This is a genomic window from Gluconobacter sp. (assembly GCF_047722525.1).
In the GTDB taxonomy this organism is placed as follows: domain Bacteria; phylum Pseudomonadota; class Alphaproteobacteria; order Acetobacterales; family Acetobacteraceae; genus Gluconobacter.
In genome coordinates this window covers 114,337-170,913 of sequence record NZ_JBDNYY010000007.1, presented here as the reverse complement: position 1 = coordinate 170,913, position 56,577 = coordinate 114,337, and the positions used below count along the sequence as shown (strand labels likewise).

Below are 56,577 nucleotides of genomic sequence, written 5' to 3'. Positions count from 1 at the left end.
CGCGGCTGGTCGAACCGGTGGCGATCGCGGCTGGCAAGCGTCCGGGGCATCCGGCTGGCCGGCTGAGCTGGGAGCAGTTGCGTATCCAGTGGCAGCCGAGTGCCGCCGGGGTTCCGGCCGGGCTGGTGCTGATGGCGCGTGGGCTGAAGATCACGCGGTTTGACAATCTGATCGCCGAGCGCGCGGACGAAGCGGATGCCGTTCTGTCCCTGAGTGCGCTGTTCGAGGGCGTGATCGCACCCCGGACGCTGCGTCTTTATAATGCCACCCTGGCCCTGCGCCGTCTGCCTGATGGCGATGTGGATCTGGATCTGCCCGAGCAGAAACGGGGTGGCCGTGGTGTGCCGACCCGGCTGGACCGCCTGCGTGCCGTTGATATCCACAATGTCTCCATCACGCTTGCCGGTCTGCCACAGCAGCGGACGGCGGTGATCGGGCCGGTGGACATGCAGGCGCGCCGCATCCGCGTGGCCCCGCGTTCGCGGGATTTCGTCTGGACGGGAACGGGACACGCCGCCATCGCGCTCGACGGGTTCCGGACGACCCTGACGGCGCAGGCGCGGCAGGTGGGGACAGTGGGTGAGCTGCATCTGGGGAGCACGCCGTTCGAGCCCGCGCAACTGGGCGCGTTCAACCCGCTGGCTGCGGCATGGCATGTTCCGGTATCGGTGGAGGCCAGCGCGACCTTTGTGCCGCATGGCATGGATGAGCAGCCGTCGGATCTTGTGCTGAAGCTGTCACTCGGCGACGGGCAGGTCTTTCAGAAAACCGCCGATCCGATCTATCTGCATGCAGGGCAGGTGAGCGCGCATCTGCGGATGGACCGCCCCGGTCTGGCGGGTGCTGCCACGGTCGAGGTTCCGTCCGCGGAGCTGGATGTGGCGGATGTGGCCGGAGACCTGACCCATGTTCATGCGTCGGCCAGTCTGAAGCTGGATGATCTGCAGAAGCCGAAAGTGATGGACGGGGATGCGGAGGCCGGACTGGACGCTGTCCGCTTTGCAACACTGGGCACCATCTGGCCGGCGGCCATCATCAAGGGCGGCCGGCGCTGGATTTCGAAAAACATCACGGACGGGACGGGACGGGATCTGGACGTCAGGGCCCATCTGCACAGCGACAGCGGGCCGGACGGGATCATGCCGGTTTCGGTTCAGGGGCAGTTGAGCGGTCATGGACTGACGGTTCACTGGCTGCGCCCCGTTCCGCCTGCAACGGGGCTGGAGGCTTCCCTGCATTTCGATGGCCCGGACACGCTGGTCATTGATCTGAGCAAGGGTGTGCAGTCCACTGGGGTCAAGGAAAACGTGCTGCTTCCGGATGGGGAGATCCGGATCGGGGACCTTTATGCCAAGGATCAGACCGGGGATATTTCCACGCATCTGACGGGGCCATTGCAGGGGTTCATGTCGGCGCTGGCGCATCCGCGGCTGCATCTTCTGGCGCGGCATCCGCTGCCGTTCACGCAGCCTTCGGGGATGGTGGATGCGCATGTGCGGATGACGCTGCCGCTTGTTGCGCATATTCCGGACGGGGCGCTGCATGTCTGGACGCAGGCCACGTTCTCCGGCGTGCATCTGGGGAATGTGCTGATGGGGCAGCCGGTGGATGGGGCATCGGGGAAGATGTCCGCCACCGAGGACGCGCTGGACCTGACGGGGGACGGGCGGCTTGCGGGGATTCCCACGCATGTCGTGCTGCATGAGAACTTCCAGGGCGGGGCGCCGTCGCGGGTGTTGCAGACGATCGATGCGCGCTCGGTTCTGGACCCGCAGTCCGCCGCGAAGGCGCGGATTGCGCCGGGTGGTCTGTTTGACGGGCATGCGGTGCTGAATGCGCATTTCGTGCAGCAGGCGAACGAGACGTCTGATCTGAAGCTGTCGCTGGATATGGCGCAGGCGGCTCTGACCGTGCCGATCTGGGCCAAGCCGCTGGGTGAGCCTGCGACGGCGATGGTGCATATCGGGTTCCAGAACGGGCGGATGTCGGTTCTGGACGGGTTGCAGGCGCATGGGACCGGGCTGTCAGTCGCGGGGCGGGGTGTCACGCATGCGGGTAAGCTGACGGGGATCGTGCTTGAAGGTTTCCGCATTGGCCGGACGGAGGGCGATGCGCGGATTGCCCTGCCGCAGAGTGTGGAGCAGCCGATCGGGGTGACGGTCGATGCCGATCCGCTGGATCTGGCGCCGATGTTCGCGCCTCATCCGCCGACACAGGCTGCTGCATCGCAGGACGGTTCCGGCGGTAAAAGCGCGTCCATGGGCGATAACTGGTCCATCAGCCTGAATGCGCCGCATGTCTATTATGGGCCGAAGGCGCAGGTAGGGGGTGTCGTCTCGCAGATCGAACTGCGGAACGGGCGTCTGACCTCGGGGCGGTTTGCGCTCGATGCGCCGACGCGGGTGCGGGCCGTTCTGGCCGATACGGGGCGCGAGCATCCGTTCGTGCTGGATATCGACAATCTGGGCACGCTGCTGGAGGGGCTGGGGCTGTATGACCGTATCCGGGGCGGGCAGACGCATCTGGACGGGGTCTTCACGCCGGATGAGACCACTGTGCGGAAGGTGCCGGAAGGGCGGAATACGAAATCGGCCGGGTTATGGGGCGGACTGCCGCCGTTCCGCGGGCATGTGGAAATGGGGCCGTCCCAGTTCCTGCGGCCGCCGCTGAGCCTGACGGCGGTGTCGGACCTGTCCCCGCTGCACTGGCTGACCAATCATCTGGACCGGTTCGAGATCAGCCATCTAGCGACACGCCTTAGTCTGGCGGGGAACCTACTGGTGCTGCATGACGGGGTGATCGGCAATCAGGCGCTCGGGGCCACGATGGAAGGGCCGATCGACCTGACGACATCCACGCTGAACCTGAACGGGACGATCGTGCCGGTTTTCGGGCTCAATGCGCTGCCCGGACGGCTGCCGGTTCTGGGGCATCTGCTGTCTCCCGAGAAGGGGGGCGGGTTGCTGGCGGCGACCTTTGAGTTGCATGGGACGGTGGAGAAGCCGGATCTGTCGGTCAATCCGCTGTCGATGCTGCTGCCTGGCGTGTTGCGGCGCGTCCTTCATTAAGTCCGCGCCCGGGGTTATGCTCCGGGAACGTGAGGCCGGGGATTTTCCTGACCGGCCGGGCTCCCCATGTTGGAGGGGCAGACCTTCTGATGATGCACCGGGGAGCGGGAGACGCCAGTGACCGACATGACAGATCTTTTCGGCGGCGCTCCGGAGGCGAACCGTACGCAGGCTTCAGGTCGTGTGCCGCCCCGTGCGCCGGAAAATATGCGGCAGGGCCGTCCGATCGAGGCGCCGCAGGTACAGCGCCGTCCGCCTTCCCGGACGCAGCCTCTGGCGGATCGTCTGCGGCCGAAGCGGCTGGAGGATGTGCGGGGGCAGGACCATCTGCTCGGGCCTGAGGGCACACTCACGCGGATGCTGGCGCGGGGCACGTTGTCGAGCCTGATTCTGTGGGGCGGTCCGGGGTGTGGCAAGACGACGATTGCACGACTTCTCGCCGGACGTGCCGGACTGTTTTATTCCCAGATTTCGGCCGTTTTTTCCGGCGTGGCGGATCTGCGCCGGGCGTTTGAGGAAGCCGACCAGAAACAGGCCGCGACGGGCAAGGGCACGCTGCTGTTCGTGGACGAGATCCATCGCTTCAACCGCGCGCAGCAGGACGGATTTCTGCCCTATGTGGAGCGCGGAACGGTGGTTCTGGTGGGTGCGACCACGGAAAACCCGTCTTTCGCACTGAATGCTGCGCTGCTCTCGCGGTGTCAGGTTCTGGTGCTGAACCGGCTGGATGATGCGAGCCTTGAGAGCCTGCTGGTGCATGCGGAAGAGGAAGTCGGTCGTCCTCTCCCGCTCGATCCGGAAGCGCGGGCCAGTCTGCGGGCCATGGCGGACGGGGACGGGCGGTATCTGCTGAATATGGTCGAGCAGCTTGTGGCGCTTGATCCGTCGAAAGTTCTGACCCCGCGCGATCTGGCGGCGATCCTGTCGCGCCGGGCCATCCTGTATGACCGGGATCGGGAAGAGCACTACAATCTTATTTCCGCGCTGCACAAATCGCTGCGGGGCAGTGATCCGGATGCGGCTTTGTACTGGTTCGCGCGGATGCTGGAGGGTGGGGAAGACCCGCGCTACATCGCCCGGCGCCTGACCCGGTTTGCGGCCGAGGATGTGGGGCAGGCCGATCCGTCCGCGCTGCCGATGGCCGTGGCGGGATGGCAGACCTACGAGCGGCTGGGCTCTCCGGAAGGGGAACTGGCGCTGGCGCAGGTTGTGGTGCATCTGGCGACTGCGCCGAAATCCAATGCGGTCTATACGGCCTATAAGGCGGCCCGGGCTCTGGCGCGCGATACCGGCAGTCTGATGCCTCCGTCGCATATTCTGAATGCGCCGACGAGCCTGATGAAGGATATCGGCTACGGCAAGGGCTACGAATACGACCACGACAGCGAGGACGCGTTTTCGGGTCAGAACTACTTTCCGGAAGGGATGCCCAGAGCGTCCCTTTATCATCCCACGGACCGCGGACATGAGGGGCGTATCAGAAAACTTCTGGACATGCGGGCCGCCAAGAGGGCATCCCGCGAACCATGACAGTTACCAACCGCATCGTGACCGAGGATGAGGCCGATATTCGCCTCGACCGCTGGTTCAGACGTCACTACCCCAATCTGACGCAGGGCGCGCTTCAGAAACTGTGCCGCAAGGGACAGATCCGCGTGGAGGGAGGGCGTGTTCAGACCAACACACGCCTGATCCCCGGACAGAGCGTTCGCATCCCGCCGCTGCCGGATGTGGACAAGCCCGCTCCGCTGCCACCACCGGACCCGATGCTGGCGCGCGAGATCCGCAAAATGGTGATTTACGAGGACGAGCATCTGCTGGTTCTCGACAAGCCGTCCGGTCTTGCGACGCAGGGCGGTCCGGGCATTACCAAGCACGTGGATATGATGCTCGATGGTCTGCGGCCCGAGGGTGGGGACCGGCCGCGTCTGGTGCACCGCATCGACCGTGACACGTCCGGCATTCTGCTGATCGCGCGGACACCGGGTGTGGCGGCGAAGCTGGCGGCGGCGTTCCGTGGTCGCGATGTGGACAAGACGTACTGGGCCGTGGTCGTTGGGCGGCCTTCGCCGGAATCCGGCATCATCGACCAGCCGTTGGCGAAGATCGGTGCGGGTGGTGCGGCTCTGGTGATTGCCGCCGAGCGCGGTGAGGAAGACGCGGCTTCGGCCAAGACGGACTACGCGACCCTCGATGCGGCTGGAAAAAAGCTGAGCTGGCTGAAGCTGTCTCCGCTGACGGGCCGGACGCATCAGCTTCGCGTGCACACCGAATCCATTGGCACGCCGATCCTTGGCGATCCGCGCTATGGCGGGAAGGCTGCGCATCCGGAAGGGTTCATCGACCGGCTGCATCTGCATGCGCGCCAGCTTGATATTCCCCATCCCGCCGGTGGCCGCCTGATCGTGACCGCACCTCTGCCGCCGCATATGCGTGAGACATTCCGCACGCTGGGCTTCGTGCCGGGTGAGACGCCTGCGCCCAAGCGCGTTCGCGGCGGAAGCAGCAGCGCAAAAGGCCGGGGGCCTGCGAAATGAAGAAGCTCACCGGCGCTCTGATCGCCGTCATCGTTGCCCTTGTTGGCGTGAGCGTGGCCACGCATTTCCTGATTGATCAGGACGCGTTGCGCGAGCGTGTGGCTGTGGCGCTGAAGCACCAGACGGGGCTTTCGATGCAGGTCCGTCATTCGTCGGTGCAGCTTTTGCCCTGGCCCGCTTTCGAGGCATCGGACGTGGTGCTGACGCGTGATGGGCAGACGCCGGTTCTGAAAGCCCATACAATCCATGCCGGGATTGCCGTTTTCGCCCTGCTGCACCGTGAGGTCCGGTTTCAGGATTTCGTTATCGAGAAGGCGACGCTCAATCTGGTGCGCGGTCTGGACGGGCAGGCCAACTGGTCTCTGACGCCGGACCGCGAGGGCGAGGATGCATCCCTGCCGGTTCGGGGGCAGAGCGGCCAGCGGATTCACGCGCACTGGGACCTGTCTCTGGACGGACTGCATCTCACGCAGACCGCTGTGCTCTGGAATGACCGTCTGACCCGCACCAGCGGATCGTTCGATCTGGATGTGCTGGATCTGGCGGGTCTGCGCAGTTCCAGCCCGTGGATCAGCCTTCAGGGGCATCATGCCGGGACGCCGTTCACGGTGAAGGGGCATGTTGGCAATCTGTCGCAGATCCGGGGCACTCAGCCCTGGGCGTTCAGCATCGGGACGACGCTGGGTGACGGCGAAAAGCGCGACTGGCTCAATCTGGACGGGCGGATTGGTAACCCGTCGCAGATGCAAAACGTGGTGCTGACGGCGCAGGGCGAGTGGCCCAATCTTCAGGACGCGCATCGTTTGTTCCCGCATGCCAATCTCCCGGATGTCCCGGCCCTCGGTGGGGATGTTGCGGTTCAGGGGAGTCCCGGGCCGCTGACGGGTCTGGATGGGAGCGCGCTTCTGCGGCGGGTTCTGGACAGCATGACGCCGACGCGGGTGCATCTGCATGCGGGTCATGTCGGGCTGCGTCAGGGCGGGTTGCAGAACCTGCATGTCGATTCCGCGGGGCCGGATGCGCCGCTGACCGCGACGGCGGATACGCAGTGGCGGGACACGGCATGGCATGTCGAAGCCGGGGCCGGGACGATGCAGCAGGCTCTGGCAGGATGGCGGGATGGGTTGAAGACCGCGGTGCCGCTGACGGCGGAGCTGCGGAGTCAGGCGGCACTTCTGTCCGGGGCGCCTGCGCTTAATGCGCAGGATAATGCACGGCTTGCGGTTTCGGGAACGATCGGGGCGGAAAGCGGGCATCTCACGGCGGAGGGCAGCGGCAAGACCCTGCATCTGTCTGGTGCGGTGCTGCATGATGTCAGTTTGCATGGAACACTGTCGGGTCATGACCGCGAGAGCATGACGTTCGACGGGCTGACATTCGGCAGTCAGGAGCTTTCGCTGGATGGGGCTCTGACGCTGGTTCTGGGGCATGATGTGCCGCCGGTGGTGAGCGGCAACCTGCATTTTGCCCGGGTGGATGTGGATGCGCTCAAGGGGCTGTGGCTCCAGCCCGCGCCGGCGGCTGCTCCTGCTCCTGCGAGCCCGTCGCCTGTTTCGGGTGTGGTTGTGCCGAAGCCTGTGTCTCCGCAGAACGACGGCCCGGTTCCAATCGTGCCCGATCATTCTTCGGTTGCTTCGACGCCTGCCTATCCGACGCCATCCTGGGTCAAACGGTTGCGGGCGCAGGATGTGAACCTGCATCTGACCGCGGATCATGTCGTGTTTGCAGGGCGTGAGTATACCGATCTTGCAACGCGGCTGACGCTGTCGGGTGGGCATCTGCGTCTGGACCCGATTTCTGGTCAGGCCCAGGATCTGCCCCTTTCGGGGATGGCGGAACTGGATGCCAGTACGCTTCCGGTGACGGGGAGCGTGACGTTCCAGCCGCTTGTCCTGCCGGCCGGGCTGGTGGAAAAACAGCTTGGAATGCCGCTCCTGCTTCAGGGGCCCGTGCAGGTCGTGGGGCAGCTTTCGGCCAAGGGCAACAGTTCTGACGAACTGCGGCAGTCGCTGGACGGGCATCTGGGTATCTCAATGGTGGATGGCCAAGTGCAGAGCGAACTTCTGGGGCAGATGGCAGGGTCTGCGGCCAGTGTGGTTCTCGGGAAAGGGGGGCGTTCGCTCCGCTGTCTGGGGCTGCATATGAATATTGCGAACGACGTCGCCCATATCGACACGCTGGGGCTTCAGTCCGGCCGTTTCTCCACATCGGGAAGTGGCACGGTGGGGCTTGGGACACAGGCTCTGGATCTGCGCCTTCTGCCGGTTGTGGATTTTGAAGGGGCGGGGGCATCCACGCCGGTCGTGCTGACGGGGACGCTGGGTGCGCCGCATGTCGAGCAGGATCGTGACGCGGGCGGCAATTTCCATGTGACGATCGGCGGGGACAGCACGGCTGCCGATCCCTGCACCGCGCCACTGGCTGCGGCACGGGAAGGGCAGGCGGGTCCGGCTCCTGCGCCCGTGAAGGAGCATCATTCGAAGGCCGGGGACATCCTGCGGGCTCTGGGGGTTCTGCATTGAGCGGGCACAAGCGTTTCTGGAAAGCGGTTTCTGTCGCGCAGGAGAACGGGCTGTTCGAGCCGCGTCTGGATGGCCGTCCGATCCGCCTGCCGCAGGGAAAGGTTCTTGCCGTCCGTTCGTCTGCGCTGGCCGAGGCCATTGCTGGTGAGTGGGGGCAGATTGCGGAAGGGGCGTCCTTCACGCCGGATTCGCTGCCACTGACGCGGATGGCGGGGACGATGATCGAGCGGATTGCGCCCGATCCGCAGGCTGCGCGGGGCATGCTCCTCGGACTCGGGGTGGATGATGGGCTCTGCTACTGCGAAGACGGGATCGGGCCGGTTGCGATGCAGGTTTTTGCCTGGCTTTCGGGTTACAGGATTCACCCGAGTGTAACCGACGGTCTCATGCCGGTTGTGCAGCCCGAAGGGTATATGGAGGCTCTGGCGGGGCTTCTGGCACCGCAGGGCGATCTGGAACTCGCGGTTCTTGGCGTTCTGGCGCAGGCGACGGGCAGTCTGCTTCTGTCGCTTGCGGTCGTGGGAGGCGCTGTCAGCCTTGTGGATGCGGTGCTCTGGGCCAATATGGACGAAAAATCCCAGCTTGCGACCTGGGGACAGGATGATGAACTCGTCCGCACCATGGAAAACCGCGAGAAGGATATTCTCGATGCGGGCATGTTCCTGACACTGGGGCGGCAGGTTTCGATCTGAGAGGAAAATGCCCTGAATGGGGCATGATCTTGCCATATTCGGGGATCATTGAAGCTCCTGCCATGTGACAGAACGAGATGATTGGTGACTCGCCCCAGCCGGGGATCGGGCGCTATCTCCGGATCTGTCGAACACTGTCAGAGTCGAGGAAGAGATGTCCGTATCCGTTCGTAAGCCCCTGCTGCGTCACATGGGTACCCGTGTCGTGAAGACCTGCTCCATCGGGGCGTGGCTCTTTCTCGCTGCGACACCTCTGATCGTGGTGGTCTGCGCCATTCACGGCTGAGCCGCTGCACAATCGAATATGAAAAAAGCCCGGCGTCCTTTGGGAGGGCCGGGCTTTTTTTGTGGCTGTCAGGCCCGGAGTGTTCAGTTCGGGGGGCTGAGTGCGGGCTCGGGAAGGATCTGGGTTGCCCGGTCCGGAGAGGTCAGCCAGTTCTGCCAGAGTTCGTAGGTCCGCTCTTCAGTGAGTTTCAGGCGACAGGACAGTTCCATGGACGTCCTGATCGTGTCGTCTGACCAGCGGCTTGCGACGGCCTTGCACTCTGCTTCACGGAAAGCCCACCAGGCTGCTTCGCCTTTGCGGAAATCTGCTTGTGTCCGGGCCGCGAAGCCTGGACCCTGCATCCGTCGCAGGGCCGTTTCCGTATGTCGCTTCAGTTGCGCCTCAGCTTGGGCCAGGCGGGAGCTGAAGCAGGATTGAATCTGCTGCGTCGTTTTGCCGGAGCAGACCGGAGCCGCCAGTGCCGGCTGGGCCAGCAGCAGGGCCGTGACGCAACAGACAGGCAGGTGGCGGATCCTCATGGCGGTGCTCCGTGTACGGGCGGTGAAATGAAGGTCAGGCTTCTCCGGTATCGGGAACCATAATGCTCACTGTGGCGGTGGCGGCAATGCCTTCCTCGCGGCCCGTGAAGCCCAGACGCTCGGAGGTCGTGGCTTTGACCGAGATGCGGCTGACACTGACCTTCAGCAGATCGGCGAGGCGGTTGCGCATGGCTTCGGCATGCGGGCCGATCTTGGGGCGCTCGCAGATCAGCGTAACGTCGGCATTCACGAGGAAGCCGCCACGCTCGCGGATGCGCTCACCGGCATGGACGAGGAAGCGGGCCGAATCCATGTCCTTCCATTCGTTGTCGGACGGTGGGAAGTGGCGGCCGATATCGCCCTCGGCCAGCGCGCCGTAGATGGCGTCGCACAGCGTGTGGATGCCGACATCGGCGTCGGAATGTCCGGCGAGGCCCTTCGTATGGGGCACCTCGATGCCGCACAGGATCAGCTTGCGGCCTTCCTCGAAGGCATGGACGTCATAGCCCAGTCCGACGCGGGGCAGCAGGTTCCGGTCAATCACACCTTCAAGACGCATCAGGTCCTCCGCAACAGTCAGTTTGATATTGTCTTCCGACCCTTCGACGATCGCGACCGGATGGCCGGCCTGTTCGAGCAGGGCGGCATCGTCGGTGCGGGCATCACGCAGAGTGCGGTGAAGTTCGAGCAGGGTGCCGAAGCGGAAACCCTGCGGGGTCTGGGCGCGCCACAGCCCGTCACGGGGGACGGTATCGACGATGATGCCGTCCGTGGCCTTCTTGATCGTGTCGATGACGGCGACGGCCGGGATCACGCCCTCATGGGTCTTCAGGGCGTTGATGACGTTCTGCACCACTTCCGCCGGGACGCAGGGGCGGGCGCCGTCATGGACCAGCACCAGATCGGGCGGTTCGGGCAGTTTCGCGAGGGCTTCGAGGCCGTTGCGCACGCTGTCATGGCGTTCCGCGCCGCCGCTGACGGGGGGTAGGATATCCAGCCCCTTGAGGCTGTCGGCCAGCAGGGGGTCGTCGCCCACGGGCAGGAGCACGTCCACATGCGGCAGGAGGGCTTCGGCGGCTCGGCGGATGACGGGTTTGCCCCGCAGCATCCGGAACTGCTTGGAAGAATTTTCCCCGCTCTGCGAGGAGGCGTCAAAGCGCCGGCCACGACCGGCGGCGAGAAGGAGGGCAGCGATACGCATGGGGGAGGAATGGGCCGGGACGGCGGGAACGTCAAGCTTGTGTGACTGTTCTCCTGCCTGTCCGTGCGGTCCGCCCACGGCCGGTCAGTGCACCAGTGTGCTGTCGTGGGGGCTGTCGAGGCTGAAAACGGGGATGCTGACGTCAAAGCGGTGGCCCGAGCGTGGCTCGACCATGTGGTAGGTTCCGCGCATGAAGCCGGTCGGCGTCGTGAGCATGGCGCCGGAGGTATAGTCGAACTGTTCCTGCGGGCCGATCACGGGCTGTTCGCCAACTACGCCATCGCCGTGAACATGTTCCTTGCGTCCAAGCCCGTCCACGATTTCCCAACTGCGGGAGAGGAGCTGGAACGTGTCCTTGCGCTCGTTCTCGATGCTGATGTGATAGGCCCAGGCGTATTGATGGTCTTCGGGATGGGACTGGTCGTCCAGCCAGAAGGTCCGGACCGTGACCGTCACGTCGTCCGTGGTTTCGCTGAAGCGGGGGGCGCTTTCCATGGCTTCGGCGAGTGCCGTTTCGGGATCGGCATGAAGATGGGGGTGGGATGACTTGTCAGGCATGAGGCCATTGTAAAGCCATCCCGGGGATTTGTCAGGAAAACTTATGCGAGGGCCGCAACGGCCGCCGCACCGCGCTTGAGATCATCGATCAGGTCTGCCGGATCTTCCAGACCGACGGAGAGGCGGATGGCGCCGTCCGTGATGCCGAGACGGGCGCGCTCCTCTTCGCTGACGCGCATATGCGTCGTCGTGGCGGGGTGGGTGGCCAGGCTGCGGGCGTCGCCGAGATTGTTGGAAATCGCGATCACCTTGAAGGCGTTCATGAAGGCGAACGCGCCCTCACGACCCCTGTCGACCACGAAGGCGACCATGGAACCACCATTGCTCATCTGCTTGCCCGCCAGTTCATGCTGCGGATGATCGGCGCGGCCCGGATAGCGGACCTGAACGATTCCCGGCAGTTCGGCCAGTGCATCCGCCACGGCGGCGGCGTTGCGGGCCATGGCGTCCGTGCGGAGCTGGAGCGTTTCCAGCCCCTTGAGCAGGACCCAGGCGTTGAACGGCGACAGGGCGTTGCCGGTGTTGCGGGTGAAGGGCTGGAGGGTCTCGCTGATCCACTTGCTGGAGCCGAGCACCGCACCGCCGAGGACGCGGCCCTGTCCGTCGATATGTTTGGTACAGGAATAGACGATCACGTCTGCGCCGAGCTTGAGCGGGGACTGGCCGAGCGGCGTTGCGAACACATTGTCCACGATCAGCAGGCCGCCGGCCTTGTGCGTCAGATTGGCAATGCGGGCGATGTCGAGAACATCGAGCATCGGGTTGGACGGACTTTCGATCAGCACGGCGGCTGTCGGCTTGGACAGGGCGCGCTCCCAGGCGTCGTAATCCGTGCCGTCCACAAGTTCGGTCTCGATGCCGTAGCGGGGCAGGAGGTTGGTTACGATCCAGTAGCAGGAGCCGAAAATGGCGCGGGAGGCGACGACGCGGTCACCGGCCTTTACAGACGACAGGATGGCCGAGGAGACGGCACCCATGCCGGTGGCGGTGGCGACGCAGGCTTCGGCGCCTTCGAGAAGGGCGAGGCGCTCCTGAAGCGTGTCGACGGTCGGGTTGCCGAAGCGGGAATACTGGAAGTGTTCGACGTCGCCCGTGAAGGTGGCGGCGGCCTGTTCGGCGCTGTCATAGACGAAGCCGGATGTTAGGAAGAGTGCTTCGGACGTTTCACCGAACTCGGTACGGTTCGGGGCTTCGTGCAGGAGACGGGTGGCTGTGCGCCAGTTTTCTGAAGACATGATGTGTCCCTCCATAAAACGCCCTGTTTGTGCAGGGCGCATGTGGCGGGCCGTGGAAGTCCTGGGAATCGTTCGATAACGACGCAGGGCCTCTTTAGCGCAATTCTTTAACCTCGCCGCAAGCCGGCCGCTCAAATCACGAGGGTCAGGCACGCCATGACGTTTCTGACGGAGAGGACTATGAGCCGTATTTCGGTTTTGCGTCAACACCTTGGAGACGGATTGCGAAGGGATCGCGAAGCGGGTATGCTCAGGCCAGAGCGCGGGCGTAGTTCAATGGTAGAACGGCAGCTTCCCAAGCTGCATACGGGGGTTCGATTCCCCTCGCCCGCTCCAGACTTCCTGAAAAATCGTTATTATTTGGGCATCGGCGGTGCGCTGAGCGTGTCCTGATATTCCCTGCCGTTCCAGATCCAGCGGTCGTTCGGGCCGACGAGCAGGTCATGCATGCCCTTGTGGCGCGTGGGGAGGACGGAGATGTCGCCGTTCACGGAGTCCAGAACCGTGTTCCAGGTGTCGTTATGCTTCAGATAGACGGACGTCGTGCAGCCTGCGGAACCGCAGAGGCGGGCGGACTGGAGCTGCACAAACAGGGCTTCGTCATTCTTGCCTGAGGATAGCGGAGCGGAGCCGACGAGCACGACCGGCTGGTCATGATGTTTCGCCGCGTCCTGAAGATCGTCCGCGTTCAGTTTGCGGGCGTCTTCATCCAGCTTCGTTCCCGGATGGGCCGTGAGGATGACAGGCGCAGCACTGGCCGACTGCGATAGGTGCCGCGTGTGATGGCGGGTTTTGCCTGTCGCGGCACTGGCGCAGGCCAGCGTGCCGGGGAGCAGGAAGGACAGGGCCAGAACCGCCGCAGGGCGGGAAAGAATCTGCTGGATCGACATGAGACCTGTCATAACACGAAATTGAAGAAGAACATCTCTGAAGGTTCGGGTGTCATTCGTGGCGGAGGGTGACCACCAGTACGTCCCGATAGGCGGGTTGTGACGGATCAACAGGCTGGACGGCCGTGACGCCGTGATAGACGCGATGGTCGTCCACGATTGCGGCATCAAGCGGATTGGTGAGTGTGAAGGAGCCGAGCGGTTCCTTGCGCATGTCGTGGATCGTGGTGACACCCTGTTCCACATTGTGGCGGGCGACCATGAGGACGAGCACCCAGTCCACACCGTCGCGGTGCAGCCCTTCCGGAGTGGGGTGTCCCTCGTTTCCGGGACGGGCCTCGATGCGGAACTGATGCACCTCCACATGCCAGACCGGCGGTTTTTCCTTCGGCGGCGTCAGGGCGTCCGCAATCCGGGCGACGGTCCGGATTGCGGCCATCATGGCGGGGTGGGCGGCGATGGAATCCGTTACGGCGGGGAACCAGCGTTCGATGCCGCCATTCAGCAGGTTGTAATCCCGGCTCTGGTAGTGAGGCTGGTGCTTCTTGCGGGTGATGGTGTTGGCCGTGACGGCGAATGTCGCATAGCGGCGGCGGCGGTAACGGCCACCATCCGCCATATAGCGGTCAAGACCCAGATGGTTCCAGCTTTCGGCAAAACCCTGCCAGTCGGTCAGTCCTTCATGTTCCAGAAGGGGTTGCGTGGTTCTGGCCTGAAGGAAGGAAAAACCCTTTTCCAGCAGCGTGTCTTCGATGCCGGTCAGAACCTTGTCAAAGGGCGGGGGGAGATCGGTAGGGCTCATGGGTTCTCGGATCGGGGGACGCAGGATCTGGTGATGCTGCGTCCCGGATTCCCCTTTTGACGGGAGGCTGAAAAGGGAGTTCAGGCGCCCAGATCAGGTTTGACCGGCGAAAGATGTTCGCGGACCGTGCTGCAGGCCGTGGGCGTCAGGCCCAGGATTCCGGCGAGGTGCTGACGATACAGTCCTTCATGGATCAGGCGTGCAGCCAGACCCGACAGCAGACCGCCACCGAAGCTGCGCTTGGCGTCCAGCATGCCCCAGCCGTTGTAGTCACCAAGGGCCACGACGGCGCCGCGGTCGTTGTAGACGAACGGGGCGGGGGTCTTGCCGGCAATGATTTCCGGCAGGGCGCGGCCGATATACTGGCCCTGCTGGCGGGCGGCCTGTGCGGTCGGCGCGATCGGTGCGGCGTCGATCCGGGAGCAGTCGCCGATAGCGAAGACTGTCGGGTCCTGGGTGGTCTGGAGCGTGGTGGTCACGCCGAGCTGGCCCGAGCGCCCACGTTCCAGACCTTCGAGAAGGTTCGTGGCATCCGAAGCGCGCACGCCAGCGGCCCAGACGCGGAGGCTGGCTGTGATGTGCTCACCGGATTTGAGATTGAAGCCAGTGTCATCCGCACCCACGACCATCGCGCCGGTGAGAACGGAGATGCCGAGCTTTTCAAGCTGCCGTGTGGCTGCCGTCGAGACGGCTTCGGGGAAGGCCGGGAGGATGCGCGGGCCGGTTTCGATCAGGACGGCCTCCAGCAGGGACTTGCGGACGGCTGGTCCCAGGCCGCGGGCGTCATCGATGGATTTGCACAGTTCGGCGATCAACTGAACGCCGGTCGCGCCTCCGCCGACGATGCCGACGGAGAGTTTCTCACCAGCGGCGCGGGCTTTCTGCACGGCTTCGCGGAATGTGGCGAACAGCGCATCGGCATCGTTCAGGCTGTCGATGAACATGCAGTGATCGACGATACCCGGAATGCCGAAATCGTTCGCGCGTGAGCCCAGAGCGACCACAAGATAATCGTAGGGCAGGGTTGCCCCCGTATCGAGCGAGACGGTCTTGGCCTCACGATTGACGGCGACCGGGCTCCCCTGGAGGAAGGTAAAGCCGAATTTGGCGGCTGTATCGGTAAAGGGGATGCAGTTGCCCTGATGCTGCATGGTTCCTGCAGCAAATTCGTGAAGAGAGGGCTTCCAGTAATGGACAGGGCTGCGGTCAACCAGGGTCAGGGAAATGTTCTGCTGGCGCCCGAGCGCTGCTGCAGCTTCAAGCCCCCCAACGCCACCGCCAAGAACAAGCACGCGAGCTGCAGCGGACATGGACTTTTTCCTCATATCAAGTGCGAAACGGCACCGTGGTTTTGCTAACGGCAGAGGCGGGGACGCACAAGCCCCGCTCTCGGTGACGTGTTGGGACGGTCAGCTGCGATAGGAGCCGTTGATGTCGATGTAGCCATGCGTCAGGTCACAGGTCCAGACGCGGGCCGCGCCGTCACCCAGCCCGAGATCGACGGCGATCTCGATCTCCTGCCCCTTCATGTGGGCGACCACGGGGGCTTCGTCGTAATTCTCGACGACGCCGCCGTCTTTCGCGATCCATGTGCCGCCGATGGCGACGGAAAGACGGTCGCGGTCCGCGGGTTCGCCGCTTTTTCCGACCGCCATGACCACGCGTCCCCAGTTGGCGTCCTCGCCCGCAATCGCGGTTTTGACGAGGGGGGAATTGGCGATGCACAGCGCGATGCGGTGGGCGGAGAGGTTGGAATCTGCCCCGGTAACAGCGATGCGGACAAGCTTTGTCGCACCCTCACCATCACGCACGACCATCAGCGCGAGCTCCAGAAGGAGGTCGTTCAGCGCGAGTGTAAACTCGGCGAGAGCGGGGTCGTTGACGTCGTCGATCTCGGGATTGTCAGCCAGTCCGGTCGCGAAAACCATCAGCATGTCCGAAGTGGACGTGTCCGAATCGACGGTGATGGCATTGAAGCTCTGCGCGCAGCCGGAGGCCAGCAGGGACTGAAGGACGTTCTGCGGCAGCTTTGCGTCGGTTGCGACATAGGCCAGCATCGTGGCCATGTCCGGGGCGACCATGCCTGATCCCTTGGCGATGCCCTGGATGCGGACGGGTGTTCCGCCGATCGTCACATCGCGGCGCGCGGCCTTGGGGAACGTGTCCGTCGTCATGATGGCGCGGGCTGCGTCTGCCCAGCCGTTTTCATTCAGTCCGGCCTTGGCAGCGGGCAGGGCCGCGATGATGCGGTCCTGAGGCAGCTTTTCGCCGATCACGCCCGTGGAGGCGAGAAAGACGTCCTGCGACGGGCAGTTGAGAAGCTTGGCGGTTGCGTCGGCGCAGTCCTCGCAGGCCTGCCTTCCGGCGCGGCCGGTAAAGACGTTCGCGTTGCCTGCATTGACAAGCAGGGCACGGGCATAAGGTGTGCTCAGTGCTTCACGGCACCACAGGACCGGGGCGCCGGGACAGGCGTTCTTGGTATAGACGCCTGCCGCAACCGTGCCGGGGACGAATTCCGCAAGCATCAGGTCCGTGCGGCCCTGATAGCGGATGCCCGCGGCGACGGCGGAAAGCCGCACGCCCGCAATCGTTGCAAGGTCCGGAAGCGGACGAGCGAGCGGAGAGACGGGGAGCGGCTTTGCCATGGACTTACTTCTTTGCAGGTGCGGCAGCCGGGGCTGCGTTCGGGATCGGCTTGCCCTGTGCGTCGTAGTGAACGACCTTCACCTGGGATTCGGCGGCCTGAACGATGTCACGCACCTTGTCGCGGATCAGTTCCTGACGGACCTGGTCGTGGACCTGATCGAAGGTCGGGATCGGGGCCGTGCGGGTCGCGAGAACCTGGATCACGTGCCAGCCGTACTGGGTGTGAACGGGGGTCTGGGAGATTGTGTTCGGCTTCATGGCGAAAGCGGCTGCGGAGAAGGCCGGCAGCATGTCCGCCTTCTTGAACCAGCCCAGATCGCCACCGTTTGCACCAGCGGAACCCTTGTCCTTGGAGAGCTGTGCGGCGAGCTTGCCGAAATCAGCACCCTTGCCGAGCTGGGCAATGATGTCCTTGGCCTGTGCTTCGCTGTCCACGAGGATGTGGCGGGCGTGGATCTCTTCTTCCGGCTTCTTGTTCGCGTAATGCGACTGATAGAAGTCGTGCAGCGTGGAATCGGTGACGAGCGGTCCGACCTTCTCTTCGAGATAGGCGTTCTGCAGGGCGTTCGCGGCAGCGGCGTCCATGGCAGCCTTCACGTCCGGCTTGCGGCTCAGGCCTTCCTTGTCGGCGGCGATCTGGACAGCCTTCTGGTCAACGAGCTGGTTGACGATCAGCGGAACCAGGACGGACGGCTGGATCTGGCGGGCCTGCGGCGGCAGGTTGCCAGCGGCGCGCTGGACGTCACCGAGGGTGATCTTCGAACCGTTGACGGTGGCGATCAGCATGTCGGGGTTGGGAGCGGCGGCCGGCGTGGCAGCCCCCGGAGCGGCTGCGGCAGGAGCGGCGGCAGGGGCGGCAAAAGCCGTCGATGCTGCAACCGACGTGCCGGCCAGAAGGGCGGCGAGAGCGAAAGTGGAGCGGGAAAGCCGCATGTGGGAACTACCTCGGATGTGACCTGAAAATAAGGATGGCCTGCACCATGACAAAGGCTGGTCCGCCCTGCAAGGGTGCGGTCTGTTACCATTCCTTCACGCGGGTGCCGTCCGGGATGGGGAGGGGGGCACAGATGTGACACTGTGATGACAATGAGGACATTTCCTCGGCGTTCCCGGCGGCCTCTCCATTGACCCTTTGCGGCCCGGGTCCTATCTCCAGCAGACGTGAAAATCCTGACGGCCCGGTGTGGCGGGTCTTTCCGGTGGTGGAAAGAGCTGGCGCTTCGGGTCTTCGGCATCTCAAGGTTCAGCATGTTCGCACGCCTCGCCCGCGCCCTTTTCGGTTCCGCCAACGATCGCACGCTCAAGGCGTATCAGCGCCGTGTGCCCGAGATCAACGCACTGGAGCCTGCGGTCCAGGCCCTCTCCGACGAACAGCTCCGGCACAAAACGGTGGAGTTCAAGGAGCGGCTTGAAAAGGGCGAGACGCTCGACGGCCTGCTGCCGGAAGCCTTTGCGGTCTGTCGTGAAGCCTCGCGCCGTGTGCTCGGCAAGCGCCATTTCGATGTGCAGCTCATTGGCGGCATGGTCCTCCATGCGGGCCGGATTGCCGAGATGCGCACCGGTGAGGGCAAGACCCTTGTGGCGACGCTGGCGGTCTATCTGAACGCACTGAGTGGCAAGGGCGTGCATGTCATCACGGTGAATGACTATCTTGCGCGGCGTGACGCGGAAGAGATGTCCATCCTCTACAGCTTCCTTGGGCTGACGACGGGTGTGATCGTGCCGAACCTGTCGGACGGGGAGCGTCGCGAGGCTTATGCCGCGGACATCACCTACGGCACGAACAACGAGTTCGGCTTCGACTATCTGCGCGACAACATGAAATATTCGCTCGCCGACATGGTGCAGCGTCCGTTCAACCACGCGATCGTGGATGAGGTGGACAGCATCCTGATCGACGAGGCGCGGACCCCGCTCATCATTTCCGGCCCCGCGGATGACAGTTCTGATCTGTACCGCTCTGTCGATGATGTGGTCGTAAAGCTCGTTCAGGAGCCGGACGTTTACGACAAGGATGAGAAGCTGCGGTCGGTCACGCTGACCGAGCAGGGCTCGCACCGTGTCGAGGAACTTCTGGCCGAAGCCGGCGTGCTTCAGGAAGGCGGGCTATACGACATCCATAATGTCGCGGTGGTTCATCACGTCCAGCAGTCGTTGCGGGCACATACGCTGTTTACGCGGGACGTGGATTATATCGTGCGGGATGGCAAGGTCGTCATCATCGACGAGTTCACGGGCCGCATGATGGACGGGCGCCGGTATTCGGATGGTCTGCATCAGGCGCTGGAAGCCAAGGAGCATGTGGAGATCCAGCAGGAGAACCAGACGCTCGCCTCCATCACCTTCCAGAACTATTTCCGCCTCTACCCGAAGCTGTCCGGCATGACCGGCACGGCCATGACCGAGGCGGACGAGTTCGCGGAAATCTATCACCTCGACGTGGTGGAAATCCCGACGAACCTGCCGGTGAAGCGGATTGATACGGATGACGAGGTCTATCTGACGGCAGCGGAGAAGTTCAGTGCCGTAGCGGATCTGATCCGGGAGATCCATGAGACCGGCCAGCCCATTCTGGTCGGCACGACCTCCATTGAGAAGAGCGAGTATCTTTCGCAGATCCTGACGCAGCGCGGTATTCCGCACAACGTGCTGAATGCCCGTCAGCATGAAAGAGAAGCGACGATCGTGGCACAGGCGGGTGCGCCGGGTGCGATTACGATCGCCACGAACATGGCGGGCCGCGGAACCGACATCAAGCTTGGCGGTAATATCGAAATGCTGGTCAAGGCCAGCACCGAAGGCGTCGAGGACGAGGCGCAGCGTGAGTCCGTCGAGCAGAATATCCGCGCGATCGTCGAGGAGCATCACGAGGAAGTTCACAAGGCTGGCGGTCTGTATGTGATCGGCACCGAGCGGCATGAAAGCCGCCGCGTGGACAACCAGCTTCGGGGCCGTTCGGGGCGTCAGGGTGATCCGGGCAATTCGCGCTTCTTCCTGTCGCTCGAAGACGATCTGATCCGCATTTTCGCCAGCGACCGTATGGGCGCGATGATGCAGAAAATGGGGCTCAAGGAAGGCGAGGCGATCGTTCATCCCTGGCTGAACAAGGCTCTGGAAAAGGCGCAGAAGCGGGTCGAAGCGCGCAACTTCGACATGCGCAAGAACACGCTCAAATATGACGACGTCATGAATGACCAGCGCAAGGAAGTTTATGCCCAGCGCCGGGAATACATGGCGACGGACGATCTGTCGGGCGTGATCGCCGAGCTGCGCGAGCACACGATCGAGGATCTGGTGCATGCGCATATCCCCGAAAAATCCTTTGCCGAGGCCTGGAATACGGAAGGGCTGACGCAGGAAGTCTCCCGCATCCTGAACCTGGATCTGCCGATTGCGGACTGGGCCAGGGAAGACGGAATGGACGCCGAGAGCGTGATCGAGCGGATCGAGGCGGAAGCGGCCAAGGCGCAGGCGGCACGGACGGCCAATATGGGCCCCGAGCTGATGCGGCTGATCGAGAAGCAGGTCGTGCTGACGACGTTCGATGCGGTATGGAAAGAGCATCTGCACGGGCTGGACCAACTGCGTCAGGGTATTGGTCTGCGGGCTTATGGTCAGCGCGATCCGCTGAACGAGTACAAGCAGGAAGCCTTCCAGATGTTCACGGCCATGCTGGACGACATGCGCATCCGCGTGACGGAGACGATGTGCCGCATCCAGGCCGTGTCCGAGCCGCCGCCGTTCCCGGTTATCAACACCGAGACGTCCGGTCCGTCCGAAGAACCTGCGGGGCTGTTCGCGCAGGGAACGACGGGGGGCGATATTCCGGCGCCGCAGCCGATGGCGGGTTTCCCGTCCGCTGCTCCGATGCCGCCGCGTCCGCAGCCCGTCCCGACGGGTGCGGAGCCTGATGCGGCGACGCTTCAGCGCTGGTATGCGGAAACGCCGCGCAACGCCCTTTGCCCGTGTGGGTCGGGTCTGAAGTTCAAACACTGTCATGGCAGGCTCGCCTGAGCCTCTGACACGCAGATAGAGGAAGGAGCGACCGATGGCCGGTCATTCACAGTTCAAGAACATCATGCACCGCAAGGGTGCGCAGGATGCCAAGCGCGCCAAGCAGTTCGCCAAGGTCCTGCGTGAGATCACGGTTGCGGTGCGCTCGGGTCTGCCCGAAGCCTCGTCCAACCCGCGTCTGCGGGCGGCGCTGTCCATGGCGCGTGAAGTCAACATGCCCAAGGACAATATTGAGCGCGCCATCAAGAAGGCATCCGGCACTGCGGGTGGCGATGATTACGTCGAGGTTCGCTACGAGGGCTATGGCCCCGCGGGTGTTGCGATTATCGTTGAGGGCCTGACGGACAACCGTAATCGGACGGCCGGCGAAGTGCGCGCTGCGTTTTCCAAGCACGGTGGTTCGATGGGGGAGACGAACTCCGTGTCCTTCATGTTCCAGCGTCTGGGCGTCATCAGCTATCCGCTGGATGTGGCCTCTGAGGACGAGATGCTGGAAGCTGCCATCGAGGCTGGTGCGGATAATGCCGTGACCACCGAAGAGGGCCACGAAGTGACCTGCGAGATGGAGAATTTCTTTGCCGTGCGGGACGCGCTGGAAGCCCGTTTCGGTGAGCCGCAGTCTTCAAAACTCGACTGGCGTCCGGAAAACAGCGTGACGCTGGATGAGGACAAGGCACGGTCGGTCATGAAGCTGATCGACGTGCTGGAGGACAATGACGACGTTCAGTCCGTCTACGCGAACTTCGATATTCCCGACGACGTGGCCGAGGCGCTGGCTGCTTGATCCGCCTGATGGGCATTGACCCCGGCCTGCGTTTCATGGGCTGGGGCATCATCGACGTGGACGGCAATCACCTGAAGCATGTGGCTTCGGGGGTCATCGGGACCGATGGGTCCGAATCCGTGCCGCTTCGCCTGTGCGAGCTGCATGGCGCGCTCAAGAAGCTGATCCGCGAATATGCGCCGGCCGAGGCGGCCGTTGAAGAGACCTATGTCAACCGCAATGGCTCCTCGACGCTCAAGCTCGGTTATGCGCGTGGAGTGGCTCTGCTGACGCCCGCTTATGAAGGGCTGCCGGTTGCGGAATACGGGGCAATGACGGTCAAGAAATCCGTGGTCGGGACCGGGTCTGCGACCAAGGAGCAGGTGACGATGATGGTGAAGCGGCTTCTGCCGGGGGCGGAGATCCGTAAGGCTGATGCGTCCGATGCGCTGGCGGTTGCGATCTGTCATGCCCATCATCGGGCGAGTGCGGCGCATGTCGTGGCCGGGAAGCGCATGGCATGATCGGACAACTGACCGGACTTGTCGGGCAGATCGAGGGCGAGCGCTGCATCGTGGACGTCAACGGTGTGGGGTATGTGGTTTCGGCTTCGACCCGCACACTGGCGGCACTGCCTCAGCCGCCTTCCGTGGCGCGCGTCCTGATCGAGACGATCGTGCGCGAGGATGCCATCCAGCTTTTCGGCTTTGCGACGACGGATGAGCGGGACTGGTTCCGTCTGTTGACGACCGTGCAGGGCGTGGGTGCGAAAGTGGCGCTGGCGATCCTGTCGGCGAACAGTCCGGGCGAGATCCTGCTGGCCATCAATGCCGGGGACAAGGGCTCGCTGACGCGGGCGGCCGGTGTCGGGCCGCGTCTGGCCGATCGGATCCTGAGCGAACTGCGTAACAAGGTTGCGAAAATGCCGGGCGGGGGCGGGACCGTGTCTGCACCCGGGATCGTCTCGGGGCCGAGCGTCGAGAACGATGCGCTGCTGGCGCTGGCAGGGCTCGGGTTCCGTCGGGCTGAGGCCTGGCCGGTTCTGAGCAGGGTGCTGGCTGAGAACGAGAATGCGACGCTTGATCTGGCGATCCGGCTGAGCCTGAAGGATCTCGCGCGATGAGCGACGACTACCGCGAAACCGATCCGGCCCGTCAGCCCGAGGATACGGGCGAAGGCAGTCTGCGGCCTGAGACGCTTGCGGATTTCACGGGCCAGAAGGCCAGCCGCGAAAATCTTGCGATCTTCATCGAAGCCGCGCGCGCGCGAAATGAGGCGCTGGATCATGTGCTGCTGCATGGGCCGCCGGGTCTGGGCAAGACAACGCTGGCGCAGATCGTGGCGCGGGAACTGGGTGTGGGGTTCCGGGCGACGTCCGGGCCGGTCATTCAGCGCGCGGGTGATCTGGCGGCGATCCTGACGAATCTCCAGCCGCGCGATGTGCTGTTCATTGACGAGATCCACCGTCTCCAGCCAGCGATCGAGGAAGTGCTCTATCCCGCGATGGAGGACTTTCAGCTTGATCTAATCATTGGCGAGGGACCGGCTGCGCGGTCCGTGCGGATCGATCTGGCGCCGTTCACGCTCGTGGCCGCGACGACGCGGGCCGGTCTGCTGGCGACGCCTCTGCGGGACCGGTTTGGGATTCCGCTGCGGCTGGTGTTCTATACGCCGGAGGAACTCCGGGCGATCGTCTCGCGCGGGGCTGTGAAACTCGGGATGCGCCTGACGGATGACGGGGCGGAAGAAATCGCCCAGCGCTCCCGCGGGACGCCGCGTATTGCGGGGCGTCTGCTGCGCCGGGTGCGGGATTTTGCTCTTGTCTCGAAGCATGCTGTCGTGGACCGGGACCTGGCCGATGCGGCTCTGGGGCGGCTTGAGGTTGATGAGCGCGGGCTGGATGCGATGGACCGGCGCTATCTCAAGCGGATTGCCGAGCATCATCATGGTGGTCCGGTCGGTGTGGAAACGCTGGCGGCGGGGCTTGCCGAAGCGCGCGATACGCTGGAAGACGTGATCGAGCCCTACCTGATCCAGGAAGGGCTGGTTCTGAGGACGGCCCGCGGGCGGATGCTGGGTGAGGCGGGGTGGCGTCATCTTGGCCTGACGCCGCCGGCGAGCCAGGTGGACCTGCTCTCCACGCTGGAGCAGGACGATTCCGCGCCCTGAAAGTCCCTGAACACGGTTCGCGGGATGGGCGCACCATGACTGGAGAGACAGTATGGCCACGCACAAGATCAGGTTCCGGGTTTACTACGAAGACACCGATGCAGGCGGTATCGTCTATCACGCGCGCTATCTGGGCTTTGCCGAGCGTGCGCGGAGCGAAGCGATGCGGGATGCGGATGCGTCGGTTACGGAGCTTCTGAACGATTTCGGACTGGTCTTTGTCGTGCGGCAGGCAGCGATCCGCTATCGCTCACCGCTCCGACTCGATGACGAGATGGAAATCGAGACAGCGCTGGATGCCATGACGCCGACGCGGCTGAAACTTTGTCAGACCGTCCGGAATTATTCCGGAGGTGGCGAAACGGCTACGGTTATCGACGTTGAACTGGCCTGTCTGAATGCAGCGGACATGAAACCTGCCAAAATTCCGCCTCGGTGGCGTGATGCAGTGAGAAAACTGGAGGCAGGAGAGGTCTGACCCACTTTCCTGTTTCCTCATGAAGTGCAATGGAGAGTCCTGACCCGCAAGGGACAGGATCTGTACAGGAGAGAACAGTGGATCATGAGGTAAGTTCGAGTGCGCTTGGGGCGGTCGGTGCGGCCGGTCTTTCGCCTCTGGACCTGTTCCTGCACGCCTCCATCGTTGTAAAGCTGGTGATGCTGGGTCTGCTGCTGTGCAGCGCCGGCGTATGGGCGATCATTGCGGAAAAAATCATTCTCATCCGTCGCGTCAACCGTGAGGCGACCGAGTTCGAGGACCGTTTCTGGTCGGGTGGATCGCTCGACGATCTCTACGAATCCGATGGCGCGCGTCCGACGCATCCGATGGCAGCCGTTTTCGGTGCGGCCATGGGTGAATGGCGCCGTTCCGCACGGATCGGCGGGATCGATCTGTCGCGGGGCGGTGTACGGGAGCGGATCGACCGTGCCATCGACATCACCGTCATGCGCGAGAACGACCGTCTGACGCGCCGTCTGATCTTTCTGGCGACGATCGGTCCTGTGGCGCCATTCGTTGGTCTGTTCGGGACGGTCTGGGGCATCATGCACTCCTTCGCGTCCATTGCGCAGATGCACAACACGAACCTTTCGGTCGTGGCTCCCGGTATTTCCGAAGCACTGTTCGCCACGGCGATCGGTCTTGTGACGGCCATTCCGGCCTATATCGCCTATAACGGTCTTAGCAATTCCTTCGAGAAGTTCGCGGATCGCATGGAAGCTTTCGGCACCGAGTTCGCGGCCATTCTGTCGCGTCAGTCCGAGGAACGTGCGGACGATACGACCGGCGGGAAGGCCTGAACCATGGGAATGTCTGCGGGAGGACGGGCTGGAGGGGGCGGACGCCGCAAACGTCGGCCCGCGTCGGAAATCAACGTCACGCCACTGGTGGACGTCATGCTGGTGCTGCTCATCATCTTCATGGTGACGGCGCCGATGCTGACCAGTGGTGTCAATGTGGATCTGCCGAAGACGGATGCCAGCCCGGTCAATTCGGATTCCAAGCCGATCACCGTGTCCCTGCGGACAGATGGGTCGCTTTATCTGGGGGATCAGCAGGTCACGTCCGACCAGTTGATCGACCAGCTCAAGCAGCAGTCGCAGAATGATCCGACCCATCGCATTTTCGTCCGTGCCGATGCCCATATCGATTATGGACAGGTGATGCAGGTCATGGGACAGATCACGTCAGGGGGCTTCACGCATGTTGCGCTTCTCGCGCAGCAGCCCCAGAGCGGCCAGTAAGAGGCTTCTGCCGTGGTCCGTCCACGCCGCTCTGATAACAGGCGCTTTCGTCATGCGCTCTACGGGTCAGCCGCCATTCACCTGGGGCTGATCGCGTATCTGCTTGTGCAGATCCCCCCTCCCACACCGCCTGAGCCGCCTGAGCCCCCAACGGTCCAGATGGAATTCGAGCAGGCTGGGCCGCCGACCCATCCGGTCAAGGGTGATCATCCGGCTCCTGCGCCTGCTCCGGCCCCGGCACCTGTGAAAAACGAGGCGCCTCCCGCCCCGACGCCTCCTCTGAAGGCGCCGACGGAAGAGCCACCACCGCCGCCACCGCCGCCTCAGCCCGTGCCGCCTCCGCCGGAGACGCCGCCGCAGAAGCTGCCGGACATGAAGCTTCCGCCCAAAATGACGGATGAGTCGCCCGAGCCTGTGCCTGCGTCGCCACCCACGCCGTCACCGCCGTCGAAATCGACGATGGTCGCGCCGCCGAGCCCGCAGACGCAGAAGGCCGACAAGCTGCCCGATATGCCGAAGTTCTCGCATATGACGCAGCCGAATGCGGCGAAGAAGACGGAAGCAGACAGTCATTCGCTGCTGGCGACGCTGGACAATTTCCGGGCGGACCAGAAGCAGACCCACGCGCCGACCGCGAAGGCCAATCCGCCGCAGGGTGGTGCGCCGAACGGGGGCGGTGTGCCGAATGGTGACATCACCAAGTCCCTGTCCATGGCGGATCAGAAGGCTATCGGTGGCTCCGTGCGCCGCTGCTACACCGAAGATACCGAAGCGCGGAACTATGCGAGCTTTGTCGCGCATATGGTTGTGACCGTTGACGCGACCGGCGAGGCGCGGATCGTCAAATTTGCGCCTGAAACGGCTGCGAAGATGGCGTCCGACCCGTCTTATCGCGTTCTGGCGGAGCGGGCGCGGGATGCGGTGCTGAGCCCCACCTGTGCCCATCTGCCGATCCCCTCCAAGATGCTTGGTCAGACGCATGAGCTGCGTTTTGTCTTCAGGCCGTAATCCACGAGGAAGTCTCATGTCCTTCATTCCCGATACCGAAGCCGAGGCCCTGAGCGCGCTGTTTTCGCGCCGCTCCGTTCTGGGAGCCACTGCCGCTGGCGGTCTTCTGGCGACGCCTCTGGCCGCTTTTGCACAGTCCGGCGCGGCTTCCGGCCCCGGCGAAGCGGAAATCACTGTTGATCAGGCTCGTCAGGAGCCGATCCCCATTGTCATCCCGAATTTCGGAGCAGGTCTGGGGGAGCAGATTTCTGGCGTCATTACGTCCGATCTGAACGGAACCGGCCTGTTCAAGGTCATGGGCGGCAGCGTGCCTCCCGGCTCCACACCGGATTTCAGCGCACTGAAGGCACAGGGTGCCCGTGCGGCCGTCGCCGGTCAGGCCGTGGGTTCGGGCAGTGTACGCGTCGAGATGCGTCTGTGGGACGTGCTCTCGGGCCAGCAGCTTCAGGGCACGGCTTATACGGCCTCGAACAGCAACTGGCGCCGGATCGCGCATATCATTGCCGACGTGATCTATGAGCGCATGCTGGGCGAGAAGGGGTATTTCGACACCCGCATCGCCTATATTGCCCGGACTGGTCCGCGCCATCACCAGATCACGCGTCTGGCCCTGATGGATCAGGATGGCGCCAATGAGCGTATGCTGACGGGCGGAGAATGGCTGACGCTCACGCCGCGTTTCAACCCGGTGCGTGATCAGATCGCGTTCATGTCCTACGCCAACAACCGCCCGCGCGTTTATCTGTTCGATCTGGCCTCTGGCCGTCAGCAGATCCTGGGCGAGTTCGCAGGGATTTCCTTTGCCCCGCGCTTCTCGCCGACGGGCGGATCGGTCGTTCTGTCCGCCACGCGCGGTGGCGGGTCGGATATCTTCGTGGTCGATCTGGCCTCTCGTTCGAAGCGTCAGATCACCAATTCCAATGGCGCGATCGACACCAGCCCGTGCTTCAGCCCGGATGGCAGCCAGATCGTATTCAACTCCGATCGTGGTGGCAGCCCGCAGCTCTACATCATGAGCGCTTCCGGTGGCGGGGCGAAGCGGATTTCCTATGGCAGTGGCCAGTATGGTTCGCCAGTCTGGTCCCCGCGTGGAGATCTGATCGCCTTTACCCGGATCGGCAGCGGCGGCTTCTCGCTGGGTGTGATGAATCCGGACGGGACGGGTGAGCGCATCCTGACGCAGGGCTTCACGGTGGATGGGGCCACGTTCTGTCCCAACGGCCGTGTGCTGGCGTTCTGCCGCCAGAGCGCTTCCGGTGCAGGTGGTGCAGGTTTTGCTTCTGGTATTGGGACGATCGACATCACGGGCTTCAACGAGCGTCCGATCCGGATCTCGACGGGGGCGTCCGACCCGGCCTGGTCCCCGCGTAACGGCTGAAGTCACACTCCGCGCTTCCGGTTCGGGAGCGCGGATTTGCAAAAGGGTGGGGAACCCTTTTTCCTGTAGGGCGTCGCAAGGACGGCTTTAACAGGAGAATTCCCCATGTCCTCTCAGGAGACACGGCAGTGGCGCCCGCTGCTGCACTACGCCCCGGCCCGGAACTGGATGAATGATCCGAACGGGCCGATCCTGATCGACGGGGTGTATCACCTCTTTTACCAGCACAATCCGGTTGAGCCCGTCATGGGCTATATTTCCTGGGGGCATGCCATCAGCCGCGATCTGCTGCACTGGGAAGAGCAGCCGGTTGCGTTGCCGTCCACGCCGCAGGAGCAGATCTATTCCGGCACGGTGATTTATGACTGTGACAATCGCAGTGGACTGGGAACGTCGGAAAAGCCGCCGCTTCTGGCGCTGTATACCAGTGTGTTCCGGGATATGCCCGGAGAGCAGGAAGACGGAACACAGGCAGTTTCGGTCGCCTTCAGTCTGGATGGCGGAGCGACCTGGACACGCTATGGGCACAATCCGGTTCTGACACTCGATCCGGCCTCGCAGAACTTCCGGGACCCGGCGCTGTGCTGGTACGAGGAGGGCGGCTACTGGGTGCTGACGGCCGTGGAAGCCGAGCAGCAGGTGGTCAAGCTTTTCCGCTCCACCAATTTCCTGAACTGGGAGTTTCTGAGCGACTTCCGTCCGCCCGGCTATCATGCGCCGGACATGCTGTGGGAGGTGCCGGTTCTGGTGCGTCTGCCCATTGATGGGGAGGCAGGGCGTACCGGCTGGGTGATGATCGTCAGCGTCAATCCCGGGGGCCTGACAGGCGGATCGGGCACGTTCTATTATGTGGGTGACTTTGACGGCACGGTCTTTACGCCTTCTCACCAGCCTTCGGCGACGGATGATCCCTGGCAGTATCGCTGGATGGATTACGGGCCGGACAATTATGCGATCGTCTGCTTTGCCGGAACGCCTGCGCCCGTCAGTATCGGGTGGATGGGGAACTGGAACTACGCCAATCATACGCCCACGGTGCCCTGGCGCGGGCAGATGACCCTGCCGGCGCATCTGTCGCTGGCCCGTCAGCCCGATGGCGCGCTTGTCATGAGACAGAGGCCGGTCAGTCTTGGTGCTCCGGAGGAAGTCTTTGCGGCAGGTGAAATCCGGCCTGAAGCGGGGGCGGCCTGGGTGCTTCCTGATGGCGTCATGGACTGCGCGGATTTCGCGAATGCCGTTCTTGATCTGGAATTGGTTATTGAACCCGGTGAAGATGTGGCCGTCCTGACCGTTGCTGCGACTGAAGACGGCAGGTTCGGTACAGAGATTCTCTATGATCCGGGTCGTCAGGAACTGGTGGTGGATCGCAGTCGCTCAGGCGTTCCGGTGCCGGATGGGTCCTTTACAACACGGCATGTGGCGCCCCTTCCGTTGAAGGACGGGCGTGTGCCTCTGAGGGTTGTGGTGGACCGGAGTTCGGTCGAGGTTTTTGCTGGTGACGGACTCGTCAGGATGACAGAGGTGATCTTTCCGCCTCTTCATGCCACGACCGTAACGCTGGGCTGCCACGCAGGCAGTGCATGTTTCAAAGGTGTGAAAGCGCAATGGTTCCGATAATGTGGCAGAATTCTGCCACATTCCTCGGGATTGCTGTGACATTTATGCCGAAATTTGTGGTTCCGAATCTGAATCGAACTTTCCCGGCTTAACCGGCGTTAACACGACACTTGACCCATGATTTGAGTCATGAGTATGGGCGCTTATGGCCATTGTTTTTCAGGCGATGCACCGCAGGATCGAAACCGATTCCTGAGTGTTCCGGTCTGGGAGAGGGTGGTCCGGAATAACGCGGCATTTTCCGCATTCGGTTCCAGATGTGGGGCCGTTCTCAGGATTGAGACACATGAAGTTCAAGGTATTTGGCGCGCTTGGTCTGGCGCTTGTTCTCGCAGCCTGTTCCAACGGCAACACCAACAAGGGTGACAGCAACGGCGCAGGCGCCGTCGCTCAGGAAGCTGGCCCGACCCCCGGCAGCGAAGCTGATCTGGTCGCCAATGTCGGCGATCGCGTCTTCTATGAGCTGAACCAGTCCCAGCTTTCCGAAGAAGCCCGCGCAACGCTGGACAAGCAGGTTGCATGGCTCGCCAAGTACCCGCAGGTCAGCATTCAGGTTGCTGGCAACTGCGATGACCGTGGCACGGAAGAGTACAATATTGCTCTCGGCCAGCGTCGTGCAAACGCGGCCCGCGACTATCTGGTCGCCAAGGGCGTGAGCGCTTCGCGCATCACCACGATCTCCTACGGCAAGGACCGTCCGACCGCTGATGGCGATGACGAGCAGTCCTGGGCCCAGAACCGTAACGCCATCACGTCTGTTCGCTGAACCGGCGTTTCGGCCCTTACGGACTGAGATGAGAAACGGCCGGGGGATTATCCCCCGGCCGTTTCTGTTTTATGACTGGGTCATGTTGCACGCGGGACCTGTCTGCGTGCCCGTGACCGTGAGTTTGTCTCAGGAGATCCGTTATGGTGCTGACCTGTTCCCTGCGTGCCGTCTTTCTGGGCACGGCTCTTTCCGTTCTGTCACCTGCCGTGTCGGCCATGGCACAGGACGCGCCTGACAGCGGGGAAATTTCCTCACGCGAGGCCATCGCCTTACAGGACCAGATCGCGTCTCTGCGGCAGCAGCTCTCTCAGGTTCAGAGCAGTGGGGGCGGTCTGGGGGCGCCAAGTGCTACGGCGGCTCCGGCGGCTTCAGGAGATGGGAATCTGACGGCTCAGCTTCTGGAACGTGTTTCGGCTCTGGAAGAGCAGAACCGCCAGATGCGAGGCGAACTGGATCAGCTCAGCAATTCCGTCCGCGACAATCAGGCCAGTGTGTCCAAGCAGATCTCGGACATGCAGTTCGCCGCGCAGGGTGGTGCAGGCGCGGCGGTCGCGGCCCCTGCCAAGGCGACAGCGCAGACCAAGGCTCCCGCCGCGTCGCCGGATGCGTCGGAGCAGCCGAAAACGGCTCTGGATGCCCTGAAAGTCGGCAATGCCTCCCTCAAATCCGGCAATTACACGGATGCGGAAAGCAATGCGCGCTTCGCCATCAAGTCGGCGCATAGTGTTTCCGGCAAGATGGATGCGCAGTTCCTTCTGGCCCAGTCGCTGGCGGGGCAGAAGCAGTATCGCCAGTCAGCCGTGGCCTATTACGATGCCTATACGAAGGCTCCCAAGTCCCTGAAGGCTCAGGACTCCCTTCTGGGAGTGGCCGCATCCATGCTGGCGCTCGGCGACAAGGGATCGGCCTGTCAGGCACTGGACAAGCTCAAGACAGAGTTTCCGACGCCGGCCCCGCGCGTCAGGACGGCCGAGACGACGTTCCGGAGCCGTGCTGCCTGTCATTGACGCGGGTTCCAGTAAGTTCTGATCCCGTTCTGCCAGTCGGAGAACGGGAGTTTTCCGGGCTGATGGCGGCTCTGGGGCCCTGGCCTCCGGATGTGGACGTCGCCCCGCTGGGGCTGGCTGTCTCGGGGGGTGCCGATTCCATGGCGCTTGCGTTTCTGGCCCGCCGCTGGCGCAGGAATGTTTTGGCGTTCGTGGTGGATCACTGTTTGCGTTCTGAATCGGCTGTGGAAGCGCAGTTGACGGTTGGGCGTCTGGCGGAAATGGGAGTGAAGGCCCGTCTCCTGACGCTGGCACCTTTTCCGAAGGGGCGTTTGCAGGAGCGTGCGCGACAGGCCCGGTTCGAGGCGCTGGAAAACGCCTGCGTTGCGGAAGGGTGTCTGGATCTTCTGGTTGCGCATCATGCCGGCGATCAGGATGAGACGGTGTGGATGCGGAGCCTGCGTGGGAGCGGGCCTGCGGGGCTGAGCGGGATACAGCCTGTTTCCGTGCGGGGGCGGATCAGGCTTGTCCGGCCCCTTCTTTCTGTGTCCAAGGACCGGCTGTGTCAGACGCTGAAAGCGGAAAATCTGCCCTGGATCGAGGATCCGTCGAATATCAACCGCCGTTTCGAGCGGGTGCGCTGGCGGCAGGATCTGACGCCTGACCAGCGACGCGCAGCCATTGTTCTGCAGGACCGGGCCCGACAGGAGCGTCAGCGCCTTGAGGCGGAGCTTGCGGAAAATCTCGCCCGCCATGCCGTCTGGCATCCGGAGGGATGGGTCTTTCTGAAACGGGACGGCTTTCGCGAAGAGATCCTGTCCGCCTTAATCCGTCTGGTTGCGGGGAGTGCTTATCGTCCGCCGCGGGAGAGCGTGCGGCGGTTGATGGCCCAGGGGAGAGGAACCGTGTCGGGCGTTCTGGTGCAGCCTGCGGGGCGCTTTGGCGATGGCGTGATGCTGGTGCGGGAAGAAAAGGCCGTTCAGCCGCCGGTTGTGGCAGAAGCCGGGGTGGTCTGGGATGGACGCTGGCGTCTTCTGAACCGGGATGTGCCGCAGGGAAGTCTGGTCGGGTCTCTTGGAGACGCGGTTCACGCGCTCGATCTTCGCAGACTGGGTGTGCCCTCCGCTGCGGCACGGTGTCTTCCGGGCGTCTGGTGTGGGGAGCGGCTGATTTTGTGGCCCCGTCTCGGAGAAATGTCTGGAGAAGCTGATTTTGTCTGGGCTGCCGGTGTGCCTGCGACGGGAGAAAATCATTTCAGGGCGTAAAAAGAACCTCAAAAACGCAAGAAATGCGTTTTCCTGCATGGGATGGGGTAGGATCGTGGACGCGGAGGCTTATGTTATGAAGTCAACGCAGAATGTGACCGATCGGCCAGTTGTGACGGGGGATCCCGGACTGCATCTGACGGAACAGTCTGAAGGACGACAGAGAGCGAGATGAACAATTTAGGCCGTAACGTCGCGATCTGGGTGGTCATCATCGTGGTCGGAATGGCAGTGCTGACAGCCTTCCAGCCCGGTGGCGGCCAGCATGCAGCCCAGCAGATCGCCTATTCCGATTTCGTCCATGACGTGGACCAGCATCAGGTCCGTTCGGTCGTGATCCAGGAGCAGAATATCTCCGGGACCCTGACGAACGGGACGTCTTTCGATACCTATGCCCCGCTTGATCCGAGCCTTCCGGCCCGTCTGACATCTGCCGGCGTCGAAGTGACGGCCAAGCCGATGGAGAGCGGAGAAAGCCCGATTCTGCGGTATGTCGGGGCATATCTGCCGATTCTGATCCTGGTTGGTCTGTGCTTCATGGTTTTCCGCCAGATGCAGGGCGGCGGTGGCCGGGCCATGGGCTTTGGCAAGTCCCGTGCCAAGCTGCTGACCGAAAAGACCGGTCGTGTGACGTTTGAAGACGTTGCCGGCATTGACGAGGCGAAATCCGAACTTCAGGAAATCGTCGAGTTCCTGCGTGATCCGCAGAAGTTCACCCGTCTGGGCGGCAAGATCCCCAAGGGCGCGCTGCTGGTCGGACCTCCGGGTACCGGTAAGACGCTGCTGGCGCGCGCCATTGCAGGCGAGGCAAACGTGCCGTTCTTCACGATTTCCGGCTCGGACTTCGTGGAAATGTTCGTCGGTGTTGGTGCATCCCGTGTGCGTGACATGTTCGAGCAGGGCAAGAAGTCCGCGCCGTGCATCATCTTCATTGACGAAATCGATGCTGTGGGTCGTCATCGTGGCGCCGGTCTCGGTGGTGGCAATGACGAGCGCGAGCAGACCCTGAACCAGATGCTGGTCGAGATGGACGGTTTCGAAAGCAATGAGGGTGTCATCCTGATTGCCGCGACCAACCGTCCGGACGTTCTGGATCCGGCGCTTCTGCGTCCCGGCCGCTTCGACCGTCAGGTTGTCGTGCCGAACCCCGATGTTGCCGGTCGTGAAAAGATCCTGCGTGTTCACATGCGCAAGGTCCCGCTGTCTTCGGATGTGGATCCGAAGGTCATCGCGCGTGGCACGCCGGGTTTCTCGGGTGCGGATCTGTCCAATCTGGTGAACGAAGCCGCGCTGATGGCGGCGCGTCAGGGGCGCCGGACCGTTGGGATGGCCCAGTTCGAGGAAGCCAAGGACAAGGTCATGATGGGGGCGGAGCGCCGTTCCATGGTCATGACCGAGGACGAGAAGCGCTCGACGGCCTATCACGAATCCGGTCATGCCATCTGCGCGATCTTCACGCCAGGAAGCGATCCGATCCACAAGGCGACGATCGTGCCGCGTGGCCGCGCTTTGGGTCTGGTCATGACCCTGCCGGAGAAGGATAATATTTCCTACAGCCGCAAGTGGTGCCTGGCCCGTCTGGTCATCGCCATGGGTGGTCGTGTGGCCGAGGAAATCATCTTCGGACCGGAAGAAGTCAGCGCGGGTGCGTCCGGCGACATCAAGAGCGCGACGGATCTGGCCCGCCGCATGGTCACCGAATGGGGCATGAGTGACAAGCTCGGCATGATTGCCTACGGCGATAACGGACAGGAAGTGTTCCTTGGTCACTCTGTGACGCAGAACAAGAACATTTCGGAAGAAACCGCGCGTGAGATCGACAAGGAGGTCAAGGTTCTGATTGATGCGGCCTACCAGCAGGCTCGTACCCTGCTTCAGACGCATATCGACGAACTGCACCGCCTGACCGCAGCGCTTCTGGAATATGAGACGCTGACGGGTGACGATGTCGGCCGGATCATGCGTGGCGAGGCCATCGAGCGGACGTCCGATGATGAACAGATGCCCGATAACCGTCGTGCATCTGTCCCGACCACGCGTCCGGGAGCGTTTGATCCGGCGCCTCAGGCGGGTTAATCAGGCAGCCAATCGCACCAACGGGCGCGTCATTGAGGAGACACTCCTCGGTGCCGCGCCTTTTTCATTTCTGGCAGACAGGCAGGATTCTTCATTATGGCCACCAAAAGGTCTCTGTTCGGTACTGATGGCATCCGGGGAACGGCCAACACCGCGCCTATGACGGTTGAAATCGCACAGAGACTGGGGCAGGCGGCCGGCCTGTATTTCATGCGCAGCCAGAACCGCCGCCACAGCGTCGTGCTGGGCAAGGACACGCGTCTTTCGGGGTATATGCTGGAATGTGCGCTGGTTGCGGGGTTCCTGTCTGCGGGGATGGACGTCATTCTGGTCGGGCCGCTTCCGACGCCTGCCATCGCCATGCTGACGCGATCCCTGCGGGCCGATCTGGGTGTGATGGTCTCGGCCTCTCACAATCCCTTCACGGATAATGGCATCAAGCTGTTCGGACCTGACGGCTTCAAGCTTTCCGATGAAGTTGAGGGCGAAATCGAAGACCTGATGGGGCAGGACCTGTCCGGTCGTCTGGCCTCTCCGGCGCAGATTGGCCGCGCTTCGCGTCTGACGGATGCGGCCGGTCGTTACATTGAAAATGCAAAGGCCTCTTTTCCGCGCGGCCTGCGTCTGGACGGCCTGAAAATCGTCATCGACTGCGCCAATGGCTCGGCTTACCGTGTGGCGCCTACCGCGTTGTGGGAACTGGGTGCGGAAGTCATCAAGATTGGCTGTGCGCCGGATGGTCTGAACATCAATGACGGTGTGGGATCAACGCATCCTGAGACCCTGTGTGCGGCAGTGAGGGAACATGGCGCGGATTTCGGCATTGCGCTGGATGGTGATGCGGACCGTGTGCTGATTGCAGACGAAAATGGTGATCTTGTCGATGGAGACCAGATCATCGGGCTGATTGCGGCTTTCTGGAAGCAGCATGGCCGGTTGCGCGGCAATACGGTGGTGACGACCGTCATGTCCAACATGGGGCTGGAAAAGGCTCTGGCCGAGAATGGCCTTGAACTCCAGCGGACAGCGGTTGGTGACCGTTATGTCGTGGAACGGATGCGGGAAATCGGGGCCAATCTTGGAGGCGAGCAGTCCGGGCACATGGTCCTGTCCGATTATGCCACGACGGGGGATGGGCTGATCGCTGCCTTACAGGTTCTGGCTGTTTCTGTTGAAACCAAGCGGCCGGCCAGCGAGATCTGCCGTTTCTTCACGCCCTATCCGCAGCTTCTGAAAAATGTCCGTTATTCAGGAACGAGCCCGATGAGCAGCCCTGATCTTGCCGCGGCCAAGGCCTGGGCGGATGAGCGGCTGGCCGGGAGTGGCCGTCTTGTCCTGCGTGCCAGTGGCACGGAACCGCTGATCCGTGTCATGGTGGAGGCGCAGGATGAGGCGCTGGTGCATGAGGTTGTAGATCATGTCTGCGATGTCATTCGCGCGATTGCGCACGTCTGAGCCTGATCAGAGAACAGAAAAAGGCGGGAGCCTTGCTGGGGTCAGGCTGTGGCGGCGATGGCCTGTGCGCTCTCTTCGGGGGCGGCGTCCATGACGGGAACTGAATCAGCGGCGTCGTCTTCACGCAGGATGTAGCCGCGTCCCCAGACCGTCGCGATCAGGTTTCCTGCGCCGACATTCTGCAGCTTGCGGCGCAGCTTGCAGATGAAGACGTCAATGATCTTCATTTCCGGCTCATCAATCCCACCATACAGATGGTTGAGGAAGGCGTCCTTGGTCAGGACGGATCCCTTGCGGATCACCAGCAGTTCCAGAATGGCATATTCCTTGCCCGTCAGGTGCAGCGGCGCGCCATCGACGGTGACGTTCTTGCCGTTCAGGTCCAGTTCCAGATTTCCGACCCGCAGCTTCGGCTCGGCAAAGCCACGGGAGCGCCGCATGACGGCCTGCAGACGGGCGACCAGTTCGCCCGCATCATAGGGTTTCGTCATGTAGTCATCCGCGCCCATGGAGAAGGCCCGGATCTTGGCCTGGGGCCGTAGCAGGGCGGACAGGACCAGAATGGGGGTCGTGATGCGGGCCGTCCGGACACGCCGGATAACCTCATATCCTTCAAGATCGTTCAGCATCAGTTCGAGCACCACCACGTCATAATCGTAATGACGAAGCATCTCGATGGCTTCTTCCCCGGACGGCGTATGATCCACGGTAAAGGACGCGGTACGCAGGGTCTGGGACAGGGCGGCGGCGGCAGACTGATCGCTATCGACAAGAAGAATACGCATGTTCTCAACTCCCGGCTTGGTGAAGTAATGGTTACTACCCAAGGTTGTGTGTGTCGATAGACATGGATCAAAAATCGTAAAAATGTCATTATTTTTCTCGTCAGGGGGGAACATTAGGGTTCTCTTAACGAGAAGGTTGTAGGATCCAAAGATCGGAACAAACCGCGGAAAACGGTCAGAAACTGCCATTATGAGCGATTACGACAGACTGCTTGAAGCGCTTTCGAATCTTACCTGCGACTGGGTTGTGGGAAGTGTGAAAGATGTTGTCGGTCTCTGCATGACCGTCATCGGTCTCGACGGATTCATTACGATTGGGGACCGAGTCGCCGTCACGTCGCGAGATGGCAGGGTCGTACAATCGGAGGTTGTCGGGTTTCAGGGTGACGTTGCACGGCTTATGTCTTTCGCCCCCCTCGAAGGGATTGGCCCGGGCTGTGAGGCCCGGATTTCCCTCAACCGCCATGACGGGGGGCTCGGCGTCAGCGAAAACTGGCTGGGCCGGGTTGTGGATCCGCTGGGGCAACCGATTGATGGGAAGGGGCCTCTGCTGCCTTCGTTCGAACGGCAGCCGGTCCAGTGTCCTCCGCCCAATGCGGCCAGCCGGGCGCGTCTTGGTGAGCGTATTGATCTGGGCGTCCGTGCCCTGGACACTTTCACGACCTGTCGTCGTGGACAGAGGCTCGGGCTTTTTGCGGGATCTGGCGTAGGAAAATCGACATTGCTATCCATGCTGGCCCGGGGCGCGGATTGTGATGTTGCCGTGATCTCGCTTGTGGGCGAGCGGGGACGCGAAGTCCGCGAGTTCATCGAGGATGATCTCGGGCCGGAAGGGCTGGCCCGCAGTGTGCTTGTGATCGCAACGTCGGATTCCCCTCCGCTGATGCGGCGCGAAGCCGCCCTGTCCGCCATGGCGATAGCGGAATATTTCCGGGACAGGGGCAAGTCCGTTCTGCTGCTGATGGACAGTGTGACGCGTTTTTGTATGGCGCTGCGTGAAATCGGCCTGTCTGCGGGCGAGCCTCCTGCGACGCGTGGCTATCCTCCTTCGGTGTTCGCCGAACTGCCCCGTCTTCTGGAGCGGGCAGGGCCAGGTTATCCCGATCAGGGGATGATCACGGCGCTCTTTACGGTGCTGGTGGAGGGGGATGACCAGAACGAACCTGTTGCGGATGCCGTGCGAGGTATTCTGGACGGACACATCATTCTGGATCGCAGGATTGGCGAGCAGGGGCGTTATCCCGCTATTGATGTTCTGCGCTCCCTGTCGCGTGCCGTCCCACGATGTAATTCACCGGAAGAAAACGCTCTCACACAACGGGCGCGCGCGGCCATGGCGACCTACCAGCGCATGGCCGACATGATCCGGCTCGGCGCCTACAAGCCCGGTACGGATCGTGAAGTGGATGAGGCCATTGCGCTGATGCCGAAGCTGAACCAGTTCCTGTCCCAGGGGCGGGACGAGCGCTCCACGCGGGCGGAGGCTTTTGAGCAATTGGCCCAGATTATGCAGACGATTCCTCAAACGGCCCCTCTGAATGCGGCATGAAGGACATATCACGATGGAACGCTCACCCCTTGAGACACTGATTGCCCTGCGGGAACAGGAGCTTGATCTTGTAGAGCGCCGTTTCGCGGATGCTGTGGCACGTGAGACGGCTGCGGAAGAAAGACTGAACGCGGCTCAGGAAGAGATTTTGAGCGAGCAGAGGCTCGCATCCAGCCCCACGGCGGGAGATGGTGCTGTTGAAGCTTTCAGCCGATGGCTTCCTTCAGGGCGACAGGCGGTTGTGGAAGCACAGGCGCGCTGTCGTGAAGCGGCCCTGGATCGCGAGACCGTGCGTTCGGCCCTGATCGCGGCCCGGGCAGCCATGGAAGCCGTCAGGACACTTCGGGAAGAGCGGAAAGAAGAGGAGCGGCTGGAAGGACTCAGAAAGGAACAGAATGTTCTGGATGAGCTTGCCGTCCGTCAGTTCGGCAGGACCTGAGAGGATCCGTGTCCGCGAAGTGCCGTCTCGATCTGGGCCGCCGTCCCGATCAGGGCGCAGGCAACCGGATGTGTGCTGTCACGGACAAAGGCCAGGACGAGATCCGGGTCGCTGGGAAAAAGGTCGCTTTGCAGGGTGAGGACCGGCGTCATTTCGCCGCTGCGGGAGGCTGTCTCGGCCGCATGGGAGAGAATACGCGCGGCGGCTTTTTCAAGCGCAGGGAGCAGCACCGTATGGGGGGTGGCATGATCGGCAGCATGGGTCGCGGTCAGTTCTTCCCAGCCGGTACGGGTCACGAAGACGGGGATGCCGTCCGGTGGGGTTTCGCGTTCGGCGCGCAGGAGAGCGCCTGACTGGGCCATGCCCACAATATCCAGGGCCGGAAGAATCGCGGGATCGAGTTTGATGGACATTCTGATCTTTGACTTGAGAAGGGAAATAGCCGGATCCTTGGGGAGAAGGCCCGGCCACTCTTCCGTGTTTAATGCGGCGGGTTGCCCATGGCCTGCATCAGAGCCGAGACCTGCTCGGGCTGGGCCTTGAACAGGGCGACGTTAGCCGGATTGGGGCTGGGCATTCCCGTTGGGAGCTGGCCATTGCTGGCTGCCAGGGTCATGCCGAATGTGGTCATGCCCATGACAAAACTCTCGGGCGTGAAGCCGTGGTTTTGCAGGACGGGGGCCAGCCCCGGAACCTGACTGATCCGGCTGATCGTATCGCCCAGTCCCGTTCCATGGGAGTTGGGCGGCTGGATGTTCCGGGCCTGGAGTTCGGCGATCGTCGCAGCGGCCCGGGTCATGAAATCGGGCGGCAGCGGATAGTGCATGGCACGTTCCGTATCGGCGCGGACCTGTGGCGAGACCTGCGGGGCCTGTTGGCTGGGAGCGCCCTGAAGCGGCGCGCTCCCGTCGATCTGGGTCTGGCTTGTGGTGCCGCCCTGATAGCCCTGTGGCGGGTAGGACTGGGCCTGTGCCGTGAGCGGCAGCACTGCGACTGAAACGAGAAGGGCTGTCAGCCCTGTCATGCGGGAAAATATCATGCCTGCACCCATTCGCCAGCGCGCATCAGTGGCACGCGGTTGCCATTCTTGAGACCGTCAAGGTCGATCCTGTCCGAACCGATCATCCAGTCAATGTGGATGAGGGAATCATTGACCCCTCGTTCCAGCAGCTCTTCGGGCGTCAGCCCTTCGATATCGACCATGCATTTCGTATAGGCCTGTCCGAGGGCGATGTGGCTGGACGCATTTTCATCGAACAGCGTGTTCCGATACAGGATTTTGCTGGCCGAGATGGGCGAGGAGTGAGGCACGAGGGCCACTTCACCAATCCGGGCCGCGCCTTCATCGGTGCTGAGGATACGCTTGAGAACGTCCTCACCCTGGCTTGCGGACGCTTCGACGATCCGCCCGTTTTCAAAGCGGACCGAGATGTTGTCGATCAGGGTGCCCTGATGGAAGAGCGGCTTGGTGCTGCTGACACGTCCGTCGACCTTGCTGCGATGGGGCGTCGTGAAGATTTCTTCCGTCGGGATGTTCGGGTTGCAGATAACGCCATTGCCCGATTTTTCCGAGCCGCCCGCCCAGAGATGGCCATCTGCGAGGCCAACCGTCAGATCAGTGCCTGGGCCGCTGAAATGCAGGGCCTCAAACCGGCTGTCGTTCATGAACTTCGCCCGGGCGTGCAGGCGGGCGTTATGGGCTTTCCATTCGGCGACGGGATCGGCGACATCCACGCGCGAGGCTTTGAAGATCCCGTCCCATAATGCGGCGAGTGCGTCTTCGGGGGGCAGGTCGGGGAAGACCTGTGCGGCCCAGGCCGGGGTGGCGCAGGCGATGATGTTCCAGTTCACGGCGAACTGCGTGATGATTTCCATCGCCGGGCGATTGGCCTTGGAGTTCGCGCGGTTGGCACGCGAAATACGCTCCGGGTCCTGTCCTTTGAGAAGGGTCGGATTGGCGCCCGTGATGGCCATGCGGGCTGCCCCTTCGCGGAAGGCGCGCGCCATGCCGTCGGCCAGCCATGTGGGCGCGACGTCGAACGCGTCGTCCGGAGCGTGGATGAAACGGGCCAGCGTGGTCTCGTCATCCGCGTACAGCGTCGTCACCAGAGAGGCGCCAGCCTTGTAGGCATGTTCCGTCACGCGGCGGACCAGTGGGACGGCGGCCAGAGGGGCGGTGATGAGAAGCTGCTGGCCCGGCGCAATGTTCAGGCCAACGCGGACGGCCACTTCGCCCAGACGGTCGAGCAACTGGTCGTGCGAAAAGGTGGAAGGAGCGGACACGTTGGACTCTTTCGCAGTGATCATTCTGTCCGGCATGGTGTGCCCTGCGGCGGCGAAGTGCAAGAGAGCACCACGGGACGTGAGGTGACAGGTTCACGGGCGCGCAGTATCGTCCGCGACATGGAACCCGGACTTCACATTTTCGCCGATCCCGGCGAGCCAGACCAGCGACCATTCGACGTTGCGGTCGTCATGCCGAGCCTGTTGCGCCCCACCATCGTCCGGGCGCTTCAGTCCATATTCGATCAGAAGGGCGGGTTGCGGGTCCAGATCATGATCGGTCTGGACTGCGCTCCGGGTGATGGCGCGGATGAACTGGTGCGGCGTGCTGTCGAGGGGCGACCAGCGGGCTGGGCCGTCGAAATCCTGTGGCCTGGCTATTCCACGTCCCAGAGGCATGGCGGGTTTGGCCGTGCAAAGGATGGGGGCGTGTTGCGCAGTGTGCTCAGCCAGCTCTCAAATGCGCCGCGGATCGCCTATCTCGATGACGACAACTGGTGGGCTCCCGATCATCTTTCGTCGCTGCTGACGGCGATCGAAGGGCAGGACTGGGCCTGGGCTGGGCGGTGGTTCGTGCATCCGCAGACGCTGAAGCCCATCTGCGAGGACCAGTGGGAGTCGGTCGGGATCGGCGGCGGGATTTTCCGGGAAAGCTATGGTGGCTTCGTGGATCCGAACTGCCTGATGATCGACCGTACACGGGTGCCGGAAGCTCTGGAGATGTGGAACCAGCCTCTGGCCGGAGACGGGACGCAAATGACGGCGGACCGGAATGTTTTCAGGATGCTGAAGGACAGGCCGGGCAGTCCGACCGGGCAATATACGGCGTATTATGTTCTGACCGAGACGGATGGGCTTCATCCGGCACGGCTGCGGCTGATGGGGCCCGCCTGGGCTGAAGCGGGCCGGAAAGCAGCCGTTCAGGACGCCTGATGCAAAACGGCCGGTGCGGAGGGAGTCTCTGCACCGGCCGTTTTGCATGCCATTACATGGAGCGGATCGTGTTGCGACGCGGCGGCCGGCGCTGGCGGTCGGATTGGGCGTCCGGGTTGGCAGCCTTGGCCGCTTTTTCACGCGCAATGGTGCGCAGTTCGACCTCCAGTTCGCGGATGCGGCGCTGGATGCTCTCCTTCAGCGTCGGAGAGGTGTGGGATTTCATGGAAGCGATCGTTTCCTTGAGATCCCGGAGCTGTTTTTCCTTTTCGGCCTGATTGCGGCGAATAGGCTGGTTGTCGGACATCTGTCCCTGGAATGCACGCATGTGTTCTGTCTTTCCGCATGAAACATTCACAGGCCTCCCGCCCATCCGGAGGATGGCGGGATGGGGCACACGAAAGCGTGCCCGGCTGGCCCTGTCTGGCTCATGATTATGGGGGACGGAGTATTACCGTCCGGTTAATTCAGGATCGGGGAGAGAGGATGTCCCGCAAAGCGTCTGTCAGGCGTATGCAGGCTTCGTCCGTTCCGATCGAGATGCGCAGCCAGTCCTGGATGCGCGGGGTTGAGAGATGCCGGACCAGGATCGCCCGCTCACGCAGTGCGGCGGCGATGTCTCCGGCCCTGTGCGCCGTGTGGTGCACGAGAATAAAGTTGGCACAGGATGGCAGGACTTGGAAGCCAAGATTTTCAAGCTCCGGAACCAGCCGGTCACGACTGGCGATGACGCGCGCCGTGATGTCCGCAAGCCAGTCGGTATCCCGGATCGCGGCAACGGCTCCGGCCTGTGCCGGGCGGGAAAGGGGGTAGGAATTGAAGCTGTCCTTGACGCGGATGAGACCCTCGATCAGCTCCGGGGAGCCAATCGCAAAACCCACACGCAGCCCCGCCAGGGCATAGGACTTGGACAGCGTCTGGACCACCAGAAGATTGTCATACCGGTGTGTCAGTTCAATGGCGGACTGCGCCCCGAAATCGACATAGGCCTCGTCGATGATGACGGTCCGGTCCGGATGACGCTTCAGGAGCGTCTCGATCTGCTCCAGCGGCAGGGCGATGCCCGTGTTCGCATTGGGGTTGGCGATGATGATGCCGCCGCACGCGCCGGTATAGGCGTCGATGTCGATCGCGAAATCGTCATTGAGCGGGATGTGGCGGAACGGCTGTTCGAACAGGTCGCAATAGACCGGGTAGAAGCCGTAGGTCACATCCGAGAACAGGACCGGCGCGTCATCGTGAAAGAGGGCGCGGAAGGCATGGGCCAGCACTTCATCGGAGCCGTTGCCCACGAAGACGCGGTCCGCCGTCGTACCGAAACGGGTTGCGATGGTATCGCGCAGCATCGTTGCCGTCGGGTCCGGATACAGACGCAGGTCGTCGGACGCGGCACTGCGGATGGCCTCGAGCACTTTCGGGCTTGGGCCGTAAGGGGACTCGTTCGTGTTGAGCTTGAGCAGATCCGTGACCTTGGGCTGCTCGCCGGGAACATAGGGGTGCAGGTTACGGACGCGACGGTTCCAGAAGCGGCTCATGCGGGTGTTCCTGCGAACAGGGCGGTCATGAGCTGGCGTTCGGCCAGATCGCGGGCGGAGACGCCGTCGGCGTCCTTCAGGTCCGGGTTGGCTCCGGCGGCCAGAAGTTTCTTTGCCATGTCCTCGCGGTTGAACATGATTGAGAACATCAGCGGCGTGCGGCCGGCATGATTGGCGTGGTCCACCTGCGCGCCATGATCGAGCAGAAGTGTTGCGATGTCGGTCAGGCCTTTGAAGGCCACGCCGGACAGGGCCGTGGCGCCCTTGAGATCGGTGGCTTCCGTTTCGGCACCCCGGTCCAGCAGCAGGCGCGTGGCGTCGGCGTGACCGTTATAGGTGGCGACGATCAGGGCGGTATAGCCGCGACTGTCGGGCGTATCGATGGCCATGCCGGCGTCCAGAAACTGGGTCAGGAGGTCGGTATCGCCTTCACGGGCCGCGTCGATGAACAGGGCGGTGATCTGGTCGGACGTGAAAGTGACGTTCTGGGCGTTCATGACGGTTTCCACATGGCGGTGTCCCCTTGCAGGGGTATGTTGGTGGGGAGGTTAGCTTTTTGTGTCAGCCGGTGGAAGGGCGAGGCTTTCACCGTTGTCCAGCGCGCGGAAAGGACGCCCGGCAGGGCGGGCGGCGAACTCCAGACGGGTCGGAGGCTCCAGAATGGCTTCGTCGGTAAGCTGGAAGGTTCCGAAATGGATCGGCAGCCCCTGCCGGGCCTTCAGGGTGTCGAAAGCCATGAGCGCCTCTTCGGGGGACATGTGAACGCGTCGCATGAGGTCGCGCGGATCGTAGGCGCCGATGGGGAGGATGGCGAGGTCGATCTCTGGCCAGTGGCGATGGATCGCTTCGAAATGCTTTCCCCAGGCCGTGTCGCCCGCGAAAAATACCGTGTGGCCGTCCGCTTCGATCATGAAGCCGCCCCACAGCGCGCGGTTGGCGTCGAATGGCGTGCGGGCGCTGCCGTGCAGGGCGGGTGTAGCCGTGATGCGTGCGCCGTCATCGGTCGTGCTTTCCCACCAGTCCAGCTCGGCGATGCGGGGCAGGTCGGCTTTTTCCAGATGGCGGCGGTTGCCGGGCAGCGACAGGCAGAGCGGATCGTCGCGCTCGGCCAGGGCGCGCAGGCTCGGCAGGTCCAGATGGTCGTAGTGGCAGTGCGAGACGAGAATGATGTCAATGCGGGGCAGGGCGTCGAGCGTGATGCCGGGCGGCCTTACGCGACGGGGTCCGAAACTGCGGAAGGGGGAACAGCGTTCGGAGAAGACCGGATCGGTGATGATCCGCAGGGGCGCGCGGCCTGCGCGGCCGAACTGGAGCAGAACGGTCGCATGGCCGACAAACGTGACACAGCATTCTCCCGGCTCAGGCGTAACCTGCAGATGGGATTTCTGGAGCGGCAGGGCGTCGGGCCATCGGGGCCTCAGTCCCATCTGCCATCTGAAGATGTTTCCGATCCGCTGGGACGCCTTGCGGGCCGTGCGTGTTTCGTCGGGGCGCCAGGCCTCTGGATTATGGTAATGACGGCCGTCGAAATGCGGCAGGTTGTCATTAAGCACAAGAGCGTGTTTCACAATATGGTTTACCAATCAGCCATTGCGTCCGGCGCGACTTCGCGTCATGCCGTGGCAGCAGAATGTGCGGGAGATATCGTTGCGTTTCTTCCCGTCAGTCACAAGCCGGAGACCCCATTCCGATGAGTACGCTTCCTCAGCTCGCCATCAATACGATCCGTACCCTTTCGATGGAAGGTGTCGAACGCGCCAATTCCGGCCATCCCGGCACGGCCATGGCGCTTGCACCGGCAATGTACGCGGTGTGGCAGCATGATCTGAAATATGATCCGGCCGATCCGTGCTGGCCGGCGCGCGACCGTTTCGTCCTTTCGGTCGGCCATGCGTCCATGCTGCTGTACTCCACCCTGTTCCTGACGGGTGTGAAGGATATCAGGGACGGCAAGGTCGTCGATGCGCCGTCGCTTACGGCCGAGGATCTGGCGCAGTTCCGTCAGTTGAACTCCAAAACGCCGGGGCATCCGGAATACCGCTTTACCGCTGGTGTCGAGACCACGACCGGTCCGCTCGGGCAGGGCTGTGGCAACTCCGTCGGTATGGCGATCGCGCAGAAATGGATGTCCGCGCGCTATGACCGTCCGGGCTTCAAGCTGTTCGACTACCACGTGACGGTGTTCTGTGGTGACGGCGACATGATGGAAGGCGTGGCGTCCGAAGCCGCGTCCACGGCGGGTCATCTGGCCCTGGGGAACCTGACCTGGATCTATGATTCCAACCAGATTTCCATCGAGGGCTCGACGGATCTGGCCTTCACGGAAAACGTGGGCAAGCGCTTTGAGGCCTATGGCTGGCATGTCCAGACCCTGACGGACGGCAACGACGTCGATGCCATCCTTGCTGCGCTGAAGGCGGCCCGTGCGGTGACGGATCGTCCGAGCATGATCGTTCTCAAGACGGTCATCGGATATGGTGCGCCCAAGAAGGCTGGTACGGCTTCGGCCCATGGTGAGCCGCTGGGTGCGGAAGAGATCAAGGGCGCGAAGCAGGCCTATGGCTGGCCGGAAGATGCGCCGGACTTCTTTGTGCCGGAAGGCGTGAAGGAGCATTTCGCCGAGGGTCTCGGCAAGCGTGGCGCGGAAGCCCATGCGGAATGGCGTGAGCTGTTCTCGGCCTATCGCGAGGCGCATCCGGAACTTGCGGCTGAAATCGACTGCATCCTCGAGCATCGTCTGCCGGAAGGCTGGGACAAGGATATCCCGACTTTCGATGCGGATGCAAAGGGCATTGCTTCGCGTGCAAGCTCCGGTCAGGTGCTGAACGCGGTTGCGAAGAACCTGCCCTGGATGATCGGTGGTTCCGCTGACCTGACGCCGTCCACCAAGACGGATATCAAGGGCGGTGGCTCCTTCCAGCCGGAAAAATGGAACGGCAGCTATGGCGGCCGGAACCTCCATTTCGGTGTGCGCGAACATGCGATGGGCTCCATCTGTAATGGCATCGCGCTGTCGGGTATCCGCGCCTATGGTTCGGGCTTCCTGATCTTCTCCGATTACATGAAGGCGCCGATCCGTCTGTCGGCCATCATGGAACTGCCGGTCCTGTACATCTTCACGCATGATTCCATCGGTGTGGGCGAAGACGGTCCGACGCATCAGCCGATCGAGCAGCTTGCCCAGCTCCGTGCTACGCCGGGCATCATGACGATCCGTCCGTCCGACGCCAACGAAGTGGCCGAAGCCTGGCGCACGCTGATCCCGATGACGCACAAGCCGGCCGTGCTGGCTCTGAGCCGTCAGAACCTGCCGACGATCGACCGCACGAAATACGCTTCCGCCGCCGGTCTGGCGAAGGGGGGCTATGTGCTGGCGAGCTGTGAGGGCAAGCCGGACGTGATCCTGATCGCCTCGGGTTCGGAAGTCGGTCTCGTGGTGGCGGCTTATGAGAAGCTGACGGAAGAAGGCATCCAGGCGCGCGTGGTCTCCATGCCGAGCTTCGATCTCTTTGAAGAGCAGAGCCAGGAATACCGCGATTCCGTGCTGCCGCCGGACGTCATCGGTCGCGTTGCGGTCGAGCAGGCCGCGGCCTTCGGCTGGGACCGGTATGTCGGCATCGGTGGTGCGATCATTGCCATGAACACGTTTGGTGCCTCGGCTCCGGCCTCCGCACTGCTCACGAAATTCGGTTTCACGCCTGAGGCGGTCTTTGACGCGGCGAAGCGTCAGGCCCTGCGCGGCAAGTAAGGGAGAGATCCTGTGGCAGACACAATCTCCAATACCGGTCTGAACGAAGTCGGCAGCGTGCTGCGCGATCTTGAGAACTACGGACAGTCGCCCTGGCTGGATTTCATCCAGCGCAGCTTCACGGAGAATGGCAGCCTTCGCAAACTGGTGGACGAGGACGGCCTGCGGGGCGTGACGTCCAACCCGGCCATCTTCGAGAAAGCCATCGGGCACGGCACGGAATACGATCCGCAGATCCGCAAGCTGCTCGAAGGCGAGGGTCTGTCTCCGGGCGAACTTTATGAGCATCTGGCGATCGATGACATCCGTGCGGCCTGCGCGGTGCTCGATCCGGTGTTCGAAAAGACCAAGGGGCTGGACGGTTATGTCAGCCTTGAAGTCTCGCCTTATCTGGCCTTTGACGCGCACGGGACCATCACCGAAGCGCGCCGCCTGTGGAAAGCAGTCGGACGTCACAACCTGATGATCAAGATCCCGGGGACGGCAGAGGGCACGGGTGCGATCCGCGAAGCCATCGCGGACGGTATCAATGTCAATGTGACGCTGCTGTTCTCGCTGGACGCCTACAAGGCGGTTCTGGAAGCCTATATTTCCGGTCTCGAGGCCCGTGTGGCCCGTGGCGAAGAGATCTCGCGCATTTCCAGCGTAGCCTCGTTCTTTGTCAGCCGTATCGACGGCAAGATCGACGCGGAAATCGACCGTCGCGTTGCAGCGGGCGATCCGGAAGCCGAAGCCCTGAAGGCCATTCGCGGCAAGGTGGCGATCGCCAATGCCAAGATGGCCTATCAGTACTATCTGGAAGTCCGCAACAGCCCGCGCTGGAAGGCACTGGCCGAGAAGGGCGCCAACCCGCAGCGTCTGCTGTGGGCCAGCACCGGGACCAAGGACAAGGCGTATTCCGATGTCCTGTATGTCGAGGAACTGATCGGCCCCGAGACAGTCAACACCATCCCGCCCGCAACGTTCGACGCCTATCGCGATCACGGCAAGTCCCGTGCGAGCCTGACGGAGGATGTGGATCAGGCGCGGCACGTGATGGCCGAGGCCGAGCGTCTCGGGCTGGGTCTGGACGCGATTACGGCCAAGCTGGTCAAGGATGGCTGTGCGGCGTTCAGTGTGTCGTTCGATACGCTGCTGACGGCTGTTGCTACCAAGCGCGAAGCCGTGCTGGGTGATCGTCTTCTGCGTGTCAGTGCGGACCTTCCGCCCGATCTGCGTGATGACGTCGCCGGTGCGGAAAAGGACTGGAGCCATAGTGGCGGTCTGCGCCGCATCTGGAAGAAGGACCCGTCCGTCTGGACAAATGGTCCGGAAGCCGGGTGGCTGAACTGGCTGACGGTCGTGCAGGAGCGCCTGTGGCATATCGAGGAGCTGGAAGTCCTGGCCCGCGATGTCCGCAGTCGCGGTTTCAAGGACATCCTGCTTCTAGGCATGGGCGGTTCGAGCCTTGGTCCTGAGGTGCTCGCTGAGACTTTCGGAAAGCGCGAAGGCTGGCCGAAGCTGCACGTTCTCGACAGTACGGATCCGCAGCAGGTCACGGCGTTCGAGAAGGCCATCGATCCGAAGAACACGCTCTTCATCGTGGCCAGCAAGTCCGGCGGGACGCTGGAGCCGAACATCCTGTTCGCGCATTTCTGGCAGGTGGCCGGTCAGGCTCTGGGCAAGAAGCCGGGTGAAAGCTTCATCGCGATCACCGATCCCGGCTCGCACATGCAGAAGGTGGCCGAGGAAAACGGCTTCTGGCGTGTATTCTACGGCGATCCGAAGATCGGTGGCCGTTATTCGGTCCTGTCCAATTTCGGGCTGGTCCCGGCTGCTGCGAGCGGCATTGATGTCCGCAAGCTGCTGACCGTCACGCGGCTGATGGTGGAATCCTGTGACGGAAGCGCGCCGCCGGCTGCCAATCCGGGCGCGGTTCTGGGTCTGATCTTGGGGCATGCCGCACACTGCTTCGGACGCGACAAGGTGACGATCCTGGCGTCCGATGGGATTGCCTCGCTGGGTGCGTGGCTCGAGCAGCTGATTGCCGAGAGCACCGGTAAGAAGGGCCTCGGCCTCATTCCCATCGACGAGGAAGAACTCGGGCCGCCGGACGTCTACGGGACGGACCGCATTTTCGTGGACCTTCTGCTGGGTGATGATGTGCCCGACAGCCGTCTGGGCGCGCTGCGTGCCGCAGGTGCACCGGTGGTCACCATCCGTCTGGCCGATGCGTCCCAGATCGGGCAGGCGTTCTTCCTGTTCGAGTTCGCCACGGCCGTGGCGGGTGCGGTTCTGGGGATCGACCCGTTCGATCAGCCGGATGTGGAGTTCAGCAAACTCGAGACGCGCAAGCTGACCTCGGCCTATGCTGAAACGGGTTCGCTGCCGCCGGAAACGCCTTTCGCCAAGGATGGGCCGCTGTCCTTTTATGCCGACGCGAAGAACGCGGAAGCTTTTGCAAACAAAGGCGATGCCGCTTCGATCCTGAAGGCGCTCTTTGGTCGTGTGAAGGCTGGTGACTATGTCGGGCTGCTCGCCTATATCAGGCGCGACCAGCAGACACGCGACTGGGCCCAGTCCGTTCGTATGGAGCTTCGGGATGCGCTGAAGGTGGCGACAGCCGCCGAGTTCGGCCCGCGGTTCCTGCACTCTACCGGTCAGGCCTACAAGGGCGGCCCGGACAGTGGCGTGTTTCTGCAGGTCACGGCGACGGATGCGGCAGATGTGCCGGTTCCGGGCCATGGCTTCAGCTTCAGTGTCGTGAAAGCGGCGCAGGCGCGAGGCGATTTCGAGGTGCTCGCGGCCCGTGGTCGTCGTGCCCTCCGCGTTCATATCGATGGACCGCTGGAGGACGGGCTGAAGGCTCTGGAAACGGCGATCCACAAAGCACTGGCAGGAGCATAAGTCATGCGGATCGGAATCATCGGACTGGGGCGGATGGGCGGCAACATCGCCGTCCGTCTGACCCGTCATGGTCATGATGTCGTCGTGCATGACCGCACGCCGGAAGTCACCACGTCGGTTGTCGGGCGGTGTGAAGCCGGGCGCGCAACGCCTGCTGAGACCCTTGCCGACATGGCCAGGATCCTTGAAGGCGACGAACACCGCGTGGTCTGGGTCATGCTTCCGGCAGGCTCTATTACAGAGGACTGTGTCCAGCAGCTCGGTGGCCTTCTGGGGCGCGGCGATATCATCATCGACGGCGGCAACACCTACTATAAAGATGATGTCCGCCGTTCAGCCGAACTGGCTCAAAAGGGCATTTCCTATGTGGATGTCGGGACCTCGGGCGGTGTGTGGGGTCTGGAGCGCGGCTACTGCATGATGTTCGGCGGTACGAAAGAGACCGCCGAATACATCGACCCGATCCTCAGCGCTCTGGCGCCGGGCATCGGGGATGTGCCGCGTACGCCAGGCCGTGACGAGGCGGGTCATGATCCGCGGGCCGAGCAGGGCTATCTGCACTGTGGCCCCGCCGGTTCGGGCCATTTCGTGAAGATGGTCCATAACGGCATTGAGTACGGCATGATGCAGGCCTTCGCCGAAGGCTTCGACATCATGAAGAGCAAGAACTCCCCGATCCTCGCGGAAAAGGACCGGTTCGAGCTCAACATGGGTGACATCGCGGAAGTCTGGCGTCGGGGCAGTGTGGTGTCGTCCTGGCTGCTCGATCTGACAGCCGAGGCCCTGACGCGTTCGGAGACGCTCAACGAGTTCTCCGGCGAAGTCGCGGATTCCGGTGAAGGTCGCTGGACGATCGAGGCCGCCATTGAGGAAGACGTGCCGGCCCCGGTCATGACGGCTGCGCTGTTCACGCGCTTCCGCTCACGGTCGGGTAACAATTTTGCCGAAAAGGTTCTCTCGGCACAGCGTTTCGGCTTCGGCGGACACGTCGAGAAGAAATAAGCCTTCGCCCCTCATGGGCAATGACTGGCTGGCAGGGTATGGTTCCGCCATTGCTGACCAGCCAGCCCCCGTGAAGACTCTGACGGGGGTTTTTACAGGGGCTCTTATGTCCGTTGACCTCGATGCCATCCATGCGGATCTCCCGCCGCTGCCCCAGACCATCCGGATGGTCGTGTCCGACATGGATGGGACGCTTCTGACGCCGGACAAGACCATCGCCCCTTCGACGCTGGCCATGGTCAGGGTGCTTCAGGAGCGCGGGATTCCCCTCTGTCTGGCCAGTGCGCGCCCGCCCGCCGCCATGGTTCCCTATATTGAGCAACTCGGTCTGACCGGGCAGAATGCCGGCTTCAATGGCGGCATCATTTTCAAACCTGACGGTACCACGTCCGTCAGCCGTGTTCTGTCCCCCGATGTGCTGTCGATCGTGCATGACATGCTGCATCTGCACGGGATCGAGACCTGGTTCCTGCGTCAGTCTTACTGGATGGTGAAGGACGCCTATACGCCTTTCGTGCAGCACGAACAGGGCATCACCGGCCTGACACCGCATCAGGTCCCCGATCTTCGCAAGGAGTTCGAGGGCATTGGCAAAGTGATGGGTGTGAGCAGCGATACCAGCCTGCTTCAGGACGTCGAGACCGAGCTGGGCGCCATGCTCCAGGGCGATGCGAGCGTGCGCCGTTCTTCCGATATTCTTCTCGATGTGACGCCCGCCCTTGCCAACAAGGGTGAGGCCGTTCGCGAACTGGCGCTGGCCCACGGCATCGCGCCGCATGAGGTGGCCTGTCTTGGCGATGCCCATAACGACCTGCCGATGTTTTCGGTCGCGGGTCTGGGAATTGCCATGGGACAGGCCGAAGACGATGTGAAAGCCGCCGCGCAGGTTCTCACAGATACCAACGAGCGCGATGGCTGGGCCAAGGCCGTCGAGCGCTACATCCTGCCGAGAGTTCCCAATAAATGACTACCGACATCCGTGCCGCCACGCTGGAAACCCTGCCTGATTCGGAGGCCGTCGCCCTGCGGATGGCGGATCTCCTGATCGAAGGTATCCTTGCGAAGGCCGATGGCCCGTTCCGGGTCGCCCTGTCCGGCGGCTCTACGCCTAAGCGCCTGTTCGAGATCCTCGCCACACCGTCGCGGGCGAAGCTGATCCCGTGGGAGCGCGTCGAGATCTTCTATGGTGACGAGCGCCATGTGCCCGAAGGTCATGCCGACAGCAACCATACGGTCGGCCAGTCCGTCCTGCTGTCCCGTGTGCCGGTGCCCTCGCAGAACGTCCACGCCATCCCGACAGGCGGCACGGCCGAAGAGGATGCGAAGGCTTATGAAAAGACCCTTCAGACCGCTTATGGCGCAGCGGAACTCGATCCGGAGCGTCCGCTGTTCGATCTGGTCATGCTGGGGCTGGGCACCGATGGCCATACCGCCTCGCTGTTTCCGGGGCAGCCCGTCCTGAAGGAACGGACGGCCTGGGTAGGGACGGCAGCACCGTCCACTGCGCCTTATGAACGCATCACCCTGACCTATCCCGCCATCCGCTCCAGTGCACTGGTCGTGTTTCTGGTGACGGGTGCATCCAAGGTCGAGATGCTGGAGCGTCTGGTCGAGGGTGACAGTTCCATTCCGTCCGCCCGGGTCACGAGCGAAGGCCGGATCATCATTCTTGCAGACCGGGCCGCGGTGGGAGAAGCCGGATGAGCGGCACGGATATGAGCATCCACAAGCGCACGGCTGCGCGGGAAGCCGCCGACATGGTCAAGAGCGGCATGGTGGTGGGTCTCGGCACCGGCAGCACGGCAGCGTACATGATCGAGCGTCTGGGCGAGCGTGTTGCGGAAGGGCTGGAAATCTTTGGCATCCCTACCTCCGATGACAGCGAGGACAAGGCGCTTAAGGCCGGGATTCCGCTGACGGATTTCGGGGCACATCGCCGGATCGATATTGCCATTGATGGTGCGGACGAGGTCCAGCGTGGTTCGCTCAACCTCATCAAGGGTCTGGGCGGAGCGTTGCTGCGCGAGAAGATCGTGGCTCAGGCGGCGAAGCGTTTCGTGATCATCGTGGACGGTACCAAGCCCGTCGATCTGCTGGGAGAGCGGGCGCCTGTTCCCGTGGAAGTCATTTCCTTTGGCTGGGAATGCACGGCGGAACATCTGGCGGCCTGTGGTGCGCGTGGTGTAAAGCCGAGGACGGACCGGGCCGGTTCGCTGTTCGTGACGGACACCGGCAACATGATTCTGGACTGCCATTTCGGGCCGATCGAGAATCCGGAAAAACTGGCTGAAAAAATCGATCGGATCGTCGGTGTCGTGGAGCACGGCATGTTCCTTAACATGGTCTCCGACGTGCTGGTTGCGACGCCGGAGGGCGTGGAACGGTGGGAGCCATGACGGTGCAGGCCCATGGGACACAGATCGGTCTCAAGCCGCGTTTCCTCGTGGTCATGGGCGTGTCCGGGACAGGTAAGACGACCATTGCGACGGGGCTGGCCACGCGGCTGGGCTGGCATTTTCAGGAAGGCGATGCGCTGCATCCGCCTGCGAATGTCAGGAAGATGAGCACGGGCCAGCCGCTGACCGATGCGGACCGTGCGCCCTGGCTTGCGCTGTGCCACGACTGGCTGAGTGCACAGGTGGAGGCCGGACATGGTGCCGTCCTGACCTGCTCCGCGCTCAAGCGCTCCTATCGCGAGCAGCTTCGCGGTGCAGGTCTGCCGATCGAATTCGTGCATATCGACACGTCCCCGGCGAAGCTTGCCGACCGGCTGCAACGGCGGGAAGGGCATTTCATGCCGGCCAGCCTGCTGCCCAGCCAGCTTGCCACGCTCGAGGTTCCAGGTGACGACGAGCCGGTGATCCGCGTTTCGGGCGAAAAGCACCCTGATGTGGTGCTGGAGGAGCTGATCCGCCATTTTCAGGCGGAGGACTGATCCATGACTGACGCCACCCGGCTTCTGGTGGATGCCGATGCGTGCCCGGTCAAGGACGAGATCTATCGTGTGGGCGCCCGCTATGGCCTGAAAACGGTTATCGTTGCCAATAGCTGGATGAATATCCCGCAGTCTCCGCTCATCGAGCGCGTCGTGGTGCCGGAAGGGCCGGATGTTGCGGATGACTGGATCGCGGAGCAGGTGACGCCGTCTGACATCGTGATCACCAGCGATATTCCGCTCGCCGTGCGCTGTCTGGCGAAGCAGGCTTCCGTCCTGCGTCCCAATGGTGAGGAAATCGACGAGCGGTCGGTTGGCATGGTCTCGGCCATGCGGGACCTGATGCAGGGACTGCGCGAGACGGGAACGGTCACGACCTATAATCCGTCCTTTGGAAAAGCCGACCGGAGCCGGTTTTTATCCGCACTGGATACACTCATCGTGCGACTCCGCAGGAAAGCTGCCCTGGGCAGAACGGTCCCCAGTTCCTCCCAAACAATCCACAGGCCCTTCCCCGGAGATGTTCCCTGATTCTGGGGATATGTTTTTCCGGCGGATGACTTTTCCCGCTGAGGACCTCCCATGAATCCGCTTCGTCTCGCCCAGATTGAAATGTTCTGTGCTGTCGTGGAGGAGGGAACGGTCATCGCGGCCTCGCGCCGTCTGAACTGCGTGGCGTCCAATGTGACGGCACGGCTCAAGGAACTGGAACTTCTGGTGGGGCAGGAGCTGTTCCTGCGCGAAAAGGGACGCCTGATCCTCACGCCGGAGGGGCGGCTGTTCTATCGGGAGGCCCAGCCGCTCGTGTCGGGCGCCCAGTCCCTGACGGATCTGTTTTCCGAAGGCAGTCCACGCGGCATCCTGAACATCGGGGCGCTGGATGTTGCGCTTCAGGGCTATCTGCCGCGGATCGTGCCCGAGTTCCTCAAAGCCTGTCCGGGCGTGGAACTGAAGATGTTTCTGCGTCCGACCTACACGCTAGAGCGGATGCTGGCCGATGGGGAGATCGATCTGGCGCTGACCGATGGTCCGATCGTTCATCCCTTGATGGAAAGCCGCTTTGCCTTCCGGGAGAAACTGGCGCTCGCCATGCCTGGCGGGCAGGAGGGCGCGCTGGATGGGCAGCATGTTTTCCTGTTCAACACCGACTGCTTCTACCGGCGCTATTTCGAGACCTGGCTTGAGCGGCATGGGGTTTCGAACGCGATCATCCATACGGTCGAATCCTATGACGTCATTCTGGCATGTGTGCAGGCAGGTCTGGGTATATCCTGTGTTCCGCACAGTATCATTTCGCAGATGAAAAGTCGGCGTCGTGAGGGGATTGCGTTTACCTATCCCGAAGATCTCAAAGGCAGTGAAGTCTATTTCATCTGGCGTGAGCCGGGACTGAATGATCTGGGGCGGAGATTTCTGGATTACGCGCCGTCTTATCCGGATGCTCATGAAAAGTGAGTCGCAGGCTTACGAATAATCACTTTTTATTATGAGGGAATGTCTGCACCTTACGGTCATCGAATGAACTGCTGGTTGGTTGATGCGTCTGTTTCAGGACAGAGCGCACTGCCGCCACACAGGAAATGCAGGAAACTTCATGACTGAGAAAAACAATCTTTTCATCAATGGAAGCTGGGTTGCACCGAAGGGTGGCGCGTGGATCACGGTCGAGAACCCGGCCACGAAAGACGTCGTGGGTGAAGTCGCCAAGGGAGAGAAGGCCGATGTGGACGCGGCTGTCTCCGCTGCGAAAGCGGCGTTTACGGGCTGGAGCCGCCGTACGGCGACCGAGCGTGCCGATTACATTCATGCACTCAAGGATCTGGTGAAGCGAGACAAGGAAAAGCTGGCCGCCATCATCACCGCTGAAATGGGCAAGCCGCTGAAGGAAGCCCGGATCGAGGTGGATTTCGCCATCGGCCTGCTGCGCTTTGCTGCCGAGAATGTTCTGCGGCTTCAGGGCGAAATCATCCCGGGCAGTTCCCCGGAAGAGAAGATCCTGATCGATCGCGTGCCGCTGGGCGTTATCGGGGCGATCACCGCCTGGAACTTCCCGCTGGCGCTTTGTGCCCGCAAGATTGGTCCGGCCGTCGCCGCTGGCAACACGATCGTCATCAAGCCGCATGAACTGACGCCGCTAGCCTGTCTGCATCTGGCAAAGTTGGTCGAGGAAGCGAAGATTCCGCATGGCGTCATCAATGTCGTGACGGGTGATGGCAAGGATGTCGGCGTGCCACTGGTGGCGCACAAGGACATCAAGCTCATCACGATGACGGGCTCGACCCCG

The 56,577-nt window shown here is 62.7% G+C and carries 52 protein-coding genes, 1 tRNA gene and 1 riboswitch (2 of these 54 cut by a window edge); of the genes, 36 read left to right on the top strand and 17 right to left on the bottom strand.

All coding sequences use genetic code 11. From position 1 onward, the window contains the following. From ABF859_RS08975 to ABF859_RS08950, 6 genes are all read left to right on the top strand, one after another. A protein-coding gene (locus tag ABF859_RS08975) for an AsmA-like C-terminal region-containing protein (RefSeq protein WP_415527422.1) crosses the window boundary here: on the top strand, window positions 1-3,068 show its 3' portion. The gene continues 196 nt to the left of window position 1, outside the view; 3,068 of the gene's 3,264 nt are visible here — the last part of the coding sequence; its start codon lies beyond the left edge, outside the window; it ends in the stop codon at window positions 3,066-3,068. A gap of 126 nt (window positions 3,069-3,194) precedes the next feature. Next, the gene (locus ABF859_RS08970) at window positions 3,195-4,598 is read left to right on the top strand and encodes a replication-associated recombination protein A (protein WP_415527467.1); all 1,404 of its coding nucleotides are present in this window, start codon (window positions 3,195-3,197) and stop codon (window positions 4,596-4,598) included. Next, window positions 4,595-5,605: an RluA family pseudouridine synthase gene (locus ABF859_RS08965; protein ID WP_415527421.1), complete on the top strand. Its 1,011-nt coding sequence runs from the start codon at window positions 4,595-4,597 to the stop codon at window positions 5,603-5,605. The genes ABF859_RS08970 and ABF859_RS08965 overlap by 4 nt, the downstream gene beginning before the upstream one ends. Beyond that, on the top strand, window positions 5,602-8,127 hold the full coding sequence (locus tag ABF859_RS08960; RefSeq protein WP_415527420.1) for an AsmA family protein: 2,526 nt from the start codon (window positions 5,602-5,604) through the stop codon (window positions 8,125-8,127). Before ABF859_RS08965 ends, ABF859_RS08960 begins: the two co-directional genes overlap by 4 nt. Then, entirely contained in the window at window positions 8,124-8,819 is a 696-nt protein-coding gene (locus tag ABF859_RS08955) for an ATP12 family protein (RefSeq protein WP_415527419.1), read from the top strand. Before ABF859_RS08960 ends, ABF859_RS08955 begins: the two co-directional genes overlap by 4 nt. A gap of 154 nt (window positions 8,820-8,973) precedes the next feature. Next, on the top strand, window positions 8,974-9,105 hold the full coding sequence (locus tag ABF859_RS08950; RefSeq protein WP_265589045.1) for a hypothetical protein: 132 nt from the start codon (window positions 8,974-8,976) through the stop codon (window positions 9,103-9,105). Window positions 9,106-9,188: 83 nt separating this feature from the next. Here the strand turns inward: ABF859_RS08950 and ABF859_RS08945 are convergent, their stop codons facing one another. The 4 genes from ABF859_RS08945 to metZ all read right to left on the bottom strand — a co-directional run bounded on the left by ABF859_RS08945 (window position 9,189) and on the right by metZ (window position 12,617). After that, on the bottom strand, window positions 9,189-9,623 hold the full coding sequence (locus ABF859_RS08945; RefSeq protein ID WP_415527418.1) for a lysozyme inhibitor LprI family protein: 435 nt from the start codon (window positions 9,621-9,623) through the stop codon (window positions 9,189-9,191). A gap of 34 nt (window positions 9,624-9,657) precedes the next feature. Further along, window positions 9,658-10,824: a bifunctional 2-C-methyl-D-erythritol 4-phosphate cytidylyltransferase/2-C-methyl-D-erythritol 2,4-cyclodiphosphate synthase gene (locus tag ABF859_RS08940; RefSeq protein ID WP_415527466.1), complete on the bottom strand. Its 1,167-nt coding sequence runs from the start codon at window positions 10,822-10,824 to the stop codon at window positions 9,658-9,660. Between the two features lie 84 nt (window positions 10,825-10,908). Continuing rightward, a complete protein-coding gene (gene apaG / locus ABF859_RS08935) occupies window positions 10,909-11,382 on the bottom strand; it encodes a Co2+/Mg2+ efflux protein ApaG (protein WP_041111971.1) in 474 nt (157 codons plus the stop codon). A 41-nt stretch (window positions 11,383-11,423) separates the two neighbouring features. Then, window positions 11,424-12,617, bottom strand: coding sequence for an O-succinylhomoserine sulfhydrylase (metZ, locus tag ABF859_RS08930; protein ID WP_415527417.1), 1,194 nt, complete (start codon window positions 12,615-12,617; stop codon window positions 11,424-11,426). A 73-nt stretch (window positions 12,618-12,690) separates the two neighbouring features. Continuing rightward, window positions 12,691-12,770: riboswitch (SAM riboswitch) on the bottom strand. Between the two features lie 109 nt (window positions 12,771-12,879). Between metZ and ABF859_RS08925 the strand changes: the two genes are divergently transcribed. Next, window positions 12,880-12,953 (top strand) — tRNA-Gly (locus ABF859_RS08925). A gap of 20 nt (window positions 12,954-12,973) precedes the next feature. On the opposite strand, the gene ABF859_RS08920 is transcribed toward ABF859_RS08925, so the two are convergent. The 5 genes from ABF859_RS08920 to ABF859_RS08900 all read right to left on the bottom strand — a co-directional run bounded on the left by ABF859_RS08920 (window position 12,974) and on the right by ABF859_RS08900 (window position 17,888). Then, complete coding sequence (locus ABF859_RS08920; RefSeq protein WP_415527416.1) at window positions 12,974-13,507, bottom strand: hypothetical protein; 534 nt, start codon at window positions 13,505-13,507, stop codon at window positions 12,974-12,976. A 52-nt stretch (window positions 13,508-13,559) separates the two neighbouring features. Further along, window positions 13,560-14,309: a 2OG-Fe dioxygenase family protein gene (locus ABF859_RS08915; RefSeq protein ID WP_415527415.1), complete on the bottom strand. Its 750-nt coding sequence runs from the start codon at window positions 14,307-14,309 to the stop codon at window positions 13,560-13,562. Window positions 14,310-14,389: 80 nt separating this feature from the next. Further along, complete coding sequence (locus tag ABF859_RS08910) at window positions 14,390-15,619, bottom strand: NAD(P)/FAD-dependent oxidoreductase (protein ID WP_415527414.1); 1,230 nt, start codon at window positions 15,617-15,619, stop codon at window positions 14,390-14,392. Window positions 15,620-15,718: 99 nt separating this feature from the next. After that, on the bottom strand, window positions 15,719-16,954 hold the full coding sequence (gene argJ / locus ABF859_RS08905; RefSeq protein ID WP_415527413.1) for a bifunctional glutamate N-acetyltransferase/amino-acid acetyltransferase ArgJ: 1,236 nt from the start codon (window positions 16,952-16,954) through the stop codon (window positions 15,719-15,721). Window positions 16,955-16,958: 4 nt separating this feature from the next. Continuing rightward, window positions 16,959-17,888, bottom strand: coding sequence for a peptidylprolyl isomerase (locus ABF859_RS08900; protein WP_415527412.1), 930 nt, complete (start codon window positions 17,886-17,888; stop codon window positions 16,959-16,961). A gap of 315 nt (window positions 17,889-18,203) precedes the next feature. Here ABF859_RS08900 and secA point away from each other — a divergent pair, with 315 nt between their 5' ends. The 16 genes from secA to glmM all read left to right on the top strand — a co-directional run bounded on the left by secA (window position 18,204) and on the right by glmM (window position 36,198). Further along, window positions 18,204-20,969, top strand: a complete 2,766-nt coding sequence (gene secA, locus ABF859_RS08895) for a preprotein translocase subunit SecA (RefSeq protein WP_415527465.1) — start codon at window positions 18,204-18,206, stop codon at window positions 20,967-20,969. 34 nt (window positions 20,970-21,003) lie between these two features. Beyond that, entirely contained in the window at window positions 21,004-21,753 is a 750-nt protein-coding gene (locus tag ABF859_RS08890) for a YebC/PmpR family DNA-binding transcriptional regulator (protein WP_415527411.1), read from the top strand. Next, window positions 21,750-22,256, top strand: coding sequence for a crossover junction endodeoxyribonuclease RuvC (gene ruvC / locus ABF859_RS08885; RefSeq protein WP_041111979.1), 507 nt, complete (start codon window positions 21,750-21,752; stop codon window positions 22,254-22,256). Before ABF859_RS08890 ends, ruvC begins: the two co-directional genes overlap by 4 nt. Continuing rightward, window positions 22,253-22,855: a Holliday junction branch migration protein RuvA gene (gene ruvA / locus ABF859_RS08880; RefSeq protein ID WP_415527410.1), complete on the top strand. Its 603-nt coding sequence runs from the start codon at window positions 22,253-22,255 to the stop codon at window positions 22,853-22,855. Before ruvC ends, ruvA begins: the two co-directional genes overlap by 4 nt. Then, window positions 22,852-23,901 carry a Holliday junction branch migration DNA helicase RuvB gene (gene ruvB, locus ABF859_RS08875; RefSeq protein WP_415527409.1) on the top strand — a complete coding sequence of 350 codons (1,050 nt, stop codon included), beginning with the start codon at window positions 22,852-22,854 and terminating at the stop codon, window positions 23,899-23,901. Before ruvA ends, ruvB begins: the two co-directional genes overlap by 4 nt. Before the next feature lie 52 nt (window positions 23,902-23,953). Next, on the top strand, window positions 23,954-24,379 hold the full coding sequence (ybgC, locus tag ABF859_RS08870) for a tol-pal system-associated acyl-CoA thioesterase (protein WP_415527408.1): 426 nt from the start codon (window positions 23,954-23,956) through the stop codon (window positions 24,377-24,379). A gap of 29 nt (window positions 24,380-24,408) precedes the next feature. Then, window positions 24,409-25,200 (top strand): protein TolQ, encoded by a 792-nt coding sequence (gene tolQ, locus ABF859_RS08865; protein ID WP_415527407.1) that lies wholly within the window; start codon window positions 24,409-24,411, stop codon window positions 25,198-25,200. A 3-nt stretch (window positions 25,201-25,203) separates the two neighbouring features. Beyond that, window positions 25,204-25,644, top strand: coding sequence for a protein TolR (gene tolR, locus ABF859_RS08860; RefSeq protein WP_415527406.1), 441 nt, complete (start codon window positions 25,204-25,206; stop codon window positions 25,642-25,644). Window positions 25,645-25,656: 12 nt separating this feature from the next. Then, window positions 25,657-26,652: an energy transducer TonB gene (locus ABF859_RS08855; RefSeq protein WP_415527404.1), complete on the top strand. Its 996-nt coding sequence runs from the start codon at window positions 25,657-25,659 to the stop codon at window positions 26,650-26,652. 16 nt (window positions 26,653-26,668) lie between these two features. Beyond that, the gene (gene tolB, locus ABF859_RS08850; RefSeq protein ID WP_415527403.1) at window positions 26,669-28,030 is read left to right on the top strand and encodes a Tol-Pal system beta propeller repeat protein TolB; all 1,362 of its coding nucleotides are present in this window, start codon (window positions 26,669-26,671) and stop codon (window positions 28,028-28,030) included. A gap of 105 nt (window positions 28,031-28,135) precedes the next feature. Next, window positions 28,136-29,647, top strand: coding sequence for a glycoside hydrolase family 32 protein (locus ABF859_RS08845; protein ID WP_415527402.1), 1,512 nt, complete (start codon window positions 28,136-28,138; stop codon window positions 29,645-29,647). A 286-nt stretch (window positions 29,648-29,933) separates the two neighbouring features. Next, entirely contained in the window at window positions 29,934-30,413 is a 480-nt protein-coding gene (gene pal / locus ABF859_RS08840) for a peptidoglycan-associated lipoprotein Pal (protein ID WP_062497498.1), read from the top strand. A gap of 143 nt (window positions 30,414-30,556) precedes the next feature. Beyond that, window positions 30,557-31,423: a tetratricopeptide repeat protein gene (locus ABF859_RS08835; RefSeq protein ID WP_415527401.1), complete on the top strand. Its 867-nt coding sequence runs from the start codon at window positions 30,557-30,559 to the stop codon at window positions 31,421-31,423. Next, complete coding sequence (gene tilS / locus ABF859_RS08830) at window positions 31,420-32,667, top strand: tRNA lysidine(34) synthetase TilS (RefSeq protein WP_415527400.1); 1,248 nt, start codon at window positions 31,420-31,422, stop codon at window positions 32,665-32,667. Before ABF859_RS08835 ends, tilS begins: the two co-directional genes overlap by 4 nt. Before the next feature lie 171 nt (window positions 32,668-32,838). Further along, window positions 32,839-34,743: an ATP-dependent zinc metalloprotease FtsH gene (gene ftsH / locus ABF859_RS08825; protein ID WP_415527399.1), complete on the top strand. Its 1,905-nt coding sequence runs from the start codon at window positions 32,839-32,841 to the stop codon at window positions 34,741-34,743. 96 nt (window positions 34,744-34,839) lie between these two features. Continuing rightward, the gene (gene glmM / locus ABF859_RS08820; protein ID WP_415527398.1) at window positions 34,840-36,198 is read left to right on the top strand and encodes a phosphoglucosamine mutase; all 1,359 of its coding nucleotides are present in this window, start codon (window positions 34,840-34,842) and stop codon (window positions 36,196-36,198) included. Between the two features lie 41 nt (window positions 36,199-36,239). On the opposite strand, the gene ABF859_RS08815 is transcribed toward glmM, so the two are convergent. Next, the gene (locus tag ABF859_RS08815; protein ID WP_415527397.1) at window positions 36,240-36,983 is read right to left on the bottom strand and encodes a response regulator transcription factor; all 744 of its coding nucleotides are present in this window, start codon (window positions 36,981-36,983) and stop codon (window positions 36,240-36,242) included. Window positions 36,984-37,173: 190 nt separating this feature from the next. Between ABF859_RS08815 and fliI the strand changes: the two genes are divergently transcribed. Continuing rightward, window positions 37,174-38,532: a flagellar protein export ATPase FliI gene (fliI, locus tag ABF859_RS08810; RefSeq protein WP_415527396.1), complete on the top strand. Its 1,359-nt coding sequence runs from the start codon at window positions 37,174-37,176 to the stop codon at window positions 38,530-38,532. 13 nt (window positions 38,533-38,545) lie between these two features. Then, window positions 38,546-38,971, top strand: a complete 426-nt coding sequence (gene fliJ / locus ABF859_RS08805; protein WP_415527395.1) for a flagellar export protein FliJ — start codon at window positions 38,546-38,548, stop codon at window positions 38,969-38,971. On the opposite strand, the gene ABF859_RS08800 is transcribed toward fliJ, so the two are convergent. From ABF859_RS08800 to ABF859_RS08790, 3 genes are all read right to left on the bottom strand, one after another. Continuing rightward, the gene (locus ABF859_RS08800; RefSeq protein WP_415527394.1) at window positions 38,953-39,384 is read right to left on the bottom strand and encodes a hypothetical protein; all 432 of its coding nucleotides are present in this window, start codon (window positions 39,382-39,384) and stop codon (window positions 38,953-38,955) included. The two genes, fliJ and ABF859_RS08800, sit on opposite strands and share 19 nt — an antisense overlap. Window positions 39,385-39,452: 68 nt before the next feature. Then, entirely contained in the window at window positions 39,453-40,010 is a 558-nt protein-coding gene (locus ABF859_RS08795; protein WP_415527393.1) for a hypothetical protein, read from the bottom strand. Further along, window positions 40,007-41,290 (bottom strand): aminopeptidase, encoded by a 1,284-nt coding sequence (locus ABF859_RS08790; protein WP_415527392.1) that lies wholly within the window; start codon window positions 41,288-41,290, stop codon window positions 40,007-40,009. The genes ABF859_RS08795 and ABF859_RS08790 overlap by 4 nt, the downstream gene beginning before the upstream one ends. Before the next feature lie 48 nt (window positions 41,291-41,338). Between ABF859_RS08790 and ABF859_RS08785 the strand changes: the two genes are divergently transcribed. Next, entirely contained in the window at window positions 41,339-42,187 is an 849-nt protein-coding gene (locus ABF859_RS08785) for a glycosyltransferase family 2 protein (RefSeq protein WP_415527391.1), read from the top strand. Between the two features lie 52 nt (window positions 42,188-42,239). On the opposite strand, the gene ABF859_RS08780 is transcribed toward ABF859_RS08785, so the two are convergent. The 4 genes from ABF859_RS08780 to ABF859_RS08765 form a co-directional block, all read right to left on the bottom strand. Next, complete coding sequence (locus ABF859_RS08780) at window positions 42,240-42,515, bottom strand: hypothetical protein (RefSeq protein WP_024716948.1); 276 nt, start codon at window positions 42,513-42,515, stop codon at window positions 42,240-42,242. 139 nt (window positions 42,516-42,654) lie between these two features. Continuing rightward, window positions 42,655-43,722, bottom strand: coding sequence for a histidinol-phosphate transaminase (gene hisC, locus ABF859_RS08775; RefSeq protein WP_415527390.1), 1,068 nt, complete (start codon window positions 43,720-43,722; stop codon window positions 42,655-42,657). Beyond that, entirely contained in the window at window positions 43,719-44,219 is a 501-nt protein-coding gene (locus tag ABF859_RS08770) for an ankyrin repeat domain-containing protein (RefSeq protein ID WP_415527389.1), read from the bottom strand. Before ABF859_RS08770 ends, hisC begins: the two co-directional genes overlap by 4 nt. Window positions 44,220-44,270: 51 nt before the next feature. Continuing rightward, entirely contained in the window at window positions 44,271-45,275 is a 1,005-nt protein-coding gene (locus ABF859_RS08765; RefSeq protein WP_415527464.1) for an MBL fold metallo-hydrolase, read from the bottom strand. Between the two features lie 137 nt (window positions 45,276-45,412). Between ABF859_RS08765 and tkt the strand changes: the two genes are divergently transcribed. From tkt to aldA, 10 genes are all read left to right on the top strand, one after another. Beyond that, entirely contained in the window at window positions 45,413-47,470 is a 2,058-nt protein-coding gene (gene tkt / locus ABF859_RS08760) for a transketolase (protein WP_415527388.1), read from the top strand. Window positions 47,471-47,482: 12 nt separating this feature from the next. Further along, window positions 47,483-50,356 carry a bifunctional transaldolase/phosoglucose isomerase gene (locus tag ABF859_RS08755; protein WP_415527387.1) on the top strand — a complete coding sequence of 958 codons (2,874 nt, stop codon included), beginning with the start codon at window positions 47,483-47,485 and terminating at the stop codon, window positions 50,354-50,356. Between the two features lie 3 nt (window positions 50,357-50,359). After that, on the top strand, window positions 50,360-51,358 hold the full coding sequence (gene gnd / locus ABF859_RS08750; RefSeq protein ID WP_415527386.1) for a phosphogluconate dehydrogenase (NAD(+)-dependent, decarboxylating): 999 nt from the start codon (window positions 50,360-50,362) through the stop codon (window positions 51,356-51,358). A 106-nt stretch (window positions 51,359-51,464) separates the two neighbouring features. After that, window positions 51,465-52,325, top strand: a complete 861-nt coding sequence (locus ABF859_RS08745) for a Cof-type HAD-IIB family hydrolase (RefSeq protein ID WP_415527385.1) — start codon at window positions 51,465-51,467, stop codon at window positions 52,323-52,325. After that, window positions 52,322-53,062, top strand: a complete 741-nt coding sequence (gene pgl, locus ABF859_RS08740; RefSeq protein ID WP_415527384.1) for a 6-phosphogluconolactonase — start codon at window positions 52,322-52,324, stop codon at window positions 53,060-53,062. Before ABF859_RS08745 ends, pgl begins: the two co-directional genes overlap by 4 nt. Next, on the top strand, window positions 53,059-53,754 hold the full coding sequence (rpiA, locus tag ABF859_RS08735) for a ribose-5-phosphate isomerase RpiA (protein WP_415527383.1): 696 nt from the start codon (window positions 53,059-53,061) through the stop codon (window positions 53,752-53,754). Before pgl ends, rpiA begins: the two co-directional genes overlap by 4 nt. After that, window positions 53,751-54,293 carry a gluconokinase gene (locus tag ABF859_RS08730; RefSeq protein ID WP_415527382.1) on the top strand — a complete coding sequence of 181 codons (543 nt, stop codon included), beginning with the start codon at window positions 53,751-53,753 and terminating at the stop codon, window positions 54,291-54,293. The genes rpiA and ABF859_RS08730 overlap by 4 nt, the downstream gene beginning before the upstream one ends. Before the next feature lie 3 nt (window positions 54,294-54,296). Continuing rightward, a complete protein-coding gene (locus ABF859_RS08725; RefSeq protein ID WP_415527381.1) occupies window positions 54,297-54,824 on the top strand; it encodes a YaiI/YqxD family protein in 528 nt (175 codons plus the stop codon). A gap of 51 nt (window positions 54,825-54,875) precedes the next feature. Beyond that, complete coding sequence (locus ABF859_RS08720; protein WP_415527380.1) at window positions 54,876-55,748, top strand: LysR family transcriptional regulator; 873 nt, start codon at window positions 54,876-54,878, stop codon at window positions 55,746-55,748. Between the two features lie 139 nt (window positions 55,749-55,887). Then, window positions 55,888-56,577, top strand: partial view of an aldehyde dehydrogenase gene (gene aldA / locus ABF859_RS08715; RefSeq protein ID WP_415527379.1) — the start only. 753 nt of this gene lie beyond the right edge of the window; 690 of the gene's 1,443 nt are visible here — the first part of the coding sequence; the start codon lies at window positions 55,888-55,890; its stop codon lies beyond the right edge, outside the window.

What these genes read in the sequence shown, in the direction of transcription:
- ABF859_RS08945 (WP_415527418.1), bottom strand. Translation starts at nt 9,623, where the DNA reads ATGAGGATCCGCCACCTGCCTGTCTGTTGCGTCACGGCCCTGCTGCTG.
- ABF859_RS08845 (WP_415527402.1), top strand. Translation starts at nt 28,136, where the DNA reads ATGTCCTCTCAGGAGACACGGCAGTGGCGCCCGCTGCTGCACTACGCC.
- ABF859_RS08795 (WP_415527393.1), bottom strand. Translation starts at nt 40,010, where the DNA reads ATGATATTTTCCCGCATGACAGGGCTGACAGCCCTTCTCGTTTCAGTC.
- pal (WP_062497498.1), top strand. Translation starts at nt 29,934, where the DNA reads ATGAAGTTCAAGGTATTTGGCGCGCTTGGTCTGGCGCTTGTTCTCGCA.
- tolR (WP_415527406.1), top strand. Translation starts at nt 25,204, where the DNA reads ATGGGAATGTCTGCGGGAGGACGGGCTGGAGGGGGCGGACGCCGCAAA.
- ruvA (WP_415527410.1), top strand. Translation starts at nt 22,253, where the DNA reads ATGATCGGACAACTGACCGGACTTGTCGGGCAGATCGAGGGCGAGCGC.
- secA (WP_415527465.1), top strand. Translation starts at nt 18,204, where the DNA reads ATGTTCGCACGCCTCGCCCGCGCCCTTTTCGGTTCCGCCAACGATCGC.
- pgl (WP_415527384.1), top strand. Translation starts at nt 52,322, where the DNA reads ATGACTACCGACATCCGTGCCGCCACGCTGGAAACCCTGCCTGATTCG.
- tkt (WP_415527388.1), top strand. Translation starts at nt 45,413, where the DNA reads ATGAGTACGCTTCCTCAGCTCGCCATCAATACGATCCGTACCCTTTCG.
- hisC (WP_415527390.1), bottom strand. Translation starts at nt 43,722, where the DNA reads ATGAGCCGCTTCTGGAACCGTCGCGTCCGTAACCTGCACCCCTATGTT.
- fliI (WP_415527396.1), top strand. Translation starts at nt 37,174, where the DNA reads ATGAGCGATTACGACAGACTGCTTGAAGCGCTTTCGAATCTTACCTGC.
- ABF859_RS08790 (WP_415527392.1), bottom strand. Translation starts at nt 41,290, where the DNA reads ATGCCGGACAGAATGATCACTGCGAAAGAGTCCAACGTGTCCGCTCCT.
- ABF859_RS08900 (WP_415527412.1), bottom strand. Translation starts at nt 17,888, where the DNA reads ATGCGGCTTTCCCGCTCCACTTTCGCTCTCGCCGCCCTTCTGGCCGGC.
- ABF859_RS08950 (WP_265589045.1), top strand. Translation starts at nt 8,974, where the DNA reads ATGTCCGTATCCGTTCGTAAGCCCCTGCTGCGTCACATGGGTACCCGT.
- ABF859_RS08920 (WP_415527416.1), bottom strand. Translation starts at nt 13,507, where the DNA reads ATGTCGATCCAGCAGATTCTTTCCCGCCCTGCGGCGGTTCTGGCCCTG.
- ABF859_RS08800 (WP_415527394.1), bottom strand. Translation starts at nt 39,384, where the DNA reads ATGTCCATCAAACTCGATCCCGCGATTCTTCCGGCCCTGGATATTGTG.
- ABF859_RS08970 (WP_415527467.1), top strand. Translation starts at nt 3,195, where the DNA reads ATGACAGATCTTTTCGGCGGCGCTCCGGAGGCGAACCGTACGCAGGCT.
- ABF859_RS08745 (WP_415527385.1), top strand. Translation starts at nt 51,465, where the DNA reads ATGTCCGTTGACCTCGATGCCATCCATGCGGATCTCCCGCCGCTGCCC.
- metZ (WP_415527417.1), bottom strand. Translation starts at nt 12,617, where the DNA reads ATGTCTTCAGAAAACTGGCGCACAGCCACCCGTCTCCTGCACGAAGCC.
- ABF859_RS08910 (WP_415527414.1), bottom strand. Translation starts at nt 15,619, where the DNA reads ATGTCCGCTGCAGCTCGCGTGCTTGTTCTTGGCGGTGGCGTTGGGGGG.
- tolB (WP_415527403.1), top strand. Translation starts at nt 26,669, where the DNA reads ATGTCCTTCATTCCCGATACCGAAGCCGAGGCCCTGAGCGCGCTGTTT.
- ABF859_RS08770 (WP_415527389.1), bottom strand. Translation starts at nt 44,219, where the DNA reads ATGAACGCCCAGAACGTCACTTTCACGTCCGACCAGATCACCGCCCTG.
- ABF859_RS08720 (WP_415527380.1), top strand. Translation starts at nt 54,876, where the DNA reads ATGAATCCGCTTCGTCTCGCCCAGATTGAAATGTTCTGTGCTGTCGTG.
- ABF859_RS08815 (WP_415527397.1), bottom strand. Translation starts at nt 36,983, where the DNA reads ATGCGTATTCTTCTTGTCGATAGCGATCAGTCTGCCGCCGCCGCCCTG.
- ybgC (WP_415527408.1), top strand. Translation starts at nt 23,954, where the DNA reads ATGGCCACGCACAAGATCAGGTTCCGGGTTTACTACGAAGACACCGAT.
- gnd (WP_415527386.1), top strand. Translation starts at nt 50,360, where the DNA reads ATGCGGATCGGAATCATCGGACTGGGGCGGATGGGCGGCAACATCGCC.
- ABF859_RS08915 (WP_415527415.1), bottom strand. Translation starts at nt 14,309, where the DNA reads ATGAGCCCTACCGATCTCCCCCCGCCCTTTGACAAGGTTCTGACCGGC.
- fliJ (WP_415527395.1), top strand. Translation starts at nt 38,546, where the DNA reads ATGGAACGCTCACCCCTTGAGACACTGATTGCCCTGCGGGAACAGGAG.
- ABF859_RS08780 (WP_024716948.1), bottom strand. Translation starts at nt 42,515, where the DNA reads ATGCGTGCATTCCAGGGACAGATGTCCGACAACCAGCCTATTCGCCGC.
- tolQ (WP_415527407.1), top strand. Translation starts at nt 24,409, where the DNA reads ATGGAGAGTCCTGACCCGCAAGGGACAGGATCTGTACAGGAGAGAACA.
- ftsH (WP_415527399.1), top strand. Translation starts at nt 32,839, where the DNA reads ATGAACAATTTAGGCCGTAACGTCGCGATCTGGGTGGTCATCATCGTG.
- ABF859_RS08725 (WP_415527381.1), top strand. Translation starts at nt 54,297, where the DNA reads ATGACTGACGCCACCCGGCTTCTGGTGGATGCCGATGCGTGCCCGGTC.
- ruvB (WP_415527409.1), top strand. Translation starts at nt 22,852, where the DNA reads ATGAGCGACGACTACCGCGAAACCGATCCGGCCCGTCAGCCCGAGGAT.
- ABF859_RS08730 (WP_415527382.1), top strand. Translation starts at nt 53,751, where the DNA reads ATGACGGTGCAGGCCCATGGGACACAGATCGGTCTCAAGCCGCGTTTC.
- glmM (WP_415527398.1), top strand. Translation starts at nt 34,840, where the DNA reads ATGGCCACCAAAAGGTCTCTGTTCGGTACTGATGGCATCCGGGGAACG.
- ABF859_RS08960 (WP_415527420.1), top strand. Translation starts at nt 5,602, where the DNA reads ATGAAGAAGCTCACCGGCGCTCTGATCGCCGTCATCGTTGCCCTTGTT.
- ABF859_RS08940 (WP_415527466.1), bottom strand. Translation starts at nt 10,824, where the DNA reads ATGCGTATCGCTGCCCTCCTTCTCGCCGCCGGTCGTGGCCGGCGCTTT.
- ABF859_RS08835 (WP_415527401.1), top strand. Translation starts at nt 30,557, where the DNA reads ATGGTGCTGACCTGTTCCCTGCGTGCCGTCTTTCTGGGCACGGCTCTT.
- ABF859_RS08890 (WP_415527411.1), top strand. Translation starts at nt 21,004, where the DNA reads ATGGCCGGTCATTCACAGTTCAAGAACATCATGCACCGCAAGGGTGCG.
- argJ (WP_415527413.1), bottom strand. Translation starts at nt 16,954, where the DNA reads ATGGCAAAGCCGCTCCCCGTCTCTCCGCTCGCTCGTCCGCTTCCGGAC.
- rpiA (WP_415527383.1), top strand. Translation starts at nt 53,059, where the DNA reads ATGAGCGGCACGGATATGAGCATCCACAAGCGCACGGCTGCGCGGGAA.
- apaG (WP_041111971.1), bottom strand. Translation starts at nt 11,382, where the DNA reads ATGCCTGACAAGTCATCCCACCCCCATCTTCATGCCGATCCCGAAACG.
- ABF859_RS08965 (WP_415527421.1), top strand. Translation starts at nt 4,595, where the DNA reads ATGACAGTTACCAACCGCATCGTGACCGAGGATGAGGCCGATATTCGC.